57 protein-coding genes and 2 pseudogenes (1 of these 59 cut by a window edge) are annotated in these 54,606 nt (G+C 68.4%); 29 read left to right on the top strand and 30 right to left on the bottom strand.

Annotated features, from left to right (window positions below):
• Positions 1–68 precede the first annotated feature (68 nt).
• Positions 69–1,694: a carboxylesterase/lipase family protein gene (locus ACZ6YV_RS20625; RefSeq protein ID WP_465511129.1), complete on the top strand. Its 1,626-nt coding sequence runs from the start codon at positions 69–71 to the stop codon at positions 1,692–1,694.
• A 210-nt stretch (positions 1,695–1,904) separates the two neighbouring features.
• Here the strand turns inward: ACZ6YV_RS20625 and ACZ6YV_RS20620 are convergent, their stop codons facing one another.
• From ACZ6YV_RS20620 to ACZ6YV_RS20600, 5 genes are all read right to left on the bottom strand, one after another.
• Complete coding sequence (locus tag ACZ6YV_RS20620; RefSeq protein WP_465511328.1) at positions 1,905–2,813, bottom strand: IS3 family transposase; 909 nt, start codon at positions 2,811–2,813, stop codon at positions 1,905–1,907.
• Complete coding sequence (locus ACZ6YV_RS20615) at positions 2,810–3,142, bottom strand: transposase (RefSeq protein WP_465511128.1); 333 nt, start codon at positions 3,140–3,142, stop codon at positions 2,810–2,812. Before ACZ6YV_RS20615 ends, ACZ6YV_RS20620 begins: the two co-directional genes overlap by 4 nt.
• A 146-nt stretch (positions 3,143–3,288) precedes the next feature.
• Positions 3,289–6,636 carry a molybdopterin-dependent oxidoreductase gene (locus ACZ6YV_RS20610; protein ID WP_465511127.1) on the bottom strand — a complete coding sequence of 1,116 codons (3,348 nt, stop codon included), beginning with the start codon at positions 6,634–6,636 and terminating at the stop codon, positions 3,289–3,291.
• Between the two features lie 9 nt (positions 6,637–6,645).
• Entirely contained in the window at positions 6,646–7,578 is a 933-nt protein-coding gene (locus ACZ6YV_RS20605) for an ornithine cyclodeaminase family protein (RefSeq protein ID WP_465511126.1), read from the bottom strand.
• 20 nt (positions 7,579–7,598) lie between these two features.
• Entirely contained in the window at positions 7,599–8,615 is a 1,017-nt protein-coding gene (locus ACZ6YV_RS20600) for a proline racemase family protein (RefSeq protein ID WP_465511125.1), read from the bottom strand.
• A gap of 56 nt (positions 8,616–8,671) precedes the next feature.
• On the opposite strand from ACZ6YV_RS20600, the gene ACZ6YV_RS20595 reads away from it, so the two are divergent.
• A complete protein-coding gene (locus ACZ6YV_RS20595; RefSeq protein WP_465511124.1) occupies positions 8,672–9,343 on the top strand; it encodes a GntR family transcriptional regulator in 672 nt (223 codons plus the stop codon).
• 146 nt (positions 9,344–9,489) lie between these two features.
• On the top strand, positions 9,490–9,723 hold the full coding sequence (locus tag ACZ6YV_RS20590; protein WP_465511123.1) for a hypothetical protein: 234 nt from the start codon (positions 9,490–9,492) through the stop codon (positions 9,721–9,723).
• Between the two features lie 704 nt (positions 9,724–10,427).
• Here ACZ6YV_RS20590 and ACZ6YV_RS20585 read toward each other — a convergent pair.
• From ACZ6YV_RS20585 to ACZ6YV_RS20545, 9 genes are all read right to left on the bottom strand, one after another.
• Positions 10,428–10,895, bottom strand: a complete 468-nt coding sequence (locus ACZ6YV_RS20585) for a hypothetical protein (RefSeq protein WP_465511122.1) — start codon at positions 10,893–10,895, stop codon at positions 10,428–10,430.
• Positions 10,896–11,143: 248 nt separating this feature from the next.
• On the bottom strand, positions 11,144–11,887 hold the full coding sequence (locus tag ACZ6YV_RS20580; RefSeq protein ID WP_465511327.1) for a phosphotransferase family protein: 744 nt from the start codon (positions 11,885–11,887) through the stop codon (positions 11,144–11,146).
• A 49-nt stretch (positions 11,888–11,936) separates the two neighbouring features.
• Positions 11,937–13,007, bottom strand: coding sequence for a glycosyltransferase (locus ACZ6YV_RS20575; RefSeq protein ID WP_465511121.1), 1,071 nt, complete (start codon positions 13,005–13,007; stop codon positions 11,937–11,939).
• Positions 13,008–13,174: 167 nt separating this feature from the next.
• On the bottom strand, positions 13,175–14,683 hold the full coding sequence (locus ACZ6YV_RS20570) for a peptide deformylase (protein ID WP_465511120.1): 1,509 nt from the start codon (positions 14,681–14,683) through the stop codon (positions 13,175–13,177).
• A gap of 257 nt (positions 14,684–14,940) precedes the next feature.
• Positions 14,941–15,399, bottom strand: a complete 459-nt coding sequence (locus ACZ6YV_RS20565) for a GreA/GreB family elongation factor (RefSeq protein WP_465511119.1) — start codon at positions 15,397–15,399, stop codon at positions 14,941–14,943.
• An 89-nt stretch (positions 15,400–15,488) separates the two neighbouring features.
• Positions 15,489–15,656, bottom strand: a complete 168-nt coding sequence (locus ACZ6YV_RS20560) for a hypothetical protein (RefSeq protein ID WP_465511118.1) — start codon at positions 15,654–15,656, stop codon at positions 15,489–15,491.
• A gap of 5 nt (positions 15,657–15,661) precedes the next feature.
• Positions 15,662–16,924 (bottom strand): NAD(P)/FAD-dependent oxidoreductase, encoded by a 1,263-nt coding sequence (locus tag ACZ6YV_RS20555; RefSeq protein ID WP_465511117.1) that lies wholly within the window; start codon positions 16,922–16,924, stop codon positions 15,662–15,664.
• A 109-nt stretch (positions 16,925–17,033) separates the two neighbouring features.
• Positions 17,034–18,572, bottom strand: coding sequence for a PucR family transcriptional regulator (locus tag ACZ6YV_RS20550; protein ID WP_465511116.1), 1,539 nt, complete (start codon positions 18,570–18,572; stop codon positions 17,034–17,036).
• A gap of 57 nt (positions 18,573–18,629) precedes the next feature.
• On the bottom strand, positions 18,630–18,779 hold the full coding sequence (locus ACZ6YV_RS20545) for a hypothetical protein (RefSeq protein WP_465511115.1): 150 nt from the start codon (positions 18,777–18,779) through the stop codon (positions 18,630–18,632).
• A gap of 349 nt (positions 18,780–19,128) precedes the next feature.
• On the opposite strand from ACZ6YV_RS20545, the gene ACZ6YV_RS20540 reads away from it, so the two are divergent.
• The 3 genes from ACZ6YV_RS20540 (at position 19,129) to ACZ6YV_RS20530 (ending at position 21,036) form a co-directional block, all read left to right on the top strand.
• Complete coding sequence (locus ACZ6YV_RS20540; protein ID WP_465511114.1) at positions 19,129–19,452, top strand: YciI family protein; 324 nt, start codon at positions 19,129–19,131, stop codon at positions 19,450–19,452.
• A complete protein-coding gene (locus ACZ6YV_RS20535) occupies positions 19,449–20,684 on the top strand; it encodes an RNA polymerase sigma factor (RefSeq protein ID WP_465511113.1) in 1,236 nt (411 codons plus the stop codon). The genes ACZ6YV_RS20540 and ACZ6YV_RS20535 overlap by 4 nt, the downstream gene beginning before the upstream one ends.
• Positions 20,685–20,757: 73 nt before the next feature.
• Positions 20,758–21,036, top strand: coding sequence for a hypothetical protein (locus ACZ6YV_RS20530; protein WP_465511112.1), 279 nt, complete (start codon positions 20,758–20,760; stop codon positions 21,034–21,036).
• Between the two features lie 89 nt (positions 21,037–21,125).
• Here ACZ6YV_RS20530 and ACZ6YV_RS20525 read toward each other — a convergent pair whose 3' ends face one another.
• On the bottom strand, positions 21,126–21,416 hold the full coding sequence (locus ACZ6YV_RS20525; RefSeq protein WP_465511111.1) for a hypothetical protein: 291 nt from the start codon (positions 21,414–21,416) through the stop codon (positions 21,126–21,128).
• 44 nt (positions 21,417–21,460) lie between these two features.
• The gene (locus ACZ6YV_RS20520; RefSeq protein ID WP_465511110.1) at positions 21,461–21,727 is read right to left on the bottom strand and encodes a hypothetical protein; all 267 of its coding nucleotides are present in this window, start codon (positions 21,725–21,727) and stop codon (positions 21,461–21,463) included.
• A gap of 157 nt (positions 21,728–21,884) precedes the next feature.
• Here ACZ6YV_RS20520 and ACZ6YV_RS20515 point away from each other — a divergent pair, with 157 nt between their 5' ends.
• From ACZ6YV_RS20515 to ACZ6YV_RS20505, 3 genes are read left to right on the top strand one after another with little or no spacing between them, the layout of a single operon-like run.
• Positions 21,885–22,307 (top strand): XRE family transcriptional regulator, encoded by a 423-nt coding sequence (locus ACZ6YV_RS20515; protein ID WP_378242136.1) that lies wholly within the window; start codon positions 21,885–21,887, stop codon positions 22,305–22,307.
• A gap of 2 nt (positions 22,308–22,309) precedes the next feature.
• Entirely contained in the window at positions 22,310–22,792 is a 483-nt protein-coding gene (locus tag ACZ6YV_RS20510) for an ImmA/IrrE family metallo-endopeptidase (RefSeq protein WP_465511109.1), read from the top strand.
• Positions 22,789–23,868 carry an MAB_1171c family putative transporter gene (locus ACZ6YV_RS20505; protein ID WP_465511108.1) on the top strand — a complete coding sequence of 360 codons (1,080 nt, stop codon included), beginning with the start codon at positions 22,789–22,791 and terminating at the stop codon, positions 23,866–23,868. Before ACZ6YV_RS20510 ends, ACZ6YV_RS20505 begins: the two co-directional genes overlap by 4 nt.
• Here the strand turns inward: ACZ6YV_RS20505 and ACZ6YV_RS20500 are convergent.
• Positions 23,861–24,442 (bottom strand): TetR/AcrR family transcriptional regulator, encoded by a 582-nt coding sequence (locus ACZ6YV_RS20500; RefSeq protein ID WP_465511107.1) that lies wholly within the window; start codon positions 24,440–24,442, stop codon positions 23,861–23,863. The two genes, ACZ6YV_RS20505 and ACZ6YV_RS20500, sit on opposite strands and share 8 nt — an antisense overlap.
• A gap of 91 nt (positions 24,443–24,533) precedes the next feature.
• On the opposite strand from ACZ6YV_RS20500, the gene ACZ6YV_RS20495 reads away from it, so the two are divergent.
• Together ACZ6YV_RS20495 and ACZ6YV_RS20490 are read left to right on the top strand one after the other, a co-directional pair.
• Positions 24,534–24,983 (top strand): anthrone oxygenase family protein, encoded by a 450-nt coding sequence (locus tag ACZ6YV_RS20495; RefSeq protein ID WP_465511106.1) that lies wholly within the window; start codon positions 24,534–24,536, stop codon positions 24,981–24,983.
• 69 nt (positions 24,984–25,052) lie between these two features.
• Positions 25,053–25,823 (top strand): SDR family oxidoreductase, encoded by a 771-nt coding sequence (locus ACZ6YV_RS20490; RefSeq protein ID WP_465511105.1) that lies wholly within the window; start codon positions 25,053–25,055, stop codon positions 25,821–25,823.
• Here ACZ6YV_RS20490 and ACZ6YV_RS20485 read toward each other — a convergent pair.
• Positions 25,820–26,293, bottom strand: coding sequence for a nuclear transport factor 2 family protein (locus ACZ6YV_RS20485; RefSeq protein WP_465511104.1), 474 nt, complete (start codon positions 26,291–26,293; stop codon positions 25,820–25,822). The genes ACZ6YV_RS20490 and ACZ6YV_RS20485 overlap by 4 nt on opposite strands.
• On the bottom strand, positions 26,290–27,141 hold the full coding sequence (locus ACZ6YV_RS20480) for a TIGR03619 family F420-dependent LLM class oxidoreductase (protein ID WP_465511103.1): 852 nt from the start codon (positions 27,139–27,141) through the stop codon (positions 26,290–26,292). The genes ACZ6YV_RS20485 and ACZ6YV_RS20480 overlap by 4 nt, the downstream gene beginning before the upstream one ends.
• A gap of 145 nt (positions 27,142–27,286) precedes the next feature.
• Between ACZ6YV_RS20480 and ACZ6YV_RS20475 the strand changes: the two genes are divergently transcribed.
• The gene (locus tag ACZ6YV_RS20475; protein WP_465511102.1) at positions 27,287–28,105 is read left to right on the top strand and encodes an IclR family transcriptional regulator; all 819 of its coding nucleotides are present in this window, start codon (positions 27,287–27,289) and stop codon (positions 28,103–28,105) included.
• Between the two features lie 7 nt (positions 28,106–28,112).
• On the opposite strand, the gene ACZ6YV_RS20470 is transcribed toward ACZ6YV_RS20475, so the two are convergent.
• Complete coding sequence (locus tag ACZ6YV_RS20470) at positions 28,113–28,658, bottom strand: flavin reductase family protein (RefSeq protein WP_465511101.1); 546 nt, start codon at positions 28,656–28,658, stop codon at positions 28,113–28,115.
• A 117-nt stretch (positions 28,659–28,775) separates the two neighbouring features.
• On the opposite strand from ACZ6YV_RS20470, the gene ACZ6YV_RS20465 reads away from it, so the two are divergent.
• The 5 genes from ACZ6YV_RS20465 (at position 28,776) to ACZ6YV_RS20445 (ending at position 34,484) form a co-directional block, all read left to right on the top strand.
• Entirely contained in the window at positions 28,776–29,636 is an 861-nt protein-coding gene (locus tag ACZ6YV_RS20465; protein WP_465511100.1) for an alpha/beta fold hydrolase, read from the top strand.
• 4 nt (positions 29,637–29,640) lie between these two features.
• Positions 29,641–31,287, top strand: a complete 1,647-nt coding sequence (locus ACZ6YV_RS20460) for an FAD-binding protein (RefSeq protein WP_465511099.1) — start codon at positions 29,641–29,643, stop codon at positions 31,285–31,287.
• Between the two features lie 3 nt (positions 31,288–31,290).
• Positions 31,291–32,280, top strand: coding sequence for a 2Fe-2S iron-sulfur cluster-binding protein (locus ACZ6YV_RS20455; RefSeq protein WP_465511098.1), 990 nt, complete (start codon positions 31,291–31,293; stop codon positions 32,278–32,280).
• 82 nt (positions 32,281–32,362) lie between these two features.
• Entirely contained in the window at positions 32,363–33,547 is a 1,185-nt protein-coding gene (locus ACZ6YV_RS20450) for an acyl-CoA dehydrogenase family protein (RefSeq protein ID WP_465511097.1), read from the top strand.
• A 10-nt stretch (positions 33,548–33,557) separates the two neighbouring features.
• The gene (locus ACZ6YV_RS20445) at positions 33,558–34,484 is read left to right on the top strand and encodes a VOC family protein (RefSeq protein WP_465511096.1); all 927 of its coding nucleotides are present in this window, start codon (positions 33,558–33,560) and stop codon (positions 34,482–34,484) included.
• A gap of 82 nt (positions 34,485–34,566) precedes the next feature.
• On the opposite strand, the gene ACZ6YV_RS20440 is transcribed toward ACZ6YV_RS20445, so the two are convergent.
• Both ACZ6YV_RS20440 and ACZ6YV_RS20435 read right to left on the bottom strand, forming a co-directional pair.
• Positions 34,567–35,115, bottom strand: coding sequence for an IS3 family transposase (locus ACZ6YV_RS20440; RefSeq protein WP_465511326.1), 549 nt, complete (start codon positions 35,113–35,115; stop codon positions 34,567–34,569).
• 4 nt (positions 35,116–35,119) lie between these two features.
• Entirely contained in the window at positions 35,120–35,470 is a 351-nt protein-coding gene (locus ACZ6YV_RS20435; protein WP_465511095.1) for an IS3 family transposase, read from the bottom strand.
• A gap of 54 nt (positions 35,471–35,524) precedes the next feature.
• On the opposite strand from ACZ6YV_RS20435, the gene ACZ6YV_RS20430 reads away from it, so the two are divergent.
• Positions 35,525–35,824: an integrase core domain-containing protein gene (locus tag ACZ6YV_RS20430; RefSeq protein WP_465511325.1), complete on the top strand. Its 300-nt coding sequence runs from the start codon at positions 35,525–35,527 to the stop codon at positions 35,822–35,824.
• 237 nt (positions 35,825–36,061) lie between these two features.
• Here the strand turns inward: ACZ6YV_RS20430 and ACZ6YV_RS20425 are convergent, their stop codons facing one another.
• The 6 genes and pseudogenes from ACZ6YV_RS20425 to ACZ6YV_RS20400 all read right to left on the bottom strand — a co-directional run bounded on the left by ACZ6YV_RS20425 (position 36,062) and on the right by ACZ6YV_RS20400 (position 39,715).
• Entirely contained in the window at positions 36,062–36,607 is a 546-nt protein-coding gene (locus tag ACZ6YV_RS20425; protein ID WP_465511324.1) for an SUKH-3 domain-containing protein, read from the bottom strand.
• A 313-nt stretch (positions 36,608–36,920) separates the two neighbouring features.
• Positions 36,921–37,055 (bottom strand): annotated as a pseudogene (locus ACZ6YV_RS20420) (hypothetical protein); the annotation flags it as partial.
• A 143-nt stretch (positions 37,056–37,198) separates the two neighbouring features.
• A pseudogene (locus tag ACZ6YV_RS20415) lies at positions 37,199–37,414 on the bottom strand (DUF6444 domain-containing protein); the annotation flags it as partial.
• 95 nt (positions 37,415–37,509) lie between these two features.
• A complete protein-coding gene (locus tag ACZ6YV_RS20410) occupies positions 37,510–38,301 on the bottom strand; it encodes an SDR family NAD(P)-dependent oxidoreductase (RefSeq protein WP_465511094.1) in 792 nt (263 codons plus the stop codon).
• Entirely contained in the window at positions 38,301–38,579 is a 279-nt protein-coding gene (locus ACZ6YV_RS20405; RefSeq protein WP_465511093.1) for a ferredoxin, read from the bottom strand. The genes ACZ6YV_RS20410 and ACZ6YV_RS20405 overlap by 1 nt, the downstream gene beginning before the upstream one ends.
• The gene (locus tag ACZ6YV_RS20400; protein WP_465511092.1) at positions 38,576–39,715 is read right to left on the bottom strand and encodes a Rieske 2Fe-2S domain-containing protein; all 1,140 of its coding nucleotides are present in this window, start codon (positions 39,713–39,715) and stop codon (positions 38,576–38,578) included. The genes ACZ6YV_RS20405 and ACZ6YV_RS20400 overlap by 4 nt, the downstream gene beginning before the upstream one ends.
• A 100-nt stretch (positions 39,716–39,815) precedes the next feature.
• Between ACZ6YV_RS20400 and hsaA the strand changes: the two genes are divergently transcribed.
• From hsaA to ACZ6YV_RS20380, 4 genes are all read left to right on the top strand, one after another.
• Entirely contained in the window at positions 39,816–40,955 is a 1,140-nt protein-coding gene (gene hsaA, locus ACZ6YV_RS20395; RefSeq protein ID WP_465511091.1) for a 3-hydroxy-9,10-secoandrosta-1,3,5(10)-triene-9,17-dione monooxygenase oxygenase subunit, read from the top strand.
• 92 nt (positions 40,956–41,047) lie between these two features.
• Positions 41,048–42,532 carry an MFS transporter gene (locus ACZ6YV_RS20390; RefSeq protein WP_465511090.1) on the top strand — a complete coding sequence of 495 codons (1,485 nt, stop codon included), beginning with the start codon at positions 41,048–41,050 and terminating at the stop codon, positions 42,530–42,532.
• Between the two features lie 117 nt (positions 42,533–42,649).
• Complete coding sequence (locus ACZ6YV_RS20385; protein ID WP_465511089.1) at positions 42,650–43,252, top strand: TetR/AcrR family transcriptional regulator; 603 nt, start codon at positions 42,650–42,652, stop codon at positions 43,250–43,252.
• 71 nt (positions 43,253–43,323) lie between these two features.
• Positions 43,324–44,100, top strand: coding sequence for an SDR family oxidoreductase (locus ACZ6YV_RS20380; RefSeq protein ID WP_465511088.1), 777 nt, complete (start codon positions 43,324–43,326; stop codon positions 44,098–44,100).
• On the opposite strand, the gene ACZ6YV_RS20375 is transcribed toward ACZ6YV_RS20380, so the two are convergent.
• Positions 44,101–45,027, bottom strand: a complete 927-nt coding sequence (locus ACZ6YV_RS20375) for a 3-oxoacyl-ACP reductase (protein WP_465511087.1) — start codon at positions 45,025–45,027, stop codon at positions 44,101–44,103.
• A gap of 143 nt (positions 45,028–45,170) precedes the next feature.
• On the opposite strand from ACZ6YV_RS20375, the gene ACZ6YV_RS20370 reads away from it, so the two are divergent.
• From ACZ6YV_RS20370 to ACZ6YV_RS20355, 4 genes are read left to right on the top strand one after another with little or no spacing between them, the layout of a single operon-like run.
• Positions 45,171–46,313 (top strand): steroid 3-ketoacyl-CoA thiolase, encoded by a 1,143-nt coding sequence (locus ACZ6YV_RS20370; RefSeq protein WP_465511086.1) that lies wholly within the window; start codon positions 45,171–45,173, stop codon positions 46,311–46,313.
• A gap of 1 nt (position 46,314) precedes the next feature.
• The gene (locus ACZ6YV_RS20365) at positions 46,315–48,465 is read left to right on the top strand and encodes an acyl-CoA dehydrogenase (RefSeq protein ID WP_465511085.1); all 2,151 of its coding nucleotides are present in this window, start codon (positions 46,315–46,317) and stop codon (positions 48,463–48,465) included.
• 2 nt (positions 48,466–48,467) lie between these two features.
• Positions 48,468–49,325: a MaoC/PaaZ C-terminal domain-containing protein gene (locus ACZ6YV_RS20360; RefSeq protein ID WP_465511084.1), complete on the top strand. Its 858-nt coding sequence runs from the start codon at positions 48,468–48,470 to the stop codon at positions 49,323–49,325.
• A complete protein-coding gene (locus ACZ6YV_RS20355) occupies positions 49,322–49,942 on the top strand; it encodes a PaaI family thioesterase (protein ID WP_465511083.1) in 621 nt (206 codons plus the stop codon). Before ACZ6YV_RS20360 ends, ACZ6YV_RS20355 begins: the two co-directional genes overlap by 4 nt.
• A gap of 399 nt (positions 49,943–50,341) precedes the next feature.
• Here the strand turns inward: ACZ6YV_RS20355 and casG are convergent, their stop codons facing one another.
• Positions 50,342–52,009 (bottom strand): steroid-24-oyl-CoA synthetase, encoded by a 1,668-nt coding sequence (gene casG / locus ACZ6YV_RS20350; RefSeq protein ID WP_465511082.1) that lies wholly within the window; start codon positions 52,007–52,009, stop codon positions 50,342–50,344.
• Positions 52,010–52,092: 83 nt separating this feature from the next.
• Between casG and ACZ6YV_RS20345 the strand changes: the two genes are divergently transcribed.
• The 3 genes from ACZ6YV_RS20345 to ACZ6YV_RS20335 all read left to right on the top strand — a co-directional run.
• On the top strand, positions 52,093–52,872 hold the full coding sequence (locus tag ACZ6YV_RS20345) for an SDR family NAD(P)-dependent oxidoreductase (RefSeq protein ID WP_465511081.1): 780 nt from the start codon (positions 52,093–52,095) through the stop codon (positions 52,870–52,872).
• A gap of 35 nt (positions 52,873–52,907) precedes the next feature.
• Positions 52,908–54,125, top strand: a complete 1,218-nt coding sequence (locus ACZ6YV_RS20340) for an NADH:flavin oxidoreductase (protein ID WP_465511080.1) — start codon at positions 52,908–52,910, stop codon at positions 54,123–54,125.
• A 67-nt stretch (positions 54,126–54,192) separates the two neighbouring features.
• A protein-coding gene (locus tag ACZ6YV_RS20335) for an acyl-CoA dehydrogenase family protein (RefSeq protein ID WP_465511079.1) crosses the window boundary here: on the top strand, positions 54,193–54,606 show its 5' end (the start). It continues 540 nt past the right edge of the window; the window shows 414 of its 954 coding nt (coding positions 1–414); its start codon is at positions 54,193–54,195; the stop codon falls past the right edge of the window.

Raw genomic sequence — 54,606 nt, 5'->3', positions numbered from 1 at the left:
ATGTCACTCGTTGTGTCGTGAATCTTCCGTCCGGCCTCTCGGAGGCGTGCGGGAGTGAAGGAGGACGGATGAGACTCGACCGAAAGGTGGCCGCCGCTGTGGCGGCCGTCGTTGTCCTGCTGACGCCGCTGGCCGGCTCGGCGTCCATGGCCAGTGATCTGGTCAGCGGGGATCCTCCCGCGCCCGCCTGCTCTCCAGACACCAAGGTCGTGACCGACGACGGGCCGGTGTGCGGCGTCGCGGGCGCCGATGTCAAGTCGTGGCAAGGGATTCGTTATGCCGCACCACCGACCGGGGCACTGCGCTGGAAACCGCCGCGCAGGCCCGCTCCGTGGACCGAAACGTTCGCCGCGACCAAGGAAGGCAGCCAATGCGCGCAGCCTGCCGGCTCGGGGCCGGGCTCGGACAACGAGGACTGCCTCAACCTGACCGTCCGCGTGCCCGCCAAGGCGGGGCCGGGGCCGTTCGCGGTGATGGTGCAGATCCACGGGGGCGGGTTCCTGCTGTGGAAGCCGCAGGACGCGAGCCGTCTGGTGACTGCGGGCCAGGTCATCAGTGTGGAGGTCAACTACCGGCTCGGGATCTTCGGTTTCCTGGCTCACGAGGCGTTCGGTGAGCACGCCGGCAACTACGGGCTGCAAGACCAGCAGGCCGCGTTGCGCTGGGTGCAGCGCAACATCTCGCGGTTCGGCGGCGACCCGCACAACGTCACGATCTACGGCGCTTCCGCGGGCGGTTCGAGCGTCTGCGCGCACACCGTCTCGCCGGGCTCGGCGGGGTTGTTCCAGCGCGGTATCAGCCAAAGCGGGGAGTACAACTCACTGCTCGGCGTGGACACCGTGTGGCAGCCGCAGGACTGCAAGGCGAAGCTGCCCACCGAAGAACAGGCGCAGCGCACCGGGGCGCGGTTCGCCGCCGCCGTCGGTTGCGGCACCGTGGCCGAAGCCGGCGCCTGCCTGCGCAGCACGTCGGCGGCGACCCTGCTCAAACAGGCGGATCACGGGAGGGGGCCCGACACCGGCACGATAGCGCCGATCGTGAACGGAACGACACTGCCGATGTCGCCAGGAGAGGCCTTCGCCACCGGGAACGTCAACGACGTATCCCTGATGCACGGCGTGGACCGGGACGAAACCCAGCTGCCGTCCGCCTCGACTCCGGCGGACTACGAGACGCTGGTACGCCAGCAGTACGGGAAGCACGCGCCCGCTGTCCGCAAGACGTATCCGCTGAAGCGATTTCCCGCGCCCGCCCCGTTCCTCGCCTTCCGGACCATCGTGGCCGACTCCAATTCCGTCTGTCCCTCCGTGCTCAACAACGAACGGCTGGCGCGGCACATCCCGGTCTACGCCTACCAGATGGACGACACGGACGTCCCGCCACAGTTCTTCCTCGACCCGACCAAACCGAACGGCGCCTACCACATCGCCGAATGGCTCCTGTTGCTGCCGGAGGGCATCAAACTCAATCCCAATCAGCAGGTGCTGTCCGAGCAGCTGGTCTCGCAGTGGACAGGATTCGCCCGTACCGGCAATCCCACCGTGGACGGCACACCCCTTTGGGAGCCCTACACCGAGGACAACCCCGTCATCATGTCGCTCCAGGCCGCGGGTGACAGCCAGCTCACCACGGAGATCCCGCGCCAGCACCACTGCGACGAACTCTGGGAACCGCTCAGCACCGGCACCCGGTGAAGCCTCGTCAGTGGTAAAGACGGCTATTGGGTCAAAACGCGAATGCGGCATGTCGCGAATGGGGCGTTGGGGACGCTGAATGTCCCCAACGCCCCATTGGGAACATTATCCCTGCCAGGACATCTTTGCGTTGGTCCCAATAGAACCAAATCGGCTCAGCCGAGGAGACTCTGGACCGCCCCGGCTTTCGTGGAGACGTGGTCCTTTGTCTCATGCTGCTGCCGGGGACTGCTCGGGTGTGTCGCGCCAGTAGTCCTGTTCGAACTCCAGCGGCGGGCGATGCCCGCACCACGAATGCAGCCTGTCGTTATTGTACCAGGAAACCCATTCCGCGGTAGCCATCATGACCTCCGTGGCATCATTCCACGAGTCTTTGTGGCCGATCACCTCTTTCTTGTAGAGCGCGTTGACAGACTCCGCCAACGCGTTATCGTAGGAGTCGCCTTTCCGGCCGACAGAACGCGCGATTCCCGCGTTAGCAAGTCGTTCGGCGTAGCGGATCGCGGTGTATTGCACGCCCCGGTCGCCGTGATGGACGAGCGCTTTGCTGAGCTTGTCTTTGCGGGTCCACAATGCCATCTCCAGCGCGTCGAGGGCGAGTTCGGCGTGCAGGGTGGCAGCGACCTTCCAGCCCACGATCGCGCGGGAGTAGGCGTCGGTGACGAACGCGGTGTAACAGAACCCGCCGCCGGCCAGCTCAACGTAGGTGATGTCGGTAACCCACAGCTGATTCGGCGCCGGAGCACGGAAATCCCGGTCCACCAGGTCACACGGCCTGCGCGATTCCTCACCGGGCACCGTGGTCCGCGGCCGGCGACGCGTCGCCGCGACCCCGGACATACCATGGGTACCCATCAGCCGCTCCACCGTGCAACGAGCCACCTCCACCCCCGCGCGGCGCAACTGTTTCCACACCTTCCGCGCACCGTACATTCGTTTCCCTTTCTCCTCCCACGCGACACGAATCAACGGCAGCAATTCCTCGTCCCGCACCGCCCGCCGAGACGGGTTTCCCTCCCGTTTCTTCACCGCGTAGTAGGTCGACACCGGAAACTCGATAACCTCGCAGATCGGCTCGACCCCGAAATCGCTGCGATGCGCGTCGACAAACCGCGCTATCGCGGCGGTCGAGGGTTGATCTCCTGGGCGAAAAAAGTCGCCGCCGCCCGCAGGATCTCATTCGCCCGCTCCGTCTCACGCAGCCGCTGCTCCAGCTCCCGGATCCGGGCATCCTTGTCCGCCTCCGAACCCGACACGACCCCGCCCGAAGGCCGCCACCCCTGCGCGTCCCTCCGGACCCACACCCGCACCGTCTCCGCGTTCAGCCCCAGATGCTTGGCCGTCCGTGCGATCGCACCACGCCCCGGACCAAGCTCCCGCTCCAGCTCACGCACCATCGCCACCGCACGTTCCTGCAGCTCAACCGGGTGCTTCCTCGAATCCGCCATGCCGTAGATCCTTCCCAAGACCCACAGCCTCCAAGATCACCGGGGCGGTCCACTCGACCTTCACCGCAGGCCCAAGTACGTGAAGGACTCCTTCATTGCGCCTAGCGCAATGAAGGAGTCCTTCACGTACTTCACAAAGCGGTTATCTACGCGTCGAGCGTGACGTCGGAGGTCGGAACCGCCTGGCACGTAAGGCATTGATCGTCGGGCAGGCCGTCCGGCGGTGTGACGAGATGGGCGGTAGTGCCTTCGAGAACGGAAACCGCGCAGCTTTCACACTGGCCGAGGCGGCAGCCGCTGGGGAGGGGCAGCCCGCTCTTCTCCGCGAACTGAAGAAGGGTTCCGTCGGCCTTGCGCCAGGTCTCCTCGCGGCCGGATCGGGCGAACCGCACGGTCGCCGTCGCGTCGTCGGCGATCGCGACCGGCGCCGCCGCGGCGTGGAACTTCTCGGTGAAGATGTCCGCGCGGGGCACGCGTCGGGCCATCAGACCGGAGGTCAGCTCCTCGAGCATGGCTTCGGGACCGCAGAGGTAGAAGCGCGCTCGTCGACGGATGAGTGACGCATCGACGCTGTCGGCCGACACCCGCCCCCGGACGTCGTAGGTGTCGCCTTCGGCCGGTCGGCTGTAGTGGTCGACGACCTGTACCGCGCGAAGGCGCTTCGCCAGGTTGTCGATCCGTTCGCGGAAGGCGTGGCTCCCGCCGTTCCGGTTCCCGTAGTGGAGGACGATCTCCGGGGCCGGATCGGGGCCGTTCGCGAGCGTCTCCAGAAGACTGAGGAACGGTGTGATCCCGATGCCGGCGGCGATCAGCACCAGCGGCTGCCGGTGATCCGACGGCACGGCGAACGAACCGGACGGCGGTGTCACCAGCACCCGGGTCCCCGCCCGGAAGCGTTCGTGGACGGTCGGGGAGAACCGCCCGCCCGACAGCCGCCGGATGGCGACGCTGTAGGAGGAGCGGCCGGTGTCGCGGGCGGCGGTCGTCAGCGAGTAGCTTCGCGTCACTTGAGGATCGTCCGCCGAGGCCAGCGTGATGTGCTGACCGGGTCGGAAGTCCGGCAGTTCGCCGTCGTCGGCAGGGCACAGACGCAGCGTGAGGATCTCGTCCGTTTCGAGAGCCGCACTGTCCACAAGGAACTCACGCGCGGTGTTCCACGGCGGTGGCCCGACCGGCCGGACGTCGCAGGCTGTCGAGCGGAGCGCGATCGAGCCGCTGATCGGGTCCCGGATGTCGTCGCCGATCAGCAGGTTGTAGTTCGCCCCGCCGTCGGCGAGCGGGTTCGAACCCGGCAGCGCGAGGTCGGGGGCCGGTTGCCACCAGCCGTATTCGGCCACGACGACGTCGGGATGCAGCGCGGGGTCGATGCGTGCGCGCATCGTGACGGCTGCCGCCGACGTCACGATCTCGACCTCTTGGCCGGTGACGATGCCACGCTCGTCCGCGAGTTCGGCGCTGACGTCGACGGTCGGCTCGGGAGACCGGCGCCGCAGCGACGAGATCCCGTGGTGCTGGCTGTGGCAGAAGTAGCCATTCTTCGCACAGGTCAGCACCAGGGGGTATCGCGTGTCCACCTCTGGCGTGCGGGCGACCGGGACCGGCGACTGCCCGTGCTCGGCGAGACGTTCGGAGTACAGCTCGACGAGGCCTGTCGGGGTGGCGAAACCGGTGACGCCGCCATCGAGTTCTTCGGCGTACTTCCGGTATCCGGTAGGCAGGGGGACATCGACGCCGCCCGCCTCGTCGCGGAGTCGGTCCGCGGTGAGCCCCAGCGGTGCGAGCTGATGGTCCCAGGCATCCTCGATCCGACCGCCGAAGAACTCTTCGGCCATGCCGAGGCGGGCCGCGAGGTCGAAGACGAACTCGGTGTCCGAACGGGACTCGCCCACCGGCTCGATCATGCGGGGCCGGAGCTGGACCCGTTCCTGCGCAGACGGCGTGATCTCGAAGCCCGCCCTGATGGCTTCGTGCTCCCACGGGGTGTTGACGGGCAGCAGGAGGTCGGCGAATCGGGAGGTCGGGTTCTCGAAGAGGTCGAGGTGAACGGAGAAGTCGAGTTCGCGCAACGCCGCTGCGGTCCGCTTTGGATCCGGCTGGGACAGGAGAAGGTTGCCGCCGAAGGAGACCAGAGCCCGGACGCGGTACGGATCACCGCTGATCGCGGCCTGACAGAAATCGCGTGCGTTGATCCAGCCCTGCGACGGCGGCCCGATCGGGAAGTTGTCCAGGCCCAGCGCTTTGGCTCGTTGGCGTGGATCGAGCCGGTCCGGCGACGAGACCGGGTTCGTCGGCTGCTTGGGGATCACGACGTTGCCACCAGGAGCGTCGAAGCTGCCTGTGAGGGCATACAGCGTGGCGATCGCCCGCTCGGTCTGCGTGGCGTTCGCGTGCTGCCCGATCCCGGTCCACGCGGCGTAGGAAACGCTCTCCGCCGCGACGAGTTCTTCGACGAACGAGGAAAGGGAGCCAGGATCGATCGTCGTGACGGAGGCCGTGCGGTCGAGCGGCCAGTCGGCGCACGCTTGCGCGTACAGCGCGAAGGCCGGGACGCACTCGACGATGCCGTCGCTCGTCGGTATCCGCCTGGTCCCGTGCAGGGCGAACTGCCCGGCCTGCGAGGTCAGGGCGGTCGTGTCGACGGGCTCGGCCGCGCCCGTCGTCTCGTTCCACGCCACGAAGCCCGCGAGATCCGGTTCGAGGTCGGCTGCCCGCAGGAACCGGCCGGTGTCCCGGCGGACCAGGAGCGGGCCGTTGGTCCACCGCCGGACGAACCGCTCGTCGTGGCCCCGCCGGGTCAAGAGCTGATGAGCGACACCGAGGGCGAGGGCGTCGTCGGTGCCCGGCCGGACCCGCAGCCAGACGTCCGCCTGCAGTGCGCCGGTGGACCTGCGTGGATCGATGACGACGAGCCGTGCGCCGCGCGCTTTGGCTTCGGCCAGCGCGGCGGACTGCGCGAGCCAGGACTTCGCCGGATTGTGTCCCCACAGGATCGCCAGGTCGGTCCTGGCGTAGTCGGGCCCCGGCAGGCTGCTGCCGAAGGTGAAGGCGTGGGCGAAGTCCTTGTGCCAGTTGCAGATCTCGGTGCTGTAGAGCGTGTTCGGACTGCCGAACAGCCGGATGAACCGCTCCACCCAGTCGATCGAATCGGACATCGGCGTCGCGCTCGGCGAGGTCACGGAGAACGCGACGGACTCGGCGCCGCTTTCGGCCCGGATGGTGCCCAGCCTGTCGGCGATCTCCGCGAGCGCCTCTTCCCAGCTGATCTCTTTCCACTGTGGATCGGAGGCCGACTTCGGGGTCGTCCGCCGCAGTGGCCGCGTCAACCGCTCGGGGGAGTGGACCAGTTCGGGAGCGGCGCGTCCCTTGGGGCACATCGCGGCGCCTGTCGGATGGGCGGGATCCGGGCGAACGCCCGTCATCATCCCGTTCTCGACGGTGTAGATCGCGCCGCATCGTGAGCGGCACAAGGTGCAATAGCCTCGAACGTCCTCCATGGCTACCCTTCACTTCGCCTGTTCGAGACAGCTTTGAGCGAGCAGGCTGGCGATCGCCCAGTCCTGCATGGCCACCCCGACGCTCTTGAAGACCGTCCGCCTGGCTCGTTCTCCCGTTCCCTCAGCCAGGGCGGCACTGAGCTCGACGAGGTCGTCCTCCGTGATGGCTCCCGCCTCGATGGCGTGGATGATCTCCCCGGACTCTTCGAGGACGGCCTCTCGTTCGTCGATCACGACAGTCGCTTCGGCGAGCAGCTCGTCGGGGAGCTCTCGCATGGTCGGGCGGAAGGCGCCGATGGCGTTGACGTGGGCGTTTTCGGTCAGCGACGTGGGGGAGAATAACGGCGTGGTGGACGTCGTCGCGCAGCAGACGATGTCCACCCCACGGACCGCCTCGTCCGCGTCCGCGACGGCAACGACGGTGTCGATACCCAGCTCCGTGCCCAGGGACTTCGCGAGCGCGTCCGCGCGCCCGAGGCTGTGGTCGACGACCCTGAGCTCGGTCAGCGGCCGCACGGAGTGCACGGCGCGGACCTGATCGGGCGCCTGCCCGCCGGCACCGATGAGGGTGCAGGTCTTCGCCTCGGCCGGAGCGAGCAGGTCGGTCGCGACGCCGACGATCGCGCCGGTGCGGATGCGGGTCACCTCGGCGGCGTCGGCGACGAGATGACGTCCGTGACCGAGTTCGCTCCAGACGACGGTCCCCACGATGGCCGGTACGCGGTCGGTGAAGTTGAGGCTCAGGGTCTTGATCATCGCCGACGCGGTCGGGCGGTGGTGCGTCGACATCACGAGGAACGCGCCATCGCGCAGCACGGTCCGCGTCGGCATTTCGAACTCGCCGCGTCGGAGCGCGAGAAACCCGTTTCGCACCGCGTCGATCGCGTCGGCCATGGACACGGCGGCACGGATCTCCTCCGGGCCGACGGTGACGACCTCCATGAATACCTCCTGTTTTCTCGTCAGCGCAGTACGAAGCCCGGCACCAGGTCGTCGTCGGGGTCGACCACGAACCGGTGGTAGCCGGTGCGGAAGGCCCGTCCCGTCACGACGGGGACGACCGCGTCCCGCCCGGAGACTTCGGCCGTGCTCGCGACCCGGGCGTGCCAGGTCGAACCGACGATCGACGAATGGACGAGCGCGCCGTGCGTCGCCAGCCGTCCGGACGCGTGCAGCGCCGCGACACGGGAAGCGGTCCCCGAACCGCAGGGTGAGCGGTCCACTTGCCCATCAGCGAAAACGGTCACGTTGCGCTGGTGGACGTTCCCGTCTTCCTCGTCGCCGAGTTCGTCGAAGAAGATCACGCCGTAGATTCCGCTGAGTCTCGCGTCAAGCGGGTGCTCGGCGTACGAGCCGGCGTTGAGCTGCTTCTTGATCTCCCGCCCCAGCCCGATCAGTTCGGGCAGTGAGGCCTTGTCCACGGCGAGACCGAAGGCCGCCGCGGGCACCTGGGCGTACATCGCCCCGCCGAACGCGATCACGCAAGGGGCGTCGCCGCGCGACGTCTTCACGACGACCTCGTCATGAAGGAGATAGCTGGCGACGCTGAGGAAGTCCGCCGAGGTGACCTTGGATCCGACGGTGGTGACCCGTGCGGTCACCCGCCCGGACGGCACGTCGATCACCACGTCGGTGACGCCGCTGGGGTCGGTGGGCACCAAGCCGGTCTGCACCGCCCAGGTGCCGAGGCACATCGTGCCGTGGCCGCACGCGGCGGAGAAGCCGTCCTTGTGCCAGAAGAGAACGCCGAAGTGGGCGCCTGGATCGTCGGGCGCCACGATGAAGCCGCCGTACATGTCCGCGTGCCCGCGCGGCTCTGAACAGAGCAGCTGCCGAAGTCCGTCGACCTCAGGGTCGGTCGCGGCCGCGATCCGCTTCTCCGCGACCGTCGGCGCGGCCGGTTCTGCTGTCCGGGTGACGATCCTGAACGGTTCGCCACCGCAGTGGTAGTCCACCGCGAAGTGCCCAGCGCTCGTCATACGGACCTCCGTTCAAGTAACATGTGACATTGTACAGGCGCGGCGAAGGGATTTCGATGACCGAGGACTCGCTCAAGAGGCTTCCCCCGGTCGGTGGCCGTCGCAACCTGCGCGACGAGGTCATCGAAACGCTCCGTGGCGCCGTGATCTCGGGCGAGATGCGTCCGGGCGTCGTGTACTCCGCACCGACCTTGGCCGGGCAGTTCGGCGTCTCCGCGACACCGGTGCGGGAGGCGATGCTCGATCTGGTCAAGGAAGGCCTCATGGAGACCGTGCGCAACAAAGGTTTCCGAGTAACCGAACCGACCGACCAAGAACTCGACAACTTCACCGAGCTGCGCGCCCTGATCGAGGTACCCACCGTGCGCCGCATCGCGGAGGCGGGTGTCGGCGCCGACACGGTGAAACGGCTCCGTGAGCTCGCGGCCGGGATAGAGCGGGCCGCTGCCGAACACGACCTCATCGGTCACGTCACCGTGGACATGGAATTCCATCTCACGCTGCTCGGCCTGGCCGGTAACGCGCACCTCGTCGAAGTCGTCCGGACGCTGCGTGCCCGATCACGGATCTACGGCCTCAAGGCCTTGGCCGAACGCGGGCAACTGATCCCCTCGGCGCGCGAGCACTCGGAACTCGTCGACTTGATCGAAGCCCAGGACGCCGATGGCGCCGAAGAGTTGACGCGCCGTCATATCGGGCACGTCCGCGGAATCTGGGCCGCCGAGTGACGAGCTTGCCTGTTCGATCATGCCCCCTTGGCCGGACAGGCAGGTGCTGATTCGGGGGTTTTCGACGCGGGTAGTGATCTTGTGTGGACGGACCGGAAGCTTCGCCGTCCCCTTGTCACCAGCGCGATTCGAAGAGGAGAACACTCATGAAGATGCGGAAACTCGCGGCCGCGGCGGCTGTGGGCGTCACCACTGTCGGTGCTTCCCTGCTCATCAGCGGTACCGCGTTCGCCGGTCATCTGGAGTACAAAGGGCCCTACAACACCCCTGACGAATGCGTCCACGCCCTGCGCGCGCTGCCGCCGGATCCCACTGTGGACGGTGTCGAGTGCATTCCCATGAACGGCGCGCACTACATCGAAATCTCGCATACGAACTGAGCACGGCCCTCGGTCTGTGAAGGCCTCCGGGGTGACGGCGTCGGTACCGAGTCGGTCGGGTTGGTCGTGAGTGGCGATTCGGGTTAGCGCGGATCGGTACTTGCCTACCTGCCGCTGACCTGCGCGAAGGTGGCGTATCAGGAGAGTGTTGGGTCGACGGTGGAGGAATCGGGACGTTCAACGCCCGAAATCTTCCCCCGTCACACCCTCCGTCCAGCACGAAGACATCGGATCCCAGCGGGTAGGCAACTACGAATCCGTTCTAGCCCGAATCGCCACTCACGACCCGGTTGGCGTGGCTCCGATGCCGACGAACGCGCCTCCTGGACGGTCTCGCTTCGCCGAAAGCGTGGGTGAGCCGCCAGCACCAGCGTGAGGAAGGTCGCTGAGGCCGCGCCCCATAGCGGTGCCGCGATTCCGTCGCCCACGCGCGAACCGAGTTCCCCGTTCACCCGGGACTGAAGCGTCAACCCGACTCCGACGGTCACCGCCCCCGCCGCCGGGATGACCTCGCGGCCACGGCGAGCTGCCGGACCCGTCTCCACCGATTCATCAAGCCCCGCCACTGAGCCGACAGTATCGGCATGCCGGATTGCATGTCGAACTGTCAGCGGTCTGCCGACATTGGCGGCCTTGCCGAATTCTTCACCTGAATGGCGGAGAAACACGCGATTACCGGATTTCGAATCGCGGAACTTTTCGGGTCACCTCACTGAGGAGCGGGTGGCCCGGTGTTCGGTGGTGGCACTGACGGAACCGGCGTCGGTCTGTACGTAGACGAAGCTGTCGCCGTTGGGGTCGAGGTACATGTCGAAATGGAGGGTGCCGCCGATGTTGAAGGTTCCGGAGCAGTCCGAAGCGACGGAGTAGGTGCCGGTGAAGGCGTTGTGGGAGCTGGGGGTTCCGTTGAAGTTCGTGCTGGACACTCCCTTGAGGTGCCCGGCGCCGTCGAACTGCTCGGAGCCGGCGAAGGCAAGCGGAACCGTGCCGGTGCCGCTGATCGACCAGCCGTCACCCGCGAACAGATACGTGCCTTTGAGGGTGGACAGGCCGCAGGGTGGAGCGGACGCCGTACTGGCAGTGGCGGAGCTGACGAGGACGCCGGTGGTCCCCGCCAGCAGGGCGGCGGCCAGGATCATGGAACGGCGCGGGAAACGGATGCGATTCGACATGAACTCTCCCCAATTCACAGAGAACCTTTGTGGATGGTTATTCGGTCTTGAGTGTCGACCGATGGCATTAAGGGTTCATCGTCGATGGTCACCGTGGGCAGAGTCCAAAGTCCCGAAATCGCGCGGATGGTGACAATACTTTCAAATGGCGGATATGTTCGACAATTTCCGTAATTTCACACCCGCGCGTGCCGGTGTTTTCCGGGAGCCCGCGTTGATGCGAATCAGGTATCAGGTCGTCACCGCGGTCACGCGGATTTCAGCACGTCGATCTCGCAGCCCGGCAGGGAGGGGTCGAAGCCGTGCTCGATCAGCCAGCGGATCGCCAGCAGGCTGCGCATCGACCACCACGCGCGGATCAAGTCGAGGTCGACGTCCGAGCCGTAGCCCGCGACGACGTCGGCGAGGTGTTCTCGGTGACCGAGCGTCAAGGTGGCGAGGTCGAAGAGGGCATCGCCCCGGGCGGCCTCGGACCAGTCGATCACGCCGGTGATCTCGTCGCCGTCGACGAACACGTGGGCGACCTGCAAATCGCCGTGGATGAACACCGGCGTCCACGGCCGGAGCACGATCTCGGCGATCCGCCGGTTGCGCTCGACCAGGTCTGTGGGGAGGACGCCGGTGGTGACGAGCCACTCGCATTCGGCGTCGAGACGCGACGCGAAATCGGCGGCACTCCGGCCGGGCCGCGGCGGCAACGGCGCGTCGTGCAGCATCCGGACGGCGGCTCTGGCCGCGGCCCATGCCGACGGCGATGCGGTGGATGGCTCGCCGAGGCGGCCGAGTGCCCTCCCTGGCAGGGCGGCTAACGCAAGCACGGGCGGCTTTCGCCACAGGATCTGAGGAGTCGGGATCGGCGCCATGGCCATCGCCTCGACCTCGACGTCGGTGCGTTTCTGATCGGCGTCGATCTTCAGGAACACGTCGCCGACGCGCAGGGTCGCGCAATCGCGATGGGCGACGACGACCCTGACCTCCTCCACACCGGCCATTGTCACGGACGAAGACCGTCGATGTCGCTGGATTTACCGCGAGGACGGTCTACAAGGCCGCGATCACCGTGGCCGGTTCGGGACGACGCGCGATCTCGGCGGCGACGTCTCGGGCTCGTCGGCGGTATTCGCCGTTCTCGAGTGCTTCCGCCACTGCCGAGGTGATCTCCGCAGCCGAGCCGACCGTGATCGCTGCTCCCGACGCGGCCGCGCGGGCGGCGTTGATGGGCTGGTCGGCGCCTTGGGGCCAGAGCACCATCGGGAGTCCGTGTGCGAGAGTGCCGACAACCGTGCCGACACCTCCGGCGCCGACCACCAGATCGACCCGTTCGAGCAGCTGGGCCAGCGGGACGAAGGGCACGTAGCGCACATTCGCCGAGTCGAGTTGGGCTGTCTCACTCGCTGCGGGCTGCCTCAGAGACGAGCCGAGCGTGGCGATCACGTTGGCCCCGGTGTCCGCGACCGCCGCCACGGCTGCGGAAAGTGGCACAGGGTCGGAGAAAATCGTGCCGAAGGTGACGAGGACCGTCGGCTTGTCGTGTTCGCCGAATTCCGGCAATTCGAGATCGATGTCCTTCGGCCGGCGGTGGGCCTGAGGCCGGACCGGCCGCACCGGGGTGCTCGGAGACCAGTCCGGATCCTGCAGTTGCGGCGGGCACGGGTCGATGTAACTCGAGGCCGCAACCGGGCGAAGCTGGTCGTATCGGGCCGAGGCCACGCGATCGATCTCGTCCGTGATCACCGAAGGCAAGGCCGGGCCGATGCCTGCCCGGTGCCATGCGATACCCAGCCGGGCGGCGACGATCGGCCCGATGGCGTCGAACGGCTCGGCGACGACCAGGTCCGGCGCCCAGGCGGTGGCCTGGGCGATGCTGTCCTCGATGCCGAGATCGACCCGTGCGCCGCCGAAGATCTCACCGATGACCGAAGGCGTCGGATGGAAAACGTCGGCGCCAGTGCGGCGAGCGGCTTCTTCCGAGAACTCGCCCGGCATCGCGCCCGCGTCGAGGAACTCGACCTCGGGAGGAAGCTCTTCGGCGACCGAGTGCCGGAATCCGCCGCTCGACAGCAGCCCTACGGAATGGCCGACATCGATCGCCGCCTGTATGAGCGGAACCAACGGCAGGATGTGGCCAAAGGCAGGTGTCGCACTGAACAGCAGTTTCACGGGCATCGTCGCGGACGGGTCTGTTCGGAAAGCGAGCTCACCGGACCTGTCTAGCACCGCCTCTGTCGATCTTGCCCTCCGGGACAAGATCCCCTGCCCGTCCGCACCGTGTAGCGCAGTCAGTATTTCCAGGCTGATCCGATGCCGCGGTACTGCTCGACCGGGATCGGGACGATGCCCTCGCGCATCCGGTCGGTGTAGAGGAGTCCGTGGAGGTGGTCGACCTCGTGAGCGACAAGCCTGGCGACGCCGCGCTCGAACATGGTGATGTTGGTATGTCCGTCGATGGTGGTGTGCTCGACGTGGATGACATGCGGGCGCGGGACTTGGCCGCGGACGTCGAAGAAACTCAGGCAGCCTTCGTAGTGCTCGTCGACGTCGCCGCTCTCTTCGATGATGGTGGGGTTGAACAACGTGATGCCCTCACCTTCGGGAGTGCGGACGATCGCGGCGGCACGGTCGATACCGATCTGCGGGGCCGCGATCCCCATGCCCTTGCCGAAGGTGTGGGCATGGGCGACTCGCTCACATGCGGCGTTGAGTGCTGTGATGACCCGGCGTGCATCCTCGGCCTCGGCCGGGAGATCGAAGCGGCGTGCCAGCTGCCGAAGTCCCGGAGAGCTGTCCTGAACGACGCCGAGCGCCGCCATGACCTCACTTGGCGTTTGTGACGGACGGGAAGCGTGGGATCGGAATTCCCATTCGAGCCGGTATCGGGCGTGCAAGGGTGGGTCATCGCAGGACCACGAGAAGGCGTGCCGGACGCTGTTTTCGGCCCGGCTGATGGCGGTGGCGAAGGGCATGGCCTGTGCGGTCATGGAGGTGTGCAGGCCCCAGACCGCGGGCGAGAGGTCGGCGGGGAAATCCAGGCACACCGACAGGGTGCGGGTGGGAAGCCGGACGGCACGCTGGAACCAGTTGCCCCAGTGGTGTTCGCTGACGGTGTATTCGTATTCGATCCAGCAAGATTCCCCGGGGTAGAGGGGGAAGTGGCCGCGGTCGCCGGCGAAGAGCAGCCAGACTTCCTTGAAAGCGTCGCGATCATGGTGGACGGTCCAGGTCATCGGTGTCGCGCGGGAGCGACCGTGCCAGGCATGGAGGTCGATCTCGTCCCAGGTCAGCGGGTCTTCGCTGTAGAGCCGGTTGGAGCGTTCCGGGTCGCCGGGGAAGCGGTCGACGGAGATGCGGATCAGGTATCGGGTGATCGGTTCGGTGCCGTGGTTGACCAGGTGGCGGCGCTGGGTGAGCTGATAGACGCCGTCCTCGTAGCGCAAGGTCGCGTCGTCGTGCTCGACCACCAGCCCGCCGGTTCCCGCGGATGAGTCAGCGGCCGGTGAGGCAGGAGATTTGGCGCGAGCCGGGCGGTGGGTTTCGAAGTCCCGGAAGGCGTTGTGCAGGGCGCCACCGGCGCGCAACGCGGTCTCGGCGTGCGCCGCGAAGGCCTCAGAGGGGCGCTCGGTACCCGAAAGCACCTTCGACACGTACGAGCGGTCGTAGCCCATCTCCTTGGCCAGCGTGGCGCGGGAATACCCGCGCACATCGCGCCACCGTTCCAGCTCCGCGGCGAACACGTTCGCCGCGGAGGCCGGTTCGCCTGTGCCCGTGCTGCGGGGCACCCCCGTTGTCATTGCCGCCTCCGTCGATCCGGGCACCGTGAGTCGCAGTTCAGCCTAGCGACGCACTCCCGGTTCGCGTTGGACGGCGCGAGTTCACCGCCCGGCGGGACGATCGAGTCCCCGACTATGACGGACCCGTCGGCGGACACGACCGGAACGAGATTTCACCGCCGACCGCATGATCGTGGCCTTGGAGCGACGCGGCACGCCGGCCGGATCTGGCTTGACGATCCAGGCGGCACGCAGCGATGGCACCTGACGTCGAACCGTCAGACGTGACTTCCCCGGTGGCGCCCGTAAGGCTTGGCGCCGAGAAGGGTGACACGGACGGCGTCGCCACTGGGCACGCGATACTCCCGTCGGTCGCCCGGTTTCGCGCCGTGCAGTGCGCGGCCGAGCGGGGAATCGGGGGAGTAGACCTCGAGAGCGCCATGGCCCGCTTCGTCGCGCGTGCCGAGCAGGAAGGTCTCGGTGCCGCCGTCGTCGTACTCGACGGTGAGCACCATGCCGGGCTCGGCGATCCCGTCGTCGGGCGGGTCCTCGCCGACGACGGCGCCGCGCAGAACGTCCTCGATCTGCCGGATCCGCGACTGCCGGTGGGCGTTGAGTGCGATTTCGTCGTCGCCGAACCGGTCGTCGGCGGTGGGGCGGCGCAACGCCGCGAGCTCCCGCACCAGGCGGGCGTGCGCTTCCTTGGTCAGCCAAGGGCCTGACGAGACGATGGTCATGGTGATGATCGCCTTTCGGTCGATACGTCTGTGAGGGCCGGGCGCGGAAAGACCCGGCCCCCACAGACTTTCGGTGAGTCCCGCGTCGGTCAGCGGGTCTCTGGCTTGCGGAGTGGCCGCCGGAAGGCGCCCGCGTCGGTGGCGAACCCGATGGCGGCCTTCAGCAGGAGATCTTTCTCCGTACGCAGCAACGCGTTCTCGGCGCGGAGTCGGTCCACTTCGGACTGTGTGGTCTCTTTTTCCGGTGGCATCTTCATCCGAATCAGCGGAGGGGATCGAAGGGGCGCAAGGCCTCGGGCTGTTTGCCGGTGGTGATGTGCTCGGCCAGAAGCCGTCCGGTGACCGGTCCGTGGGTCAGTCCCCACATCCCGTGCCCGCCCGCGACGTAGAGCCCGGGTGTGCTCGTCGCACCGATCACGTGCCGCCCGTCGGTGGTGACCGGACGGGAGCCGACCCATTCGTCGGTGCGCCGGTCCCAGTCCAGGCCGGTGAGGAACGGCCGCGCCGAGTCGATGATCGCGGCGATCCGGGCCGGATCCAGTGGTGCGTCGGGTTTCCGGAACTCCATCGTCCCGGCCACGCGGAGGCCGCCGCGGTACGGCGTGCACGCCACGCGGATGTCCGGCAGGTAGAGCGGCCCCGGCACCGGGCGGTCGGTCGGCACGGTGAACGAGTAGCCGCGTCCGGCGCGCACGGGGGCTTTCACGCCCCACTTCCGGCCGAGATTCCCCAGCCAGGCCCCGGTCGCCAGCACGACCGCGTTGGCGTTCACCGTCTGGCCCGTCGTCGAGCGCACGCTCAGTGCGTGGCGGTGCGCACGCAGGGACGCGACTTCGAACCGGTGCCGGATCGTCCCGCCCCGGCTGACCACCGCCCGCGCCAGCGACTCGGTGAACCGGCCCGGGTCCACGTAGCGCTGCCCGTCGATCCGGACACCGGCGCCGAGTTTCGCCGTCGCCTGGGGGAACCGCTCCGCGAGTTCGGCCGCGGTGAGCCGGGTGTAGGAGATGTCCTGCCCGGCCTCGCCGATGCGCCGCAGCTCCGTGATCAGCCCCGCGGCGTGGTCGGTGGTCTCGAACGCTGCCGTGATCGGCGCTTCGATGGTCGGAGCGTCCACGCCGTTCGCGGTGAGGACGTCGAAGGCTTCCAGGCATTCGTCGTTCAGCGGAAGATTCGCCTCGACGGCGCGGGTCCACGATCGACCGGTGCAGTTCGCGGCGAACCGGGCGAGGAACGACCACAGCCGCGGGTCGGGGGATGGCGGGACGTGGAGCGGCGCCTGCCGATCCAGCAGTGACCGCAGTCCGTAGCGCAGGACGCCGGGTTCGTTGAGCGGGATCGCGAGTCCGGGGGAGAGCCAGCCGGCGTTGCCCCACGACGCGCCCGCTGCGATGCCTTCGCGGTCCACCACCGTGACGCCGACCCCGCGTTCCTGCAGGAACCACGCGGTCGACAGGCCGACCACGCCGGCGCCGATCACGATCGCCGAACGCGGTACGCCGTCGATCCGGTCGAGATCGCCCATGAGTTCCTCCGCTGCGCGAGTGGTGCTGTCGCGGTCAGGATGGCTCGGAACCGGTCGGCGGCGATTGTTCGGATTCGACAATCCAGGCGTGTGGTTTTGGCCGGAACGGTCAAGGGGCTGGGTCGGATACGGCCAGTTCGATGATCATCGCCAGTCGTTTCGCGGGCTGGTCGAGCCGGAGTTCGGTCACTTCGGCCATCTTCCGCAGCCGGTAGCGGATCGTGTTGGGGTGCACGTCCAGCCGCTCGGCGGCCTCCGCGAGATCCCCTTGCGCCTCGAGCCAGGCCCGCAGGGTCGCGACGTAACTGGTGGCGTTCGCGGTGTCGTGGTGCCGCAACTCGGTGATCGGGCCACGGGCTGGTGCCCGGCCGGACGCCGCGGCGGCCCGCAGCCGCTGCACCAGGATGTCGTCCCAAGCCTCGTCGTAGGCGATCGCGGATTTCGTGCCGGGCCGCACGTCGTGCAGCGCGAGGCACTCGTCGGCTTCCCGCCTGCTCGCCGGTAGCTCCGAAGACACCGCACCCGCCCCGATCCCGGCCAGCATCGTCACCTGACCGGGCAGCGCCTCGCGGATCGAACCGACCCAAGCCCTGGCCGCCGCGACCTCGTCCCCGGGCAAGACGGTGTAGACGGTGTTGCTGAACAATGTGCTGCGACCCGGACGTGACCAGCCGAAACCGGTGGTCGCCCGGTCGAACGCGAGCAGGAGCGCGGCATGGCGCTCGTCGCGGATGTGGGCCTGCAACGCGATCACCCGGAACCGGCCGGGAGGCAGGCCGAGCCTGCTGAGCACGGCCGCCGCGTCCGGGGTGCCCTCCAGCAGCCGGATCACCAGATCGGATTCGACCTGCCGCTCCAGATCCGCACTCGCCCGGGAGCGCAGCAGATGCAGGCCGACCGTGCGCGAACTGTCCCGCAGCACCGCGCGCCGGACGTCGGTCAGCGGCTGATCGCATTCCACCCAGATCGAGCCCAGCGCCTCCCTGCCCGCGCGGACCGCGACCACCATGCGCCCGGTCAGCCCGTGTTCGGGATCGCCTTCGACGAACAACGGCTCATCGGATCCGGCGAGGTGCCCGAACACACCCCGGCGCTCGAACAGCTCGCGGACCGGCTCCGGCACACGCCTGCCCAGGATCGTCTCCAGTCGCGCCCGGTCGGCCTGGTGCTGGCGGCTGGAGTAGGCCAGGACCCGCGAGAGCCGGTCCTCGATGGTCACCGCGCTGCCGAGCGCGTCCGCCAGGCTGTCGGCCAGCGCGAACAGGTCGGTCGGCCCGCGACCCGACTCGGTCTCCCTGCCTTCCAGCACGAGCCCGTAGACGACGCCGGCGAGCTGGCCCCAGGATACGTCCGGCTCCACCAGCAGCACCGCGACACCGCCGCTCTCCGCACGTGCGACCGCTTCCGGGTCCAGTGGCAGTGACCCGCGGACCAGGACGACCGACGCCTGCGCCGCCGCGGCCAGCTCGACGGCCGTGGTGATCGAGTCCGTCCCGACGGCGAGGAAGACATCCCCGCGCGGATCGCGCGGGTCGGCGGCGTCGTGCATCACCACATCGCTCAACGCCACCTCGCGCGATACGGGGCAGCAGCACAGCCGTGCCCCGTATCCACCGAGGACGTTCACGAGCCGATCCAGCGTCACCATGGGCTCGTTCTTACTCCATCCGCGCGGAATCCGACGCGGAAGGCACCGGCCCTCGTCTTATCGTCGCGGTGTCCGAAGCAGCCGGTCCAGCTCCGCCAGATCCAGCGGCTTGGAGAGGTGCGCGTCGAAACCCGCCACGCGGCTGCGGTCGCGATCCGCGGCCTGGCTGAAGCCGGACAGCGCGATCAGCCCAGCGCCAGGTCGCACAGGACCAGATCGAACGGGGTCCGCAGGGCGGTCGCCAGTACCTGTTCGCCCGTCGTGGCCACCGTGACTTCGTCGCCGCGTTGTCTCAGAAGGACGGCGCACGTGTCGGCGAGCTCCTAGTTGTCGTCGACCAGGAGCACCCGCAGCGCGTGGCGCTGCACCAGGCGAGGCTGGACTCGGCGGCCGGCCTGACGGCTGACTGAACAGAGGCCCACGTCGTCGTGGAAGATCTTCAAAAAAATCCGTGAGGTGGTGTCGGATCGGGGCGATCGTGTTCGTAGTGGAGATGAAGCTGACGACCACGCCCTGACCGGCCGAGTGTCTTGACACCACAGGAGAGGATCTTCCGATGCAGTATCTGGTTTCCGTGATCGATGACAAGAGTAATCCCGGCAGCACGGACAGGCAGCCTGCCATCAGCGCGTTCAACGAACGACTGATCGCCGAGGGCTACTGGGTTTTCGCGGGCGGGCTCGCGGACACCGGTGCGGCCACGGTCGTCGACAACCGCGGGGAGCAGGCGGTGTTCAGCGACGGGCCTTTCGTGGAGTCGAAGGAGTACCTCGCCGGCGTCTGGGTGTGGGAGGCCCCCGATCTGGACGTGGCGCTGAAGCTCGCCACCGAGGCGTCGAAGGTCTGCGATCGCAAGATCGAGGTGCGACCGTTCCGGTGAGCGACGTCGACGACGCGATCGCCCGTGTCCACCACGAAGAGTGGGCCCGGGTGGTCGCGGCCCTGACCAGGCGTTTCGGTGACCTCGACATCGCCGAGGAGTCGGCCGCCGAAGCGTTCGCGACCGCCGTCGAGCGGTGGCCGGCCGACGGTGTGCCGCCGAATCCCGGCGCCTGGCTGACCACCACCGCCAACCGCAAGGCCCTCGACCGGATCCGGCGCGAGAACAAACGCGACGACAAGCAGAAGGAGGCTCGGATGGTGTACGACGACAGCCCGGCCGAGTCTCTTGGCGTCATCGACGACGACAGGCTCCGGCTGATCTTCACCTGCTGTCACCCTGCCCTGGCGATGGAAGCCCGGGTCGCGTTGACGCTGCGCCTGGTCGGCGGGCTGACCGTGCCCGAGATCGCCCGCGCCTTCCTGGTGGCCGAGAGCGCCATGGGGCAGCGGATCACCCGGGCGAAGGCCAAGATCAAGGCGGCTCGCATCCCTTATCGCGTGCCGTCCGCCGAGGATCTCCCGACGCGTGTCTCCAGCGTGCTCACCGCCCTCTTCCTCGTGTTCAACGAGGGCTATCTGGCCACCGGCGCCGACACCGATCCGCTGCGTCACGACCTGACCGCCGAGGCGATCCGGCTCACCCGCCTGATCCGGGTCCTCCTGCCGGACGACGGCGAGGTGGCCGGGCTGCTGGCGCTGATGCTCCTCACCGAGGCCCGCCGCCCCGCCCGGGTCTCGGGCAGCGGCGAACTGGTCGCCCTCGACGAGCAGGACCGTGGTGCCTGGGACGCGACGCTGATCGCCGAGGGCCACGGGCTGGTGCGCGAACGGCTCACCGCTGCCGCCGGCGGGGTGGCTCCGGGTCGCTACCAGATCCTCGCCGCGATCAACGCCGTGCACACCTCCGCCCGCGACATCCGCGACACCGATTGGTCGCAGGTCCTCGCCCTCTACGACCAGCTCGTCCGCCTCGACTCCTCGCCGATCGTCGCCCTGAACCGGGCGATCGCGGTCGCCGAGCTCGACGGCCCGGAGGTGGCATTGGCGGCCGTCGATCGCCTTGAGGACAGGTTGGCCGGCTATCACCCGTTTCACGCCACCCGTGCCGATCTGCTGCGCCGGCTCGCCCGGGGTCAGGAGTCACGAGCGGCCTACGACAAGGCCATCGACCTGGCGGGCAACACCGCGGAGACCGCATATCTGATCCGGCGCCGCGACCAACTGCGGTGACCGGGATCCTCTGGTGGACTGTCCTGTCCGTCCGATAGGTTCGGTTCGTCAACTGGGGTGGCGCGGCTTCGCCGTGCTGCTCGGCGTGTCCGCCGGTGCCGCGAACGCGGCCGATCCGACAGCGCTGGTGTCGACCGGCAAGTATCCGGAAGCCGTCGCGATCAGCCCGGACGGCAAGAAGGTCATCGACACGGCTTCGGAGACCCTGACGAAGACCGTCTTCGGCGGCGACTACCCGACATCGCTCACCATCTCGCGCGACGGCGGCATCGCGGTCACCCAGGACGGCACGCACGCCTACGTGGTGCTTTCCGGACAGGCGGCCGTCGCTTACGTCGATCTGCGGAGCTGAGCTCCGGGCCTCGAACAAACTGCGGTCCGGGGCGGCGACCAGATGATCGGTCGCCGCCCCGGGCCGTGTCCTTTTCGGAGCCCCACGGTCTACTTCGTACAGTGGATCCCGGCTTCACCGCGGTACATCACGAAGCTGATCTTCACCGAGTAGAGGTGGATGGTCACGCACTGATCGGGCGTGTACCCGTAAACGGACGCGTGGTCATAGGCCTGCTGCAACGCCGTCCGCTTGGCCGACGCCGCCGTCTTCTCGACGGTCGTCCCGGTGAACGCGCGGGTCTCCTGGACGCTCGTCGAGGCACTCGCCACCGTCGGCACGAGTGTCATGAGCCCTGCGAGGACCGCGGCCCCCGTGGTGCGGGCAATCGTTCTGGTCATGCTTCCCTCTCCCTGGTTTTCGGCTGGTGCGGTGGACGGCGGCGTCAGCGCTGGCAGTAGAGCCAGACCGACGCGCTGTAGTAGCCCATCTGCGACCGGACGTCGAAGCTGCGCCGGTAACACTGCGAGTCCAGCCAGCCCGTGTTGCGCGCGAAGGTGCGGGCGACGCGTTCCGCCGACGCGACGGCGTCCGCCGGATACGGGCCGATGCCGCTGCCGTGGAAGTCTCCGGTCTCCACGGCGAAAGCCGGCGGCGCCGACAGGGTCACCGCGGCCACCGCCAGGGCCGCTGCGGTCAGCAATTTCTTCATGAGAACTCCCCCTCCAGGACGTCAGCCAACATTGACTGACTCCCCTTGGTCATTCATCTCAGCTAACGTGGAGGAGGTTAGGGGAGCGCCTTCGCGGTTGTCAATCCCAGATGAATGGGAAACCGGCTGGCATTCATTTCAGCTTACGGACGTGATGATGACCGAACCACGGGCGACCACGCTCACCAGCCGGATCGACCGCCTCTTCCAGGTGGTCCGGCGGCCCAACGGAGAGCAGCACAGTCACGAGGAAGTGGCGCGGGCCTGCCGGGAGAGCACCGGTGAGTCGTTCTCCGCCGCCTACCTCTGGCAACTGCGGACGGGGCGCAGGGACAACCCGACCAAGCGGCACCTCGAAGCGCTCGCGGGGTTCTTCCAGGTCCCGCCCGCGTACTTCTTCGACGACGAACAGGGGAGGGCCCTTGCCGAAGAGATCGAATTGCTGGGAGCGTTGCGCAACAACGCGGTGCGCAACCTGGCGTTGCGCGCGGTGACGCTGTCCGAGGAGGGGCTCGGGACCGTGGCCGACATCGTCGAGGCGATCAGTCGGCGCGAGTCCAAGCGGGACCAGGGGGAGTAGCCATGTTCGGCAGGAAGAGCGCGCTCTGGCGCAGATGCGAGCGGATCGCGTCCGCCGTGCGACTACCGGATCCGTTCGACGTCACCACGTTGTTCGGTGAGGTCGCGGCGATGCGGGGGCGGCCCATCGAACTGGTCGCGCTCGACGCGCGGCCGGGAGCGCCTTGCGGGGTGCTCGCGGCGACCGATCGAGCGGACTACGTCTTCTACACGCGGGACACGTCTCCGCTGCACCAGCGGCACATCCTGCTGCACGAACTCGGTCATCTGCTGTGCGGGCACGTCGAAGGCGAGATGCTGCCGGAGACGGTCGCCGCGATGGTCACGCCCAGCCTGTCGGTGGACCTGGTCCGCCGGGTGCTCGGCCGTACGACCTACGCGCAGGAGCAGGAGAAGGAGGCCGAACTCGTCGCGTCGTTGCTCATGCGCCGCGCGGTGAGCACCGGTCCCGGATCCGATCGGCTGCGCCACGCCCTCGGTTCATGATCAGTTACCTGTCCGCCGGGCTGCTGGCCCTGATCGGCCTCGCCCGGCTGATGGCGGTTCGCACCGGGCCGAGACACCTGGCCACGTTCTTCCTCGGCATGGCGGCAGGCCTCGCCGTCTCCGCCGACGCCACGGTCCGGTTACTCGGCGACGACCTGCTCCCGCGGCTGGTCACCAACGCGCTGCAACTGCTCGCGATGCGCGCGCTGGTGCAGCTGGTCCGCAGTACGCGGTCCCCGGAAAAGCCGACGGCGTTCTGGCCGATCGTGCTGTGCTGGGCGCTGATGGTCCTGTGCTATCTGGACTTCGCCCCACATCGGTTCGAGGCGGGCACCTCCGGGTTCCAATGGCGCTGGAGCATCGTCGCGTATCAGGTGGTCCTCACGGCGTACGCGGTCACATGCCTGGTCATGTTCATCCGCACCCTGGCCCGCAGCGCCGCGGGCCGTCCACGAGGGACGTTCCGGACCGGTCTGCGGATCCTCGTCTGCGCCGCCGTCGTGACCATCGGATGGGTGCTGTTCTCCGGGCTTCCCTCGCTGTGGCTGGAGATCACCGACCTCGCGGACCTCGACTTCCTGCCGAACGCCCGCCTTCTCGGACTCTGCGCGATGGTGCTGTGGGTCCTCGGTGGGCTGTTCACCACCTGGGACGGCGCTCTCCGGCTGGCGCGCGCGTGGCGGAGGATCCGGGCGGTGACACCGCTGTGGAAAGAACTCGTCGCCGCCCATCCGCAGATCGCCCTGCCCGTGCGCCACGACATCGAGTTCAAGCTGTACCGCCGGGTGATCGAGATCCGGGACGGCCTCCTGGCGTTGCGGGCGCACGTCCCGCCGCACCTCGGGGAGTGGCTGCGCACCCCTGTCGACGAACCCACGCGCGCCGCCGCCGAACTCGCGGCGGCGCTGGTGATGCGCGAAGCCGGCCGGAGCTGGCCGCAGCGACCGGCCGCACCGGACGAGGCCCACACCGGAATGCGGGACGAAAGCGCCTGGCTGAGCGCTGTGTCGTCCGCGTTCAAGAACTCCCTCGTCGTACGGGAGGTGCGGGACCGCGCGGTGGCGGAGGTCAGGTGATCTTGGCGAGCCTGTCCACCAGCAGCTCCACCCTCTGCTCGGCGTACTCCGGTGGCAGCCGTCCCGCCTTGGACAAGGTGGCCAGCCCGTGCAGGGCCGCCCAGAACACCTCGGTGAACACCCCCGGGTGGACGCCGTCCCCGGCGACCTCGGCGAGGCTTTCCAGTAGGGCCGCGAAGGCGTCCTTCAGCTGCTCCGGGGTGTCTTCCTGCGCGAACGCCAGGCCACCGTCGAGCTGGAACATGGCGTCGTAGACCGCCGGGTTGCGCACGGCGAAGTCGAGGTAGCCGCGAGCGAGGGCGGTGACCCGGGCGCGAGGGGTGTCCATGGCGGCTGTCTCGGCCCGCAGCGCCGCGGCCATCTCGGAGGCACCTTCGAGGGCGACGGCGCCGATGATCTCGCGCTTGCCACGGAAATGGCTGTAGAGCACGGGCTGGCTGTAGTCGATGCGTTCGGCGAGCCGGCGGGTGGTGACCGCGTCCCAGCCCTGCTGCTCGGCGAGTTCACGGGCCGTCGCCACGATGAGCCGCTCTCGTTCCGCTCGTTCGCGCTGCTTGCGTTCCTGTACCGACATGACTGGATCCTAGCACTGCTAGACAAGCGAGCGGTAGTAGTACTAGCGTTGCCTCATCACCTAGCAACACTAGATTTCAGGAGAGGTCAGCATGCTCAGCGCACTCGAGGTCTTCACCGTCGTGGTCGTCGGCCTGATGGTGGGGGTGGAGTTCTCCGTCGCCTTCGTCATGAACCGGATCTTCAACGGACTCCCCGAGGACAGTGGTCAACTCGGCCGCGCCCACGGAGGCCGGATGCTCGGCGCCGTGATGCCGTTCTGGTACATCGGCTCGCTCATCCTGAGTGCCGTCTGGGCCATCGCCGGCTGGCATCGACCCGGCGCCGGTCTCGTCGTCATCGCCGCCGCGCTCCTGATCGTGAGCGTGCTCATGTCGATCCTGCTGCTCGTCCCGATCAACAACCGGAGCAAGGCGTGGACCCCCGAGAACCGGCCCGAGGACTGGAAGGAGCAGATGAACCGCTGGGATCGTTTCCACTACGCCCGCGTCGCCGTGATCATCGCCGCCTTCGCCCTGCTGGTCACCGCTGTCGCCGCCTAGAGATCGTGGTGACAACCTAGCGTTTGCTTGGTTCTGCTACGCTCCCCTCATCGCCGAGAGGAGAGCAGCGTGCCCGTCAGCTTCGACATGGCAGGCCGGGTCGTCCTGGTCACCGGGGGAGCGCGCGGTGTCGGCGACGGCATCGTGGCGACCTTCCTCGAGGCGGGCGCGGAGATCGAGATCTGCGGTCGCACGGCGCCCGAGGAGCTTCGCGAGGTCGACGGTCGCCGTCCTCGGTTCGAGCGGGTGGACGTCCGCGAGGCCGAAGAGGTCCAGCGGTGGCTCCATGTGGTCGGCGAGCGGCACGGACGGGTCGACGTCGTGGTCAACAACGCCGGAGGCGCGCCGTTCGCGCAGTTCGCCGACGCGTCTCCGCGGTTCCATCAGAAGATCAGCGACCTCAACTTCATGGCGGCCGCGCACGTGCTCCACGCGGCATACCCGCTGCTCCGGACGACGGCGGAGTCTTCCGTCGTCAACATCACTTCGATCTCGGCGCGCCGTCCGAGTCCGGGAACCGCGGTGTACGGCGCGGCGAAAGCGGCGCTGGAAAGCCTGACGGGCAGCCTGGGGGTCGAGTGGGCCCCCGAGGTGCGGGTGAACGCGGTCAGCTGCGGACTGGTGGAAACGCCCGGTTCCACGGATCACTACGGCGATCCCGCGCAGCGCGAGTCGGTCGCGCGGACCATCCCGAGAGGGCGGTTCGCGACTCCGGCCGAGATCGGCCGGGTCTGCCTGTTCCTCGCTTCACCGTTGGCGAGCCATGTGACCGGCGCGGTGCTGAACGTCGACGGCGGCGGGGAGTGGCCGGCCTTCCTGCAGCACACCCCGAACAGCTAGTCCCCGGCCTGGCGGAGAAGCGCCGGTGATTCCGGGCGTCCGTCGAGGACGCGGTTGGTGCGAACCGTGACCGCCCAGCCGTTTTCCTCGCGACGCAGGCGCCAGTGGTTGGCGGTGGCCCGGCGTACGACGAAGCGCCCGTCCTCGTGCACGATCATCAGCGAATGGCAGACGGCGACGGCGTCGTCTCCCTTGATCGTCACGTGGGGCGGCCCTACGAAATGCGCGCAGCCGCCTCGGATCCAGCGCTGATGACCGGCCGAACGCACCATGGCGGAGATCGCCGCCTGGCCGTCGAGGAAGATCTCGTCGACGTCGTAGCACCCGTTCGTGGTCCAGAGCGCGGCCACTTCATCGGCGGCGCCACTGTCCACGAGCGGTCCGTAGGAGGCGATCAGGCGGCGGATCGCGGCCTCGTCCTCAAGCTTGTTCAACCGCGCTTCGAGCGCGGCCAGACGTTCTTCGGTCATCGGCTCGCCAATCCGGCCAACGCGGCCAGTTGTTCGCGGTAATGCTCGGCGTCGCGCGCCGCGACGCTCGTGCTGACGATCGTGGCGCCCGCGGCGACGGCCCGCTCCAGTCGCCGGGCGGTGCCGCCGGGATCGCCGATCGGGTCGACCGGGCGGCCTGCTCCGAGAACGACGTCGAACCCGGGCGGACGTTCGACGTCGGCGAGGAAACGCGCCGCTTCGTCGTTGCTCAGTCCGAACGGAACCCAGCCGTCGCCGAAGGTGATGGCGCGGCGCAAGGAGCGAACAGTCCGGCCGCCGACCCACAGCGGCACCCGCGGCTGCACCGCGTGGGGCTCGACCACGAAATCGGCGTAGTCGTAGTGCGCGCCGTGAAATTCGGGCAGGCGCCGGGACATACCGGCGCGAAGGGCGGCGATCGCCTCGTCGGCCCGTGCGCCGCGGCCGGCGAACGGCGCGCCCAGAAGGCCGAACTCCTCTTCGAGGCTGCCCACGCCGAGTCCGAGCACGAGCCGGCCGCCGCTCACCACGTCGAGCGTGCCGTAGCGCTTGGCGATCGCGAGCGGGTGGTGATAGCCGAGGACGAGGACCTGGGTCGCGAGCCGGATCCGGCGGGTGCGCGCGGCGAGAAAGCCGAAGGTGGCCAACGGATCCCAGTAGGTCGTGCCGCGGACCGCCGCCACGTCGGCCGGGACGGCCACGTGCTCGCTGCAGGTGAGGTGGTGGAAGCCGAGGTCGTCGGCGGTCTCGGCGATCCGCGCCAGTTCGTCGATGCCCGCGCCGCGTTCCCATGCCGAAGCGACGCCGGGGACCGCGGTGACCACCGGGCTGACGATGCCGATCTTCATGGGACCGCAGTGAACCGCGCGCGGGTCGGACGTGGGGAGACGGTCCCGCTCAGCGGAAGAATGAATTTCAGTTCTGCTCTTTCGCTCCAGGTCGGACGGCTGCTAATCTCCATCTAGAATTCATTTCAGTTTTAGGAGGTTCGCGATGAGCGTCACCACCGTCGAAGCGCCTGGAACGGACCATCGCGACCCGCTGCCGCCGTCGATGGTCGAGCGGATGACGCTCATCCTCGACGCCTTCCCGGGCCGCTTCGCACGCCTCACGCTGGAGGACGTCGCCCGGGCGACACGGCTGCCGAGGTCGACCGCGCACCGGATCCTCGACCAGCTGGTCACCCTGAACTGGCTGGACCATTCGAGCCTCGGGTATTCACTCGGCCGCCGGGCGCTGCACCTCGGCGGGGACGAGTACGCGCACGGCGAACTGCGGGCTTCAGCCGCTCCGCTGGTACACGAACTGATGGTGCGGACCGGGATGACCGTGCACCTCGCCGTCCTGGACGAGTGCAGGGTGCAGTACCTGGACAAACTCGGCGGCCGGACCGCGACCACCGTGCCGTCCCGGGTCGGCGGCCACGCCCCGGCGTCCTCGACCGCGCTGGGCAAGGCGATGCTCGCCGCGCTTCCCGCCGAGAACGTGGACGACCTCGTCGGTGCCCGGCCCGCCGCCCGCACCGCGCACAGCATCGCGGATCTCGGTGTACTGCACCAGGAACTGAACCGGATCCGGGATCGAGGCGGGGTCGCTTTCGAGCGGGGAGAATGCTTTCCGGGCATCGCTTGTGTCGCCGCCGCCGTGCACGGTCCGGAGGGACCCGTCGGCGCGATCTCCTTGGTAGGTGACCTGAAGGCGCCGTTGGAGCGGCTCGCCCCGCTGGTCGCGTACGCCACGCATCGGGTTTCGGCCCTGCTGTTCCCCGGACGGCCCGGACGTCGTACCGGCGCCGTCCGGGCTGCTTGCTGAGCCGGATTCAGCCCCAGTGGTCGCCCCAGCCCCACCGGGCCGGGGCGACCCGTTCGTGTGCGCTGTGCACGCCGAAGCCACCGCGGAAGAAGAGCATCGGGCGATCGCCGTCGAGCGTCTCCAGTTCCAGCACCCGGCCCACCACGACGTCGTGGTCGCCCGCTTCGTGCACCGTGTGGACCTCCGCGTGCACCCGGAGCAGTACCCCCGCCAGCGCGGGGGTGTCCCACTTCGAGACCGTCCACTCCAGACCGTCATACTTCCGCCCGTTCCGCGAACCGAAGCGGGCGCACAGTTCGCCTTGTTCCTCGGCGAGCACATGCACGGTGAACCGGCCCGCGGCGCGGATCCTCGGCCAGGCGCGGCCGCGATGGTCGGCGCAGAGCAGGACCAGCGGAGGGTCGAGCGAAACGGACGCGAAAGACTGGCACGCGAACCCGACCGGTTCGGCTTCGTGCAGGCCGGTCACCACCGTGACCCCGGTCGCGAAACCACCCATCGCGCGGCGCATCTCGGCCGGGCTGGGCTCACTCGTGTGGATCGTGCTGCTCATGGGCCGACGGTAGGACGGCCCGCCGCGACCGCGCCGTCGTCGTCCCGCTCAGTGAATCGCTCCCGGTCATCGGGATCACGGCACCGTTGCCGCGCAAAGGATTCCTACGGTGGCCCGGTGAGTGAGCTGACCTACGAGAGCACGCTGCGGGAGCTTTCGACCGAACAGGGCGTGCTGAGATACCACGAAGCCGGGGACGGGCCGCCGTTGCTGTTGCTGCACGGCTCCGGCCCCGGCGTGACCGGCTGGCGCAACTTCCGCGGCAACCTCCCGGCCCTCGCGGCACATTTCCGTTGCCTGGTCCTGGAATTCCCCGGATTCGGGGTCAGCGACCCGACCGGGGAGCCGCCGATGACCGCCGCGTCCGGCGCTGTCGGGCGGTTCCTGGACGGACTGGGGCTGGCCGAAGTCGACGTCATCGGGAACTCGATGGGCGGCATCGTGGCCACCCGGACGGCGATCGCGCAGCCGGACCGGGTCCGACGGCTGGTGACCATCGGCGGGATGGGGCGCGCCCTGTTCAGCCCGGGCCCCGCCGAAGGGATCAACCTGCTCGTCGAGTTCACCGAGAACCCGACGCGTGAGCGGCTGGTGCAGTGGCTGCGTTCCATGGTGCACGATCAGGCGCTGGTCACCGACGAACTCATCGAGGAGCGCTGGTCCCAGGCCACCGAGCCGGGCACGCTCGCCGCCGCGAAGAAGATGTACGGGCGAGGTGTCCTGGAGGCGATGGCGGCGGCCGCCGCCCGGTCCGATCAGCCGCCGTACTGGGCGATGCTGCACAAGATCCGGGCCAGGACGCTGATCACCTGGGGCAGGGACGACAGGGTGAGCCCGCTGGACATGGCGCTGGTCCCGATGCGCACCATCCCGGGCGCCGAACTGCACGTCTTCCCCGACTGCGGGCACTGGGCGATGATCGAGCAGAAGTCCGCCTGGGAGAGCACCGTTCTCGCGTTTCTGACCAGGAAGGACTGACCGGATGACCCGGGTTTGGGACCACACCTACGACTTCGTCATCGTCGGCTCGGGCGGTGGCGGGATGACCGCCGCGCTGACCGCGCACGACGCCGGGCTCAGCACCGTCGTCGTCGAGAAGGCCGCGCGATACGGCGGCAGCACCGGTATCTCCGGGGGCGGCATCTGGATCCCGAACAATCCGACCCTGCGCGAGCGCGGGCACGACGACTCGCGGCAGTCGATCCGGCGGTACCTCGACGTCCTCACCGAGGGCAAGGTGCCCGCGGCGCGGCTCGACGCCTATGTCGACCACGGTCCGGCGGCGATGGAACTGCTCGGCCGGAGCAAATGGTGGAAGCTCGTCTGGACCAAGGGCTACGCCGACTACCACCCCGAGCACGAAGGCGGCAGGCCGCTCGGAAGGTCGGTCGAACCGAAGCCGTTCGACACCCGCGCGCTCAAGGCGGACGAGGAGTTCCAGCGGCCGAACAGCATGAAGGGCCCGCTCGGGCTCTGGATCACCGCCAAGGACTATCACGACCTGGCCATGGTCAAACGCACCTGGCAAGGTCGCCGCGCTTCACTGGTCGCGGCCTGGCGGGTGACCTCGAACCTGGTGCGGCGCAGGCATATGGCCACCGGCGGCCGGGCGCTGGTCGCCCGCCTGCGGATGGCGCTCAAGGACGTCGGCATCCCGCTGTGGCTGCGGACCCCGATGACCGAACTCGTCGTCGAGGACGGCCGTGTCGTCGGCATCGCGATCAGCCGTGAAGGACGGACGGAGCACATCCGGGCGAAGCGTGGGGTCCTGCTCGCTTGCGGCGGATTCGACCACAACCCGGTTATGCGCGAGCGGTACCTGCCTGACGGGGCCTCGGCCGACCACAGCCTCGGCGCCAAGGAGAACACCGGCGACGGCATCCAGGCAGGCGTGGCTCTGGGCGCGTCCCTCGGCTTCATGGACGACGCCTGGTGGATGCCGTCCGTCGAACATCCGAGCGGCGCGACCATCCCGCTGGTGTCCGAACGTGCGATCCCGGGTCAGATCATCGTGTCCCAGGACGGCAGGCGCTTCACCAACGAAGCCTCGCCGTACGTCAACTTCGTGCACGACCAGATCGACGGCAAGCACTTCGAGACCTGGTGTGTCATGGACGCCAAGGCGCGCGCACGGTATCCGTTCGCGCAGATCCTGCCCGGAATGCCGTTCCCCGAGGCGTTCTACACGTCAGGGCTGGTGCACCGGGCGGACACGGTGGCGGCGCTGGCCCGCGAGATCGGGATCGCCGAGGATCGTCTCGTCGCCACTGTCGACCGCTTCAACGGCTTCGCCCGCGCGGGCGTCGACGAGCACTTCCATCGCGGTGAAAGCGCGCACGACCGGTATTACGGGGATCCCACATTGAAGAACCCCAATCTCGACGTGATCGACAAGGCGCCGTTCTACGCCGTGCGCATCCAGCTCGGCGACCTGGGCACCAAGGGCGGGCTGGTCTGCGACGAGCACAGCCGCGTGCTCCGGGAAGACGGCACCGAGATCGCCGGGCTCTACGCGACCGGCAATACGACCGCTTCGGTGATGGCGAACGAATACGCGGGCCCGGGTGCGACGATCGGGCCGTCGATCGTCTTCGGGTACGTGGCGGCGCGGCACGCCGCGGCGGGCTGAGCCATGCCGCGGGTGCGGGTGCTGGAGGTGGTGCGCGAGACCGCCGACGCGCGTTCGCTCGTGCTCCAGCCGCTCGATTTCGAGGCGGACTACCGGCCAGGGCAGTTCCTCACCATGAAGCTGCCAGGTGGGGTGGCGCGGTGCTACTCGCTCAGCTCGTCGCCCGCGCGGGACGACGAGCTCAAGGTGACTGTGAAGAGGACTCGCGGCGGCTACGCGTCGAACTGGATCTGCGACAACGCCGTCGCGGGTTCTGAGTTCGACGTGCTGCGCCCGGCGGGCACGTTCGTCCCGGCGGGACTGGACCGCGATCTCCTGCTGATCGCCGGTGGCAGCGGGATCACGCCGGTGCTCTCGATCCTCAAAACCGTTCTGCACACCGGCACCGGGAACGTGGCGCTGATGTACGCGAACCGGGACGACCAGTCGGTCATCTTCCGCGACGAACTCGTCACGCTCGCCGCCGAGTTCCCGGACCGCTTCACCGTGGTGCACTGGCTCGAATCCGTCCAGGGACTGCCGACGCGCGGCGGTCTCCAGGCGCTCGTCGCGAGGTACACCGCACGCGACGCGTTCGTCTGCGGTCCCGCCGCGCTGATGGACCTCGCCGTCGAAACCCTTCAGACGGCCGGATTCCCGGACGAGCGGATCAACCTGGAGCGATTCACGTCGCTTACCGGCGACCCGTTCGCCGCCTTCGAAGCCGGAACCGGTGACAGGACCGAACTGGAGGTCCGGCTCGACGGTGTCACCACGACGGTCGAGTGGCCTTCCGGGGCGACCCTGCTCGAAGCGGCCGTGGCGGCCGGGCTCGACGTGCCGTACTCCTGCCGGGAAGGTTCCTGCGGCGCCTGCGCGTGCTTGCTCCGGGGAGGGACCGTCGCCTTGGCACACAACGAAGTGCTCGACGACGCCGACCTCGCCGAGGGGATGGTGCTGTCCTGTCAGGCGCGCCCGACCTCACCGGCGGTCCAGGTCACTTTCGACGGCTGAGGTGATCCCGGTGAACGGGAGAGGGCCGGCCCCGATCCCGGACCCGGTGACACCGTGACGCCATGCAGTCAGGAGACAAGTCATGACGAACCCGGCACTGGCCGCCGTCGAGGCGCGCGCCGAGGAGATCGCCGCTCTGGGCGAGTCCAACGAGAAGCTCGGCAGGCTGGACGACGCCGCGGCCGCGATCCTGCGCGACACCGGGGTGATCCGGATGCTGCAGCCGGCGACGTACGGCGGTGCCGAGGCGCATCCTCGGGAGTTCGCCGAGACGGTCATGCGGATCGCCTCCCTCGACGGCGCCACCGGCTGGGTGGCGGGCATCGTCGGGGTCCACCCGTGGGAAATGGCCATGTGCGATTCCCGCGTGCAGCAGGAGATCTGGGGCGCGGACAAGGAAACCTGGATCGCCTCGCCATACGCGCCGATGGGCGTTCTCCGCCCTGTCGACGGCGGCTACGTCTTCTCCGGCCGTTGGCAATTCTCCTCGGGGACCGACCACTGCGACTGGATCTTCCTGGGCGGTTTCCTCGGCGACGCGGACGGCGCACCGCTCACCCCGCGCCAGAACTACCACGTGATCCTGCCGCGCGCGGACTACACGATCGTCGAGGACTCCTGGGACGTCGTCGGGCTGCGCGGAACCGGGTCGAAGGACATCGTCGTCGAGAACGCCTTCGTGCCGGACTACCGGGTGGTGCCGTTCTCGTCGATGCTCGACGGCTCGGCGCCCCGGAACGCCGGGCTGATCAATCCCACCTATCACGTCCCGTTCACCACGATGTTCCCGCTCGGCATCACCAGCGCGGTGATCGGGATCGCCGAGGGCGCGCTCGCGGCCCATCTGGCGTACCAGAAGACCCGGGTCCAGATCACCGGCACTCAGGTCAAGGACGATCCGTACGTGCTGTTCGCGATCAGCGCGGCGGCCGAGGAGATCAAGGCCTCGCGGACGGCGCTGCTGGACAACGCGAGCCGGTTCTACGACAAAGCCGCCGCGGCCGAGGAAGTGACGTTCGAGGAACGTGCCGCCTCCCGGCGCACCCAGGTCGCCGCCGCGTGGCGGGCCGTGCGGGCGATGGACGAAGTCGTCGCGCGCTCCGGGGGCAACGGCCTGCGGATGGACAACCCGATCCAGCGTTTCTGGCGCGATGGCCACATGGGCCTCGCGCACGCGATCCACGTGCCGGGCGCGGTGTTCCACGTGGCCGCGCTGACCGGTATCGGCATCACCCCGCCGCCCGGCCCGATGCTCTCGATGATCTAGGAGAAACTCGATGACGAACGACATCCGCGGCCTCGGCTATCTCCGGGTGCAGGCCCGCGACGTCGCACGCTGGCGGGAACTCACCGTCGGCGCCCTCGGGTTCGGGGAGACCACCGGCCCGATCGACGGTGGGCTCTACCTGCGCATGGACGAACGCGAAGCCCGCCTGATCGTGCTTCCCGGCGACAGCGACCGCGTGCTGGCCATCGGCTGGGAAGTCCGCGATCAGTTCGCTCTTGCCCGCGTCGCCGAAGCCGTCGCGGCGGCTGGTGTCGCGGTGAAGGAGCTTTCCCAGGCGCAGTGTGACGAACGCCGAGTCGAAGCGGCGATCCTGTTCGACGACCCGGCCGGCACTCCCGTCGAGGTCTTCTTCGGGCCGGTGCTCGACCACGACGTGGTGCACACCGGCTGGGGGCAGTCCTTCGTGACGGGGGAGCAGGGCATGGGGCATGTCGTGCTCCCGACCACGGCGATGGACGAGACGGTCACCTTCTACACCGAAGTGCTGGGTTTCCTGCCCCGCGGCGCTGTCCGCATCGGGGACAAGAAACCCGACGGGCAGCGGCCGCGCCGCGTGCGGTTCCTCGGCGTGAACCGGCGCCACCACAGCCTGGCCGTCTGCCCGGCGCCGCACGGGGAACCGCCGGGCCTGGTGCACCTGATGGTGGAGGTCGACACCCTTGACGCCGTCGGAAGGGCGCTGGACGAGGTGAACAAACGCGGCTTCTCGGTGTCCTCGACGCTGGGCAGGCACACGAACGACAAGATGGTGTCGTTCTACGTGCGGGCTCCTGGTGGTTGGGATCTGGAGTACGGCACCGAGGGGTTGTTGGTGGACGAGACTCACTACACGGCTGAGGAAATCACGGCTGATTCGTATTGGGGGCATGACTGGTCGGGGTCTGAGCCGTTGGCCGCTTTCGCTTCGCCTTCTTGACCGGGTTGGTCTTGGTGCCAAACGGTCCGTGTGTCGCGAATGGGGTTGACCCGTTTTGACGGACAGGGTCGATGAGGTGGTGTCAGGCTACCTGACGACCGGAGGTGTCTTCGGTCGTCAGGTAGCTTGTTTCGTAGGCGTTGGGGCTGAGGTAGCCGAGGCTGGAGTGGAGTCGGCGGGTGTTGTACCAGCCTTCGATGTATTCGAAGATCGCCTTGTGCGTGACGGTGCGGGAGGGCCAGCCGCGGCGGTCGAGCAGTTCCGCTTTGATGGTGGCGAAAAACGATTCGGCGACGGCGTTGTCCCAGCACTGTCCCTTACGCCCCAACGATAGTCGCACGCCATGCTCGTCGGCGAGATCACCGAACTGGGCAGAGGTGTACTGACAGCCTCGGTCGGAGTGGAAGATCACGCCAGGTCCGGGGCGACGTTGCGCCACAGCGTTGTTCAGCGCTTCGGCGATAAGGTCGGTGCGCAGGTGATCCGCGGTGGCCCAGCCGACAACTCGTCGGGAACCGAGGTCGATCACGGTCGCGAGGTAGAGCCAGCCTTCCCAGGTGTGGATGTAGGTGATATCCCCGCACCAGCGGGTGTTGATATCGCTTACGCCGCAGGAGAAGTTCCGCTTGATCAGATCATCCGGAGTAGACGCGGCCGGGTCCGCGACAGTAGTGGCGCCACCGCTTCGGGGCCCGTCCGGCCAGGCCCGCGGTGCGCAGCAGCCGGGCGACGCGTTTGCGGGAATGCCGCCGTCCCCGAGCTCGCAGCTCAGCGTGCACCCGCGGTGTTCCGTAGGTGCCCTTCGACTCGTCGTGGATCGCGGCGATCTCCTCGGTCAACTGGGTGTCCTGCTGCTTGCGGGCGGACGGTCCGGCGACACGGCGGGCGTAGTAGGCGGCTCGGGAGACCTTGAGTAGCTCACAGGAACGTTTCACGTTGCCGGTGGCCCCGGCGTTCTCCGCCTCGATGGACGGACATTTGGTCACCGACGCCATCAACGCAGCAGTGGCCGCGCGCGTGGCAGCAGATGTCGTGGCACGATCCTGCATTCCGACCGCGGCGGAGAGTACACGGCGCACCTGACAGCGACGGCGTGCTTCCGGCACGGGCTGCGCCGATCGATGGGCGCGACCGGGATCTGCTGGGACAACAGCCCTGCGGAATCGTTCTGGTCGACGTTCAAACACGAACACTACTACCGCCACACCTACGCCACAAAGACAGAACTCGTTGCCGCGATTGACAAATGGATCATTTTCTACAACAGTATCCGGCGGCACTCCGCCATCGGGATGCTCAGCCCCGACAACTTCGAGCAGTCACTACGCACGGCTGCCTGAACCCTCGTAAGCCCCTGTCCACCATTCGGGGTGAACCTCAGGGCTTAGCTCACGCGCTATCAACTGACGTTGATCGTGCGCTCGGGTCCACATCGGTCCAGGACGCTGGGGCGTCCGCCTTGCCATGGATACCTCGATGCTGACGGGCTGCGCAGTGGGGTCAGCCCGTCAGCACCGATACTCGCCTCACAAGGTGGCTCACACCTCAAGTCGGACGTTTGGATCAGCTGCAGCCACCTATGACCGAGGCGGCCACGGTTCGCGGCCATCATAGGAATGGACACATATCAGGGATCGATTGGCCAGAACAGCCAATTCAATACCCGACTCGAAAGTGCGACCCAGCTCCCAGATCCAGCTGAATCCAGTGGCAACCATCCAGCCGTCCGCATCCATAAAAACACTGGAATAGCTAAGCCACTCGCCAATCGGGAAGAAACTTCCACCTAGAACTTCCTCAACATCACTCGCCATCTGTCGATGACCGGCCCCCGCCGAATACGGGTCGAACGAGAATGGTTCATCATTAGCAAAGTTGGGCCCACTGCAATTCGACGGACCGACGGTTAGGCCACCAAAGCTGGTCAGAACTTCGACAGCGAGGGCATTCGGCTCATAACCTTCACCGACCAGATTTTCAACGGTGTCCGCCATATCCACGTGACGTCCTGGAGTCCACCCAGCCATTCGAAGCGCCGCCAGAACATCTGGATGCAAATCTTGAACCCTCACTGTGGCTGCCCGATCGACTCGATACCTAGGAAGTCCATGGCTCGTCCGCATTTTCCACACGGCCTCGCCTTGTCGCCATGATCTTTCTTCCCGTGTCGCCCCTCAGCCATCTCGCTGCGACTAATAATTGTCCTCATCGTTCCACCCATGATTTCACGCCACGCGTCCTCATTCGTCCCACCTCTACTCAAGACGCCTTCGTATGCCTGAATCATACAGCTAGTCTCGGCGCAGCCCCCATGATGACCGAGGTAGCGGAACAAATCGTTAAGCTGACTTGGGACCTGCGGATACGAAATACCCTTGCCGCGATTGATATCGCGAACGACATCTCCGGAAGTCGTGGTGAACTCCACGTCAAACTTTACGCCGGGTTCGTTGCGGTTTTGTCCGCAAACTTCCTGAGTTCGTCGCAGTCTAGTTGCTCTTCGTTGTGGACAAGGGCCGAGATACTGCCTGCGACGACGTAGTACGTGTGGAGGCCGTCGACGGTGAGGTTGTAAACACGGCGGACTTCGCTCCACGACCGTGTGCCGGTGACGGTGGCGTCACGGTTGTCGGCGGTGGCGAACTTGTGACCGGGTGGACCGCCCCGGCTTTCGTGGAGACGTGGTCCTTTGTCTCATGCTGCTCCCCGCGACCGGTTTTCCGGCGCAGCGACTTCGGCGCCGGTTTGGCATACACGTCCTGCGACGGCGGTTTCGACGAGTTCCGCGACGTGGTCTTCAGCTGCCGCTCCAGCTCCCCGACCCGCGCGGTCAACCGCTCCACCTCGGCCTGCAACACCCGGATCGTCTCCGCCTGCGCGGCTACAAGCGCGGCAAGCTCGTCATACGACGGACGCTCACTCCCGGACACCCAGTGATCATCGCAGAACGACGATCACCGGATGACCAGGGACCTGACTAGTAACCCGTGCTTACCACTCACGAGACCCAGAACCAACGTGACTCTCAAGCCTTCGGCAGCAACCGCGTCATCGCCTCGTGAGCAGCCAAGACCAGCCCAGCCCGGTCCGCCCCACTTCGATGCCGCACGCCAGCGTCATTACCGCCAGCAACCCACACCGGCCCATCCGCCAGATGCCGAAGCCCCTCGCGAGCCACGTCAGCGGGCTCTGCCACCAGCAGGCCGGGAAGGTCGAAGTTCAGCCCGGCTCGTTCCATCGAAGGCGTACGAGTCACACCGAGCACGAGTTCGAGAACGTCGACACCGTGATCGCGCAGTTCCAGCCACAGCCCCTCGGCGAAGACCCGCCCGAACGCCTTCACTCCGCCGTACACGCTCTGCCGAGCAGCGCCCAAGTAACCCGCCATCGAACCGACCAGCAGGATCCCGCCGCGCCGTCGGTCCTTCATCCGCGCACCGAAGTGGTGGGCCAGCGCCAACGGCACCGTGACGTTGAGGTCGATGACGCCCTGAAACCCCGCCAAGTCGCCGTCGAGGAACTCGTGTCCGTGGCTGTTCGCTCCGGCGTTGTGGACGAGGAGGCCGACGTCCACATCGGACATCGCCGCGACGATCTCCCCGGCGGCCCCGGACGCCAGCAGGTCCAGCGCGAGTGTGCGCACCTCCACACCGAGGGCACGCGCCTTGGCCGCGGACTCGTCGAGCGGCCCGGGCTTGCGGGCGATCAGCATCAGGTTGACGCCGGCTTCGGCGAGCTGCAGGGCGAACGCGGCGCCCACTCCCTCCGAGCCGCCGGCGATGACTGCCCAAGGTCCGTACTTCTCGTGGTCGACCATCAGTGCGGACCTCCAGGAGCGTCGGAAGGATCGTGAACGGGCAGGTCGCCGCACAGCGCGGCGTCCGTGATGGTTTGGCGGAGGGCTCCACAGCCGGGAAAGAAGACGCCCGAACACGCCGCCTGCCGTTCAAGGCAGGACTCCCACGCCGGTCCCGTCCACTGGATGCTGGTCTGCTCCCAGCTCGACTTGCGCACCTTGACCCGCACACCGCAGCTTCCGCAGCCGATCTCCCGCAACGGGGTGTCGGCGAGCCGTTCGTCGGAGCGCGTCGTCATCGCGCGGGGCTGTCGGCGCGTGCGGCGAGATTGGCCGCGACCTCGGCTCGCCAGGCCTCGTTGGGCCGGGCAGTGTCGATCTCGAACTCGAACCGGTCGGTCATGTCCGGCGTCACGTCCGCGACGTCGACGTAGAACTGCTCGTACCACCGGCGCAACTGATAGACCGGACCGTCCTCTTCGCACAGCAGCGGGTTGTCGATCCGTGTCTTGTTCTTCCAGATGGCGACGTCCTGCTCGAACCCGATCTTGATGAAGTCGCCCATCTTGGCTGCCATCGCGGCCGGGTCCGCCAGATGCGCGGCCTTCTCGACGATGATCCCGTACTGCAGCACGAACGAGTCGGCGCTGATCGGGTAGTGGCAGTTGATCAGCACACTGCGCACGTCACCGTCGGAGTAGTGGTAAGTCAGATCGTCGATCATGAACGAAGGACCGTGGTAGGCGGCGACACTGGTGTTGCCCAGGAGCTGGGTGCCACCGGTCTGGCTCGATCGAGGCCGCGCGTCCTCCCGGCCGATCCCTTGCTGGAACTGCCATCCGACGTGGCCTTCGAAGATGTTCTTGAACTGGGTGGGAAAGGAGAAGTGGACGTAGAAGAAGTGGGCCATGTCCACCAGGTTGTCCACGATCTCGCGGCAGTTGGCGCCCTCGATGACGGTGGTGTACCAGTGCCACTCGGTCCAGTCGTCCCGCTCGGCGCCGTCGATGCGCGGGATCGTGACCTCCGCCGGGGCCGGTTTGCCCTCAGGGTCGTTCCAGACGAACAAAAGACCGTCCTGGACGAGGGTGGGCCACGCCGCGGTCCGGGCCCGCAGCGGCACCCGCCGCGCGTAGGGGATCTTCTTGCACCGACCGTCGCCTCCCCAGCGCCAGTCGTGGAACGGGCACGCGATCTCGTCGCCCTTCACCGTGCCCATCGACAGGTCGCCGCCCATGTGACGGCAGTAGCCGTCGAGCACGTTGACCTGGCCGTCCGCGCCGGCGAAGACGACGAGCTTCTGGCCGAAGGCGAGCACCTGGTGCGGCTCGCCGTCCGTGAAGTCCTTGGCGAGGCCCAGGCAATGCCAGCCGCGGGCGAAGCGGGTCGGGGTGGCGTCGGCTTCGATTCGGCGGATTTCGTCCGGTGCGGTCATGGCCCCGAGTTTCGGACTTCGCCGGGATTCGGGAGCCCGAAGTCCCGCTGATCGGAAGTCGGCCACCGCGACCGGCCGGTGTGCGGCGCATCCTCGGCCGATGAACGTTGAGGTGCTCGAACTGCTGCCCGAGATCGCCGCCCGCGCCGGGCGGACCGACGAACGGCGCGAAGTGCCGGCCGAGACGATCGGGGAGCTGACCGACACCGGGGTTTTCCGCATGCTCCAGCCGAAACGCTACGGCGGCCACGAATCAGCCCCGCGCCGGTTCTACGAGGTGATCCGTGAGATCGCGGGGGCCTGCGGCTCGACAGGCTGGGTCGCTTCGGTTCTCGGGGTGCACCCGTGGCAGCTCGCGTTGTTCCCCGAACAGGCGCAGGACGACGTCTGGGGAGCGGATCCCGACACCCTGCTGTGCTCCTCCTACAGCCCGATCGGCCGCCTGACCCCGGTCGACGGCGGCTGGTCGTTGTCGGGCCGGTGGAGTTTCTCGTCCGGATGCGCGCACGCGGGCTGGGCATTACTCGGCGCGATCGCCGAGGAGGGCGACTTTCTCACCGTGCTCGTCCCTGCGGAGGACTTCACCGTGGTCGATGTGTGGGACACCGTGGGACTACGCGGCACCGGTAGCAACGATCTCGTGGTCGAGGACGCTTTCGTGCCGCGGCACCGCGTTCTGCGCAACCGCGAGCACGCGCTGCTGCGCGGGCCGGGGCAGGAGGTGAACGACGGTCCTCTCTACCGGCTGCCGTTCGGGGCTGTCTTCACGTCGGCGATCACCGCACCCGTGATCGGTGCGGTGCGTGGTTGTTTCGCCGCCTACACCGAGGAAATGCGGCACCGGGTGCGGACCAGCCTGGGCGGCGGGCGGTTCGCGGAGGACCACCACTCACAGGTATCCGTCGCCCGCGTGGCGTCCGAAGTGGACGCCGCGATCCTGCAGATGGACCGCAACCTCGACGAGCTGTACGCGACGGCGTCCGCCGGCCTCGAACTGCCGAAGGAACTGCGCCTGCGAGCCCGGCGCGACCAGGTGCTCGGAACCGAGCGCGCGCTGACGGCGATCGACATCCTGTTCCGGACCGCGGGAGGCAATTCGCTGCGCCGGGGCACTCCGATCGAGCGGGCCTGGCGTGACGCGCACGCCGGCTCGGTGCACGTCGCCAACGACGTCGAACGCGCTCTCGCCATGTACGGCAAGGGAGTCTTCGGAATCCCTGTCGAGGACAACCTCGTCTGACCGGCCCGGTGAGTGGGACGGCTCACATCGGCGCCGGAAAAGCCGACTTACGCTCCCCGGCCACTGGTCCCTCCCCGCCCGAAGGAGCAAGGATGGCGCTGAACACCACCTCCGAGGATGTTCCGGTCCCGAAGCTACGGCTGTTCCTCATGATCGTGCCGATCATCCTGCTCACGGAGGTCGCCACGTTCGAGATCCTGATGGTCTTCCCCGCCCTGCCCAAGATGGCCGCCCATTTCCAGACGTTGAACGTCGCGTGGGTGGCCTCGATCGTCACGCTCACCGGAGCGGTCGTCCTGCCGCTGGCGGGGAAGGCGGGCGACCGGTTCGGCAAGAAGCGCGTGCTGACCGTGCTCGCGGCTGTCTTCCTGGCGGGCAGCGTGCTGTGCGCGGTGACGGACTCGTTCGCGCTGATGCTCCTCGGCCGGGCGTTGCAGGGGCCGCTGGTCGGCATCGTTTCACTGTCCTACAGCCTGGTGCGGGACATCCTGCCGCGCAGCCAGGTCCCGGTGGCGCTGGGCACGGTCGTGACCGGGGTCGGGATGGGCGCGGTCGCCGGTCCGTTCGTGGCGGGCTGGCTGGTCGATTCGTTCGGCTATCAGGGCGTTTTCTGGTTCCTGATCGTCTACATCGCTTTGGTGCTGCCGGTTTTCCTGGCAACGGTGCCGGAAAGCCCGGTGCGGGTCCGGTCCCGGATGGACTACCTGGGCGCCCTCCTGCTCGGCGTCAGCCTGACCGCGTTGATGGTGGGCCTCGGCGGAGGCGCCAAACAGGGCTGGACGTCGCCGACGACCCTCGGCCTGGTCGGTGTGGGCCTCGTGGTCCTGTTCGTCTTCGTGCTCGTCGAGATGCGCTCGAAGGAGCCGTTGATCGATCTGCGCCTGCTCGTCGGGAGGAAGTTCGGGGCGACGGTGGTCGCCGTCGGGCTCATTTCGTACATGATGAACGCGCACGCCGTGAGCAGCCCGACCATCTTCCAGACCCCGCCCGTTCCCGGAAACGGTTACGGCGTCGGGTTGTCGGCGCTCGAACTCGCCGTGTGGACGTTCCCTCTCGGTGCGGTGGCGATGATCGCCGGGCCGCTCGGCGGTCACCTGTCGAGGCGGATCGGCGCCCGGAACGTGCTCCTGACCGCCGGGCTCCTGTTCCTGGTCGTGCAGTTCCTCGGCTCGCGGCTGTTCACCGTGCAGTGGCAGGTCGCCATCACCAGTGTGATCGCCGGTTTCGCGGTCGGTTTCCTGCACTCGTCCAACGCGAACCTGCTGCAGGACGCGTTGCCGCGGCGGGAAAGCGGCGTCGGCAACGGGATCGCCGGAGTGATCGCGCTCGTCGCCGCCGCGGCGGGCACCGCTGTCACGGGATCGGTGATGGCCCAGCACGTCCGTACCGTGCTGCCCGGATCGCATACCGTCATCTACGCCGATTCCGCGTTCACCAGCTCCTACCTGGTGTCCGGCATCATCGGTGTCGTCGGCGTCCTGGTGGTGCTGGTGATGCGGCACGGCCGCCAGCCCGCACAAGGCGGCCTGGACACCGAGGACGACGCGGTGCGGGGCGAAGCGGTCAAGACAGCCTGATGACGATGCCGGGATGGCCGTCGCTTCGCAAGGACGGCCGTCCCGGTCACCGGTAGCATGCGAGCGGGTACGGCCCGCCGCGCGGACACTGGACGACGAATCGACCAAGGGGGACAGGTGCCACGAATCGCGGAGGTCAGGGCGCCGGCCCGGCCGAGCTCTGCGGAGCAGAAGGAGCGCTACCGCCGGATCCTGCAGGCCGCCGGGCGGCTCGGCGCCGAGCACGGGCTCGAGCGGATGCAGATGCACGACGTGGCCAAGGAATCCGGCGTCGCGATCGCGACGCTCTACCGGTACTTCCCGTCGAAGACCCATCTGTTCCTCGGAGTGATGCGCGCCCAGGTGGAGCGGCTGGCCGAGACGTCCAAGCGGCCCGAGAACGGGACCCCCGCCGAGGCCGTCGCCGCGCTCCTGCTCGAAGCCGGGCAGCGGCTGTGCGAACGACCTCGTCTGGCGCTCGCGATGATGCAGTCCAACAACGCCGCGCACGCCGATACGATGACCGGCTCGACCCGGATCGACGACGTGTTTCAGGACCTGCTGTTGCGCACCGCCGGGATCGCCGATCCGACCGACGATCAGCTGCGGATCATGCGGCTGGTCGAGCAGGGCTGGTACGGCGTGCTCATCGGCACGCTCAACGGCCGCTGGTCGCTTTCGGAGGCGGAGGCCGACGTGCGTCGGCTGTGCGAGCTGTTGTTGGCGCACGAAGCCCACTGAGCGGGATCATCGCGGTTCCGGATTCACGGCGGCCCCTACCGTCGCTCGCACATTCTGAATCCGGAGGTCCCATGTCCCGCACCATCGTTGTCACCGGAGCCGCCTCGGGCATCGGTCAGGCCACCGCCCGGCTGCTGCGAGACCAGGGCGACCGTGTCCTCGGCGTCGATCTGCGCGGCACCGAGATCGAGGCCGATCTGTCCACCGCGGAAGGCCGGACCGAAGCGGCCGAGTGGATCACCGAGCAGTGCGGGGGAACACTCGACGCCCTGGTGGCCTGCGCCGGTGTCGCGACGCCCGGCGAAACCATGGTGCGGGTCAACTTCTTCGGGACCACCGAGCTGGTGACGGCTCTCCAGCCTCTGCTCGCCAAGTCGGACGCACCGCGGATCGCGGTCACCGGATCGATCTCCGGTACTCAGCCTGTCGACCCAGAACTCGTCGCGGCGCTTCTGTCCGGTGACGAGGACACGGCTGTCGGGCGCTGCGCTCCGCTGCTCGAGACCGGTAGCGGGCACCGGATCTATCCGTCGACGAAGTCGGCCCTGGCGCAGTGGGCCCGGCGGCTGGCGATCGCGCCCGGCTACGCCGACGCCGGAATCCCGCTGAACGTGGTGGCGCCCGGAGTCGTACTGACACCGATGAGCGCGCCGCTGTTCGAGGACGCGAGGATGCGCGAGGCGATGGCCACGGCGGTACCGATGCCGCTGAACGGCCATGCCGCGCCCGAGGACCTCGCGGAGGTGTTCGGCTTCCTGATCTCGCCGGCGAACACGCACGTCACCGGCCAGGTCGTCTACGTGGACGGCGGGGCCGAAGTGACGGTGCGCGGGCCGGAGGTCTTCTGATCAGGTGGCCAGGTTGGACACCCCCGTGGTGTCCAGCTCGGCCACCGAGTACGCGGCGTAGCCCTGCCACGGCTTGCGGCCTTCGAAGTGCGGGGTGAGTTCACTTGCCAGCTCTTCGGTGCTGAACGTGCCGGAGGCGGCCGTGAACTTCCGCTCGACGGTGGGCGCGGCCATGAGCGCGACCATGTCGCCGTACACCACGAACACCTGCCCGTTGACCTCCTTCGAGGCGGGCGAGGCGAGCCAGGACACGAAGGTGCCGACCCGTTCGGGCGCGAGGATGTCCAGTTCCCGGGCGCCGTCGGGATCGGCGGCGAACACGTGCGCCGTCATGTCCGTGCGGGCGCGGGGGCAGAGGACGTTGGCGGTCACGCCGTACCGGCTCAGGCCTTGCGCGGCCGACAGCGTGAGCGCCGTGATGCCCGCCTTCGCGGCGGAGTAGTTGGGCTGGCCCGCGGCGCCGAAGAGGAACGCCTCGGACGAGGTGTTGATCAACCGGCCGTAGACCGGTTCACCGGAGGACTTGGCCGCCGCCCGCCAGTGCACGGCGGCGGCGCGGGACACCGACGCGTGGCCCTTCAGGTGTACGCGGATGACGTCGTCCCACGCCTGCTCGGTGAGGTTGAAGAGCATCATGTCGCGCAGCACGCCGGCGTTGTTGACCACGATGTCGAGCGAGCCGAAGGTGCCGACGGCGGCGGCGACCAGGGTGTCGCCCAAGGACCAGTCACCGACATCGCCCTGCACGGCGACGGCGTCGCGGCCCAGCGCGCGGATCTCCGTGGCGACCGTCTCCGCGGCCTCGCCCATGTCGTTGACCACGACGTTCGCGCCGGCGGCGGCAAGCGCGAGTGCCTCCGCGCGGCCCAATCCTCCGCCTGCCCCGGTGACGATCGCGGTGCGGCCGGACAGGTCAGTACTGCTCATGCTGTGGACTCCTTCGGATACGGGTGGCCGCACGCTAAGGCGCGGGACGGCGGGAGCGTCCTGCTCGTCCCGGTCAGCGGGCGTCGACCGGTGAGTGGGATCGGTTCCACGCTCCGTAGCGGTGATCGGTCAGGGTCGGGAGCATGACCACTCGCACCACCGAAGCCGTGATCGTCGATGCCGCCCGGACACCCGTGGGCAAGCGCAACGGCGCTCTTTCCGTCCTGCATCCGGCGGAACTGCTCGGCACCCTCCAACGCGGCCTCCTGTCCAGGTCCGGCCTCGATCCGGCCCGGATCGACCAGGTCGTCGGCGGCTGCGTGACCCAGGCGGGCGAGCAGTCGAACAACGTGACGCGCAATGCTTGGCTGCACGCCGGCCTGCCGTACGCGACGGCGTGCACCACGATCGATTGCGCCTGCGGGTCGGCACAGCAGGCGGTGCATCTGGTCGCGGGCCTGATCGCCGCCGGGAGCATCGACGCCGGCATCGCCTGCGGCGTGGAGGCGATGAGCCGGGTGCCGCTCGGCGCGGCCCTGGCGGGCGGCGGGTCACCCTTGCCGGACAGCTGGTCGATCGACCTGCCGGACCAGTTCGCGGCGGCCGAGCGGATCGCCGCGCGCCGGGGGATCACACGGGCGGACGCGGACGCGTTCGGCCTGAGGTCACAGCAGCGTGCCGCGCAAGCATGGGCTGAAGGACGGTTCGACGCGCAGATCGTCCCTGTCGAGGTGCCCGAGGGGCACGTAGTGCGGCAGGACGGCGGACTGCGGGAGACGTCCGAAGAGAAACTGGCCGCGTTGCGTCCCGTGCTGACCGACGGCGTGCACACCGCCGGGAACTCGTCGCAGATCAGCGACGGAGCGGCCGGGGTGCTGCTGATGAGCCGGGCCGCCGCCGAGGCCGAAGGACTCCGCCCGCGCGCTCGGATCCTCGCCTCCGGCATGGTCGGCGCGGAGCCTTACTACCACCTCGACGGCCCGATCGACGCGACCCGGCAGGTGCTCGACCGCACCGGGATGAAGCTCGGCGACCTCGATCTGGTGGAGGTCAACGAGGCGTTCGCGTCGATCGTGCTGAGCTGGGCCCGGGTGCACGAGGCCGACCTGGACAAGGTCAACGTCAACGGCGGCGCGATCGCCCTCGGGCACGCGGTCGGATCGACCGGCGCACGGCTGCTCACGCAGGCACTGCACGAGCTCGAACGCACGGACCGCGGCACGGCGCTCGTCACGATGTGCGCCGGCGGCGCGCAGGCGACCGCGACGATCATCGAGCGGATCTGAGATGAGCCTCGGACTCGACCAAGAACACCTCGACCTGCGCGACACGGTGCGCGGGCTGGTGTCCCGCCACAGTGGCGAAACCGCCGTCCGACAGGCGATCGACGCCGCGAAGGACCAGCTTCCCGGCTGCTGGCCGGTGTTCGCCGACCTCGGCCTTCTCGGGCTGCATCTCGCGGAAGACCACGGCGGCTCCGGCTACGGCATGCTCGAACTCGCCGTCGTGGTGGAAGAGCTGGCCCGCGGACTGGTGCCGGGACCGTGGCTGCCCACCACGCTCGCGTCGGCGGTGCTGGAACGCGCGGGCCACACCGAGTATCTGGCCGGCCTGGCGGACGGCTCGGTCGTCGGCGCGGTGGCCCTCGACGAGGAGCTGACGTCCGACGGGTCGGTGGTGACCGGTGAAACGACGGTGCTGGGCGGGGTCCTGGCGGACGTCCTCGTGGTCCCGGTGACCCATCAGGGCAAGACCCGGTGGGCCGTCGTGGCAGGGCCTGCCGCCCAGATCACCGAACCGCCCGGCCACGACCCGACCCGGCGCCTCGCCCGCGTCACCCTGGACCACGTGCCGGGCGACCTGCTCGACTGCGACGCACAGCTGCCGCTCGATCTGGCGGCGACCCTGTTCGCGGCGGAGGCGGCGGGCATCGCCGACTACGCCACCTGGACGGCCGCGGAGTACGCCAGGACGAGGGTCCAGTTCGGCAGGCCGATCGGCCAGTTCCAGGCCGTGAAGCACCGGGTCGCGCGCATGCTGGCGCGGGCCGAGCACGCGCGGGCCTGCGCCTGGGACGCGGCACGCGCATGGGACGCGACGACGGATCCGGACGAACGCTCGCTGGCCGCCGCGATCGCCGCGGCCACCTCGGTCGACGCCGGGTTCAGCACGGTCAAGGACCTGATCAACACGCTCGGGGGGATCGGCTTCACCTGGGAGCATCTCGCCGGTTTCTTCCTGCGCCGCGCGCAGACGAACCGGATCGTGCTGGGGCCCGCGCAGCGCTGGCATCGCCGGGTGGGGGCGCTCTCGCGCGCCGGGGTGCGCCGGGGGCTCGAGATCAGCCTGCCCGACTCCGCCACCGAAACCCGTGAGCGGGTCCGGGCCGAACTCGCCCCGGCGAAGGCCCTGGTGGACAAGGAGCGGATCACCTACCTCGCCGAGCGCGGCTACACCGCGGCGCATCTGCCCGAACCCTGGGGCAAGGGGGCCGAAGCGATCGCCCAGCTGGTGATCGCCGGCGAACTCGAAGCGGCGGGGCTGGAGCCGCACGACATGGTGATCGGCGACTGGGTGGTGCCGACCCTGGTCGCACACGGCAGCCAGGAACAGCAACGGTCCTGGATCCCGCCGTCGCTGCGCGGAGACGTCGTGTGGTGCCAGCTCTTCAGCGAGCCCGGCGCCGGTTCCGATCTGGCCGGGCTGAGCACCCGCGCGGAGAAGGTCGACGGTGGCTGGCGGATCACCGGGCAGAAGGTCTGGACTTCGGGCGCGCACGAGGCCGGGCTGGGCATCCTGCTCGCCAGGACCGATCCCGACGCGCCCCGGCACCGCGGTCTTTCCTATTTCGTACTGGACATGCGCAGTCCCGGGATCGAGATCCGGCCGCTGCGGGAGCTGACCGGGGAGGCGTTGTTCAACGAGGTCTTCCTCGATCAGGTCTTCATCCCGGACAGCGGGCTGGTCGGGCAGCCGGGCGAAGGCTGGAAGCTCGCCAGGACCACGCTGGCCAACGAGCGTGTCGCCATGACCAAGGGCTCCGCGTTCGGCGACCCGGGTGAGGAACTGATCGCGCTGGCCGGTACTTCACCGGATCCGGCCAGGGAAGCGACCCTCGGGAAACTGTTGGTGGACGCGCAGTGCGTGGCGCTGCTCGGGTTGCGGACGACGCTGCGCTCGCTCGCCGGTGCCCAGCCCGGCGCCGAGTCCAGTATCGCCAAACTGCTCGCGACCGAGCAGATCCAGGCGCTGTGGGAGACCGCGATGGAGTGGCAGGGGGTCGCGTCGCTCACCACCGAGCCGCGGATCCGGGACGTCACCTGGTGGTTCCTCAACAGCCGCTGCCTGTCGATCGCCGGTGGCACGACGGACATCCAGCTGAACATCATCGGAGAGCGGATCCTCGGGCTCCCTCGCGACGAGCACGGGAAGGCGTGACCATGCCGATCGACGTGGAAAAGGCGCTGGCGGCCGAGCCGTCCGTCCGCACGCTCTCCTGGACCCGGCGCGACGTGTTGCTGTACCACCTTTCGGTCGGCGTCCGCCCGGACGATCTGACCTACACCTACGAGCGCGATCTCCAGGTGTTGCCGACGTTCGCGATGGTGGCGGGCCAAGGGATTTCCGCCGGGACGCAGCCGCCCGCGTCGCTCGACCTGCCCGGTGTCGACGTCGACCTGCGCCGTGTCCTGCACGCGGGGCAGGCGATGACCGTGCACGCACCCCTGCCGCCGAGCGGGTCCGCGCTGCTGGCCAGCCGGATCGTGGACGTCTTCGACAAGGGCAAGGCGGCGGTCGTCGAATACGAGTCCACCGCGTCGACCCCGGAGGGGAGTCCACTGTGGACATCGCGGATGCGCATCTGGTTACGGGGTGAAGGTGGCTTCGGGGGACAGGCAGGGCCCGCTTCCCCGGCCGGGGCGCCGTCCCGCGAGCCCGATCTGGTCGTCGACGCTCGCACCGACCCGGGGCAAGCGCTGCTCTACCGGCTCAACGGGGATCTGAACCCCATCCACGCGGACCCTGCCTTCGCCGAAGCGGCAGGCCTGGAACGACCGATTCTGCACGGGCTCGCCTCGTACGGGATCCTTGCGGGAACAGTGGTCGACAGGCTGCTCGACGGCGACTCCGCCCGGTTGCGTGGGCTCGCGGTCCGCTTCGCGGGCGTACTGCACCCGGGGGAGACGATGCGGATCGCGGTGTGGCGTGACGGTTCGCGGTTGTCGCTGTCGGCGACCTGCCCGGAACGTGACGACGCGCCGGTCCTCGACCACGCGACCGCGGAGGTGACCTGGTGACCGCCACCCAACCCGAACTGACCGCCTCGCCCGGCAACGGCGGCGTCGATGCCGCTGTCGCCGCCGCCCGCCGGGTGATCGCCGCCCTGCTGCACGCGGGAGACGGCACCCCGGCCGAGATGACCGAGATCGCCGGCAAGCTGAACGAAGTGGCCGATCACCTCGAAGAGCACGCTCCCGCGGTGGCCGACAGGCTGGTGGACATGTGGGCGGGCGAGGGAGTGACCCGGCACGACCCGGTGACCGGGCCCGAGAACGCCCTGGCGCCGCCCTTGCACCTGGTCGGCCTCGCCGACGGCGGAATCGAGGGCCGGGTGACGCTCGGGATGCCCTATCAGGGGCCGCCGGGCTGCGTCCACGGCGGGATCTCGGCCCTGCTGCTCGACCACACCCTCGGTGTCGCCAACCACTGGGCGGGGGAATCGGGCATGACCGGGACCCTCACCTTGCGGTACCACCGGACGACTCCGCTGTTCGAAGAGCTGACCGTGACCGGACGCCAGGAATCGGTGGAGGGGCGGAAGATCCACACGCGCGGCACCATCAGCGCGGGTGGGCAGGTCTGTGTCTCGGCTGAAGGGATCTTCGTGAACAAGCACCTCGCGCGACCTCGCTGAGCCTCGGCGGGCCGGGCTGCGTTGCGCAGGCTGACGTCGGCAGACTGCTGCTGGATTCTGGGGTCGGATTGATCGCAGGTTCGGTCCGTGAAGGCCTCCTTGCCTCGGCTCAGCCGAGGAAACTCGACCTTCACGCCTCGCCCAAGTACGTGAAGGACCCCTTCATTGCGTCTAGCGCAATGAAGGGGTCCTTCACGTACTTGGGCGAGGGCAGGTGACGGCACCGAGTGGGTCGGGGTTGGTCGTGATCGCCGCCTGATCACGCATGATCGCCCATCTCGCCCGAACACGACACCTTTGACCTTCTTCTCAAGAGAACACGAATCGCCACTCACGACCAACCCGAAGACAGCGGCCCGGTCTCCCTCGCCCCGCAGACCGGCCTGCTCAGAACTCGGCTCAGAACTCGACCCGGGCTCGCATGACCTTCCCGGTCGCGTTGCGGGGCAACGGTTCGGACGTGATCCGCCACCGCGCGGGGACTTTGAAGTACGCGAGCCGCTCAGCCACATACGCCCGCAATTCGTCCTCTAAAGGCGTCGTGCCCTCGCGAGCCACCACGATGGCCGCGACCTGCTGCCCCAGATCCGGATGCGGGAGACCGGTCACCAGCACCTCGGCGACTCCCGGATGCTCGGCGAGCACGGTCTCGATCTCGGCGGGATAGACGTTCTCGCCGCCGCGGATGATGAGGTCGGAACGCCGCGCGGACAGCCGCAGCCGGCCGTTCTCGAAGGTCCCGATGTCGCCGGTGTGCAGCCACCGATCTTCCCGGATCGCGGCCGCGGTCGCTTCCTCGTCCTCCCAATAGCCGAGCATGGTGTACATGCTGCGCACGCAGACTTCACCCTCGACGCCGTCCGGCACGGGATCGCCGTGCGCGTCGCGGATCTCCAGCTGGACACCGATGATCGGCCTGCCGAGGGTGCCGGGGTCCGCCTCCAGATCGAGCGGACTCGCCGCCGAGACGGCCGTGCACGACTCCGTCAGGCCGTAGCTGTCCACCAGCGCCGAGGCGAACGGGAGCCGATCCCGGAGCCGCGCCTTGAACTGCGGTGACGACGGTGCGGACGCGAGCGAAAAGCTGGTGAGCGACGATGTGTCGTAGGACTCGAGACCGTCGTGGTCGAGGAGCCGCCGGGCCATGGTCGGGACAGCGCCCCAGTGTGTCACGCGTTCCCGCTCGACCAGGCTCATCACCCTGTCGACGTCGAAGGCGCCCTGATGCATGACCACCTTGCTGCCGGTGGCCAGCCGGGGGATGGCCAGGTTGTGCAGGCTGGCGATGTGGAACAGCGGCAGTGTCAGGAGATACGCCCGGTCGCGAGGATCCGAGGGGTCGCCGCACGCGGCCATGAGCGCGTCGTTGAACCGGTGGTACTGCACCACGGCCAGCAGGTTGCGGTGAGAATGCGTCGCGCCCTTGGGCCTGCCCGACGTGCCTGAGGTGTACAGGATGACCGCCGGCGCGTCCTCCTCCACCTCGCTGGTGGGCAAGGGACTGTCCGGATGGGACGTCGCGAGCCGGGGTATGTCGCTTTCGATCGACAGGACCGGGGTGTCCGGCGGCATCAGCGCCGCGCGTTTGGCGTCGGCGATCACCAGGACGGGTGACGCGTGCGCCAGGCCGTATTCGAGTTCGCGAGCGGACCACCAGGCGTTGAAGCCCACCGATACCGCTCCGATCGCGACCGTGGCCCAGAACGCGACGATCCACTCCGGGCTGTTCGGGCCGGCGATTGCGACCCGGTCGCCGGCCCGCACCCCGTACTGGTCTCGAAGCGCTTTGGCGAGTGAGGCGACCTGGGACGCGTGCTCGCCGTAGGTCATCCGCCGGTCCGCCGTGACGAGGTAGTCGCGTCGCTTGTGGACGAGGCTGTCCGCGAGCAGTTCGTGCAGGGCGTGAGCGCGGGTGCCGAAGACGGGCAGGGGCCTGCCCAGCACCGTCTCCTCCACGAGTTCGAAGGGGCCACCGGGGCCTGTGAGGGTTTCCACCGCGGCGCGCGGGTCGCGCTCAGTCTGCATCCGCTCCTCCTCGACGACGTTGCCGATGGCGAACAGTGTCATTCTGCATCGGCGACCTGTGCGCCGATTCCGGTCAGCGGGATCGGCCCGGCCCGATCCGCACGGCGCACGCGAAAGTCGTCGTCATGTCCGAAACCGACGAGTACCGGCCGTTGACCGGCAAGGTCGCGATAGTCACCGGCGCCGGCCAGGGAGTCGGACTCGGGATCGCACTCGCGCTCGCCTCGGACGGGGCCACCGTCGCCGCACTGGGACGGACCCCGGCCCGCCTGGCGGACGCCTGCGCCGAGATCCGCGCTCGGGGTGCGGTCGCGAGCCCGTTCACCTGTGATGTGGCGGACACGGCCGCGATCCCCGGTGTCGTGGAAGACGTCGTGACCGAGTTCGGCGGGGTCGACATCCTGGTCAACAACGCCTACTCCGGCGCGTACGGACCCTTGCTGTCTTTGTCCGAAAAGGACTTCCGGCTGGGTTTCGAAACCGCGCCGTTCGCCGCGTTCACCTTCATGAAAGCGGTGCACCCGCATTTCAAGGCAAGGGGCGGCGGCGACATCGTCAACCTCGTGACGTCGGCGATGGTGCGCTGGGACCCCACGACGTACGGCGGGTACGCGGCGGCGAAACAAGCGCTGCGGTCGCTCACCCGGACGGCGGCGGTCGAATGGGCGCCCGACGGGATCCGGGCGAACTCCATCGCCCCGCACGCGCTCTCCCCGGGACTCGAACGGTGGACGAAACAGAACCCGGAAGAGGCCGAAGCGTTCGTCGCGACCATCCCGATGCGCCGGATCGGCGACCCGGAACGGGACATCGGCCGCGCGGTCGCGGCCCTGGTCGGGCCGGATCTGCGGTACCTGACCGGCGCGACGCTCCCGCTCGAGGGCGGACAGGCGTTCTTCGGATGACCCGGAACGCGAAACAGGAACAAGAAAGGCCGGAAATGACTCCGCCCGAGGTATTCGCCCCCGCCCGGCTCGGTCCCCTGGAGCTGCGCAACCGCGTGCTCAAGGCCGCGACGTACGAAGGGCTGAGCCATCGCGGGCTGGTGACCCGCGATCTCGTGGACTTCCACGTCCGGGTGGCCGCGGGCGGCGCGGCCATGACGACGATCGGTGCGAGCATCGTGTCCGACGGCGGCTGCACGTCACCGCACCAGATCGTGTGGCGGCCGAAAGCCGTGCCCGGGCTGAGCAAGCTGGCCGAAGAAGTACACGCGGAGGGCGCCGCGATCGCGGCCCAACTCGTGCACGGCGGCCCGGTGGCGAGCCCGAAGCTCAACAAGCGGCCCGCTCTGGCGCCCAGCCGTCATTTCCACGCGACGTCCATGAGCTGGGCTCGCGAGGCGACGGTCGAGGAGCTGGCCGCGGTGGTCCGTGACTTCGGTGAGGCCGCCAAGCTCGTGGTCGAGGCCGGATTCGACGCGATCGAGGTCCACCTCGGACACAACTACCTCGCGAGCTCGTTCCTCAGCCCCAAGGTGAACCACCGCACCGATTCCTACGGCGGCAGCCTCGGAAACCGGGCACGGCTGGCCAGGGAGATCTGCCGGTCGGTGCGCGACGCCGTCGGGGACCAGGTCGCGATCATCGCCAAGCTCAACATGGACGACGGTGTTCCCGGTGGCTTCTGGCTCGACGAAGCGATCCCGGTCGCGCAGTGGCTCGAAGCCGACGGCGGTATCGACGCCCTCGAAATGACCGCCGGGAGTTCCCTGCTGAACCCGATGTACCTGTTCAAGGGCGACGTGCCGATGCGGGAGTTCGCGGCCGTGATGCCGCAGCCGGTCAAGCTCGGTGTCCAGTTGTTCGGGAAGACGAAACTGAAGAGCTACCCGTATCGCGACGGTTATCTGCTGGAGGACGCGCGGCAGATCCGGGCGGCGGTCGACCTGCCGATGGTGCTGCTGGGCGGGATCACCGACCGGCCGATGATGGACCGGGCCATGGCCGAAGGCTTCGAGTTCGTCGCGATGGCCCGCGCGCTCCTGCGCGAGCCCGACCTGCCCAACCGGATCATGAAGGACTCGGCCACCCCTTCGTTGTGCATCCACTGCAACAAGTGCATGCCGACGAACTTCGTCGGCACCCGGTGCGTCCTGGTCGAGCGGACGGCGCCTCGCAGTGCCGAGTGGGGTACCCCTGCCGGGTATGCCTCGTGACGATCGCCGATCTTCTGCTGGCCCGCGCCGGAGACTGCCGGCCCGGACTGCGCACCCGTGATCGCGAGTGGACCTGGGACGAGACCTTCTCGGCCTCGCACTGTCCGAAGAGGACGGTGGTGCCGACCTCGGGCTGGCCGGACTGGCCGTGCTGCTGGAGGAACAGGGCCGGAACGTCGCCCCCGTACCTCTCTGGTCGCACGGTGTTGCCTCCTGGGCGGTCGCGCGCTACGCAGATCCCGGGTCTCAGCTGGTCCGGGAAGCGGCCGAGGGCAAGGTGCGGCTCACCGTGGCCCTCGAAGAATACGGCCGCTCGCCCTGGGAACCCGGCTGCGTGGCCACCTGTGCCGACGGCGTCTGGCGGCTGACCGGCACCAAAGCCGCGGTCCCGTCACCGGCGGGCGCGGCGTACGTCGTCCTTTCCGCGACGGGTCCCGACGGGCCCGCGCTGTTCCTGGTGCCGACCGAAGGCGTCTCGTGG

The organism is Amycolatopsis sp. NPDC102522 (assembly GCF_055584485.1).
Note: the sequence above shows the minus strand (reverse complement) of the source record. Positions and strands in the feature narration are given on the sequence as shown.

Bases quoted from the DNA above. Each gene is read 5' to 3' on its own strand.
- ACZ6YV_RS20625 (WP_465511129.1), top strand. From the start codon at position 69: ATGAGACTCGACCGAAAGGTGGCCGCCGCTGTGGCGGCCGTCGTTGTC.
- ACZ6YV_RS20615 (WP_465511128.1), bottom strand. From the start codon at position 3,142: ATGGCGGATTCGAGGAAGCACCCGGTTGAGCTGCAGGAACGTGCGGTG.
- ACZ6YV_RS20610 (WP_465511127.1), bottom strand. From the start codon at position 6,636: ATGGAGGACGTTCGAGGCTATTGCACCTTGTGCCGCTCACGATGCGGC.
- ACZ6YV_RS20605 (WP_465511126.1), bottom strand. From the start codon at position 7,578: ATGGAGGTCGTCACCGTCGGCCCGGAGGAGATCCGTGCCGCCGTGTCC.
- ACZ6YV_RS20600 (WP_465511125.1), bottom strand. From the start codon at position 8,615: ATGACGAGCGCTGGGCACTTCGCGGTGGACTACCACTGCGGTGGCGAA.
- ACZ6YV_RS20595 (WP_465511124.1), top strand. From the start codon at position 8,672: ATGACCGAGGACTCGCTCAAGAGGCTTCCCCCGGTCGGTGGCCGTCGC.
- ACZ6YV_RS20590 (WP_465511123.1), top strand. From the start codon at position 9,490: ATGAAGATGCGGAAACTCGCGGCCGCGGCGGCTGTGGGCGTCACCACT.
- ACZ6YV_RS20585 (WP_465511122.1), bottom strand. From the start codon at position 10,895: ATGTCGAATCGCATCCGTTTCCCGCGCCGTTCCATGATCCTGGCCGCC.
- ACZ6YV_RS20580 (WP_465511327.1), bottom strand. From the start codon at position 11,887: ATGGCCGGTGTGGAGGAGGTCAGGGTCGTCGTCGCCCATCGCGATTGC.
- ACZ6YV_RS20570 (WP_465511120.1), bottom strand. From the start codon at position 14,683: ATGACAACGGGGGTGCCCCGCAGCACGGGCACAGGCGAACCGGCCTCC.
- ACZ6YV_RS20565 (WP_465511119.1), bottom strand. From the start codon at position 15,399: ATGACCATCGTCTCGTCAGGCCCTTGGCTGACCAAGGAAGCGCACGCC.
- ACZ6YV_RS20560 (WP_465511118.1), bottom strand. From the start codon at position 15,656: ATGAAGATGCCACCGGAAAAAGAGACCACACAGTCCGAAGTGGACCGA.
- ACZ6YV_RS20555 (WP_465511117.1), bottom strand. From the start codon at position 16,924: ATGGGCGATCTCGACCGGATCGACGGCGTACCGCGTTCGGCGATCGTG.
- ACZ6YV_RS20550 (WP_465511116.1), bottom strand. From the start codon at position 18,572: ATGGTGACGCTGGATCGGCTCGTGAACGTCCTCGGTGGATACGGGGCA.
- ACZ6YV_RS20540 (WP_465511114.1), top strand. From the start codon at position 19,129: ATGCAGTATCTGGTTTCCGTGATCGATGACAAGAGTAATCCCGGCAGC.
- ACZ6YV_RS20525 (WP_465511111.1), bottom strand. From the start codon at position 21,416: ATGACCAGAACGATTGCCCGCACCACGGGGGCCGCGGTCCTCGCAGGG.
- ACZ6YV_RS20520 (WP_465511110.1), bottom strand. From the start codon at position 21,727: ATGAAGAAATTGCTGACCGCAGCGGCCCTGGCGGTGGCCGCGGTGACC.
- ACZ6YV_RS20515 (WP_378242136.1), top strand. From the start codon at position 21,885: ATGACCGAACCACGGGCGACCACGCTCACCAGCCGGATCGACCGCCTC.
- ACZ6YV_RS20510 (WP_465511109.1), top strand. From the start codon at position 22,310: ATGTTCGGCAGGAAGAGCGCGCTCTGGCGCAGATGCGAGCGGATCGCG.
- ACZ6YV_RS20505 (WP_465511108.1), top strand. From the start codon at position 22,789: ATGATCAGTTACCTGTCCGCCGGGCTGCTGGCCCTGATCGGCCTCGCC.
- ACZ6YV_RS20500 (WP_465511107.1), bottom strand. From the start codon at position 24,442: ATGTCGGTACAGGAACGCAAGCAGCGCGAACGAGCGGAACGAGAGCGG.
- ACZ6YV_RS20495 (WP_465511106.1), top strand. From the start codon at position 24,534: ATGCTCAGCGCACTCGAGGTCTTCACCGTCGTGGTCGTCGGCCTGATG.
- ACZ6YV_RS20485 (WP_465511104.1), bottom strand. From the start codon at position 26,293: ATGACCGAAGAACGTCTGGCCGCGCTCGAAGCGCGGTTGAACAAGCTT.
- ACZ6YV_RS20480 (WP_465511103.1), bottom strand. From the start codon at position 27,141: ATGAAGATCGGCATCGTCAGCCCGGTGGTCACCGCGGTCCCCGGCGTC.
- ACZ6YV_RS20475 (WP_465511102.1), top strand. From the start codon at position 27,287: ATGAGCGTCACCACCGTCGAAGCGCCTGGAACGGACCATCGCGACCCG.
- ACZ6YV_RS20470 (WP_465511101.1), bottom strand. From the start codon at position 28,658: ATGAGCAGCACGATCCACACGAGTGAGCCCAGCCCGGCCGAGATGCGC.
- ACZ6YV_RS20460 (WP_465511099.1), top strand. From the start codon at position 29,641: ATGACCCGGGTTTGGGACCACACCTACGACTTCGTCATCGTCGGCTCG.
- ACZ6YV_RS20455 (WP_465511098.1), top strand. From the start codon at position 31,291: ATGCCGCGGGTGCGGGTGCTGGAGGTGGTGCGCGAGACCGCCGACGCG.
- ACZ6YV_RS20450 (WP_465511097.1), top strand. From the start codon at position 32,363: ATGACGAACCCGGCACTGGCCGCCGTCGAGGCGCGCGCCGAGGAGATC.
- ACZ6YV_RS20445 (WP_465511096.1), top strand. From the start codon at position 33,558: ATGACGAACGACATCCGCGGCCTCGGCTATCTCCGGGTGCAGGCCCGC.
- ACZ6YV_RS20425 (WP_465511324.1), bottom strand. From the start codon at position 36,607: ATGCGGACGAGCCATGGACTTCCTAGGTATCGAGTCGATCGGGCAGCC.
- ACZ6YV_RS20410 (WP_465511094.1), bottom strand. From the start codon at position 38,301: ATGGTCGACCACGAGAAGTACGGACCTTGGGCAGTCATCGCCGGCGGC.
- ACZ6YV_RS20405 (WP_465511093.1), bottom strand. From the start codon at position 38,579: ATGACGACGCGCTCCGACGAACGGCTCGCCGACACCCCGTTGCGGGAG.
- ACZ6YV_RS20400 (WP_465511092.1), bottom strand. From the start codon at position 39,715: ATGACCGCACCGGACGAAATCCGCCGAATCGAAGCCGACGCCACCCCG.
- hsaA (WP_465511091.1), top strand. From the start codon at position 39,816: ATGAACGTTGAGGTGCTCGAACTGCTGCCCGAGATCGCCGCCCGCGCC.
- ACZ6YV_RS20390 (WP_465511090.1), top strand. From the start codon at position 41,048: ATGGCGCTGAACACCACCTCCGAGGATGTTCCGGTCCCGAAGCTACGG.
- ACZ6YV_RS20380 (WP_465511088.1), top strand. From the start codon at position 43,324: ATGTCCCGCACCATCGTTGTCACCGGAGCCGCCTCGGGCATCGGTCAG.
- ACZ6YV_RS20375 (WP_465511087.1), bottom strand. From the start codon at position 45,027: ATGAGCAGTACTGACCTGTCCGGCCGCACCGCGATCGTCACCGGGGCA.
- ACZ6YV_RS20370 (WP_465511086.1), top strand. From the start codon at position 45,171: ATGACCACTCGCACCACCGAAGCCGTGATCGTCGATGCCGCCCGGACA.
- ACZ6YV_RS20365 (WP_465511085.1), top strand. From the start codon at position 46,315: ATGAGCCTCGGACTCGACCAAGAACACCTCGACCTGCGCGACACGGTG.
- ACZ6YV_RS20360 (WP_465511084.1), top strand. From the start codon at position 48,468: ATGCCGATCGACGTGGAAAAGGCGCTGGCGGCCGAGCCGTCCGTCCGC.
- casG (WP_465511082.1), bottom strand. From the start codon at position 52,009: ATGACACTGTTCGCCATCGGCAACGTCGTCGAGGAGGAGCGGATGCAG.
- ACZ6YV_RS20345 (WP_465511081.1), top strand. From the start codon at position 52,093: ATGTCCGAAACCGACGAGTACCGGCCGTTGACCGGCAAGGTCGCGATA.
- ACZ6YV_RS20340 (WP_465511080.1), top strand. From the start codon at position 52,908: ATGACTCCGCCCGAGGTATTCGCCCCCGCCCGGCTCGGTCCCCTGGAG.